The following is a 57,671-nucleotide window of genomic DNA, read 5'->3' as shown; positions in this document are numbered from 1 at the left end:
AGAAAGATGGAAAGATATTATAGCCAGATTTTACCCTGATTTTGCTGAATCAGTAAGAGTTGCAGAGGAAACTCTCGAAAAAATCCAGATGCAGGTCGAAGAAACGGATGAAATCTGCGAGTTGTGCGGATCAAACATGGTAATAAGACATGGGCGATTTGGGAAGTTCATGGCATGTAAAAATTATCCTGAATGCAAGAATACTAAACCAATTCTTGAAAGGATAGGGATCAAATGCCCTGTTTGCAAGGACGGAGACGTAATAGTAAGAAAAACTAAAAAAGGTAGAGATTTTTATGGATGCTCCAGATTCCCAGAATGCAGATTTGTATCATGGAATCGTCCAACGGGTGAAATGTGTGAGCTGTGTGGCAGCTATAAGATTGAAAAGATAACGAAAAATTCAAAACACGAGCTCTGCTCAAACAAAGACTGCCCGGATAGCAAAGTTAAAAAAGACAAATAATTAAGAATCGTGAGAAAAGTTATCTTTTTTAATAAAAATGCAAAAATTCCGTTGAATTATGCAATAAATTGTGATATAACAAAAATAGGATAAATTGCGATTTTTACAATTGACCAAATTTTATTAATATATTTAAAGGATAGGTGGAATATATGGCAAGTGAATTGTTAGAAAAAACCAGGAAAATCAATAAGATATTACAGAATTCAGGTGTAAATCCTGTATCGTTTCCAGAACTGAGTGAGATACTCAACGAAGTATTAAGCTCAAACGTATATATAATCAGTTCAAAAGGAAAAGTGCTTGGAGCTTCTTTTACGCACGAAAACGACAGTTCGATAATTTTAGATGAAGCAACAGGAGATGGCAAATTTCCAGTTGATCACGTGGAAGCTATAAACAAAATCAATGAAACCATGCCAAATCTTACAAGGGAAAGTCTTCTGGCAGTCCTTAAAGGCGAGATTTCCAGTTACAACAAGCTCGTGACCATAGTGCCTATAATTGGAAACGCAAAAAGACTTGGAACTCTTCTTCTGTCAAGATATGAGAAAGAATTTGATGACGGAGACCTTGTTCTGGCTGAATACAGTTCAACAGTTGTCGGCCTTGAGATACTGAGAGCAAAAAGCGAAGAAATGGAAGAAGAGCTCAGGAAGATAGCGGTTGTGCAGATGGCAATTGGAACATTGTCATATTCAGAGCGTGAAGCAGTTGAACATATATTCAAGGAGCTTGATGGACAGGAAGGTCTGCTTGTCGCGAGTAAGATTGCCGACAGAGCAGGAATCACAAGATCTGTAATTGTTAATGCTCTTAGAAAATTTGAAAGTGCAGGAGTAATTGATTCCAGATCGCTTGGAATGAAAGGTACACACATTAGAATTCTGAATGACAAGCTGCTTGAGGAACTTGAAAAATCAACTTATAAATAAAAAATCATTTACAGCATTTAAGCCTGAGGAAACTCAGGCTTGAGTTTTTTGAGGTGAATAAAATGGAAATACCTTTTTATCAGAAAATCAGGCCTGACAAGCTTGAAGACATGGTCGGTCAGAAGCATATACTGTCTGAAGGCATGATAATTGAAAAGCTTTACAGGCAGAAAAAGATTACAAATATGATTATGTACGGACCCCCCGGAACTGGAAAGACTACGCTCGCAAACATCCTTATGGATAATTCAGGGCTCAAGAGCTATAAACTGAATGCAACATATTCAAAAACTCAGGATATAAGAGACATAACCAGTCAGCTTGAGGGATTTAACAAAGAGACGACAGTGATCATATTTGTAGATGAGATACAGAATTTCAATAAAAAGCAGCAACAACTTCTGCTCGAACATATCGAGTATGGAAATGTTATACTTGTCGCAAATACTACGGAAAATCCTTATCATCATATTTATAAATCACTCCTAAGCAGGTGTACATTGGTTGAATTCAGGAATATCGATGACATTGAAATAAGAGAAGGATTGTCAAAATGTATCGAAAAACAGACAGATCTCAAAGTAACCTATACAGATTCAGATCTGGACCTGATTGTTGGAGCGTCAAATGGCGATTTCAGAAAATCGCTTAATATTCTTGGACTTTTATTTGAATTTTACTCTTCAGCGGGAGCTCTTATAATAAATAAAGAAAACATAAAGCAGGTATGCATGTCAAAGGTGATTGAATATGATCGAAATTCAGACTCACATTACGACCTTTTGAGCGCATTTCAGAAATCCATAAGAGGAAGCGACCCGAATGCTGCAGTGCATTATCTTGCGCGGCTTGTTCATGCTCAGGATCTGGATTCGATTTGCAGGAGACTCCTCGTAATTGCATCCGAAGACATCGGGCTCGCATATCCGCAGGCTATTAGCATTATAAAATCATGTGTTGATGCAGCTTATATGATTGGATTTCCTGAAGCAAGGATACCTCTTGCACAGGCTACAGTTTTGCTGGCTATCAGTCCGAAGTCAAATTCATCATATGCTGCACTTGACTCAGCAATGAAGGATATAATTGACAGGAATATAAATGATATTCCGCGTTATCTTCGAGATTCAACTTATTCATATATGAGCGACTCTGAGAATGCAGAGACCTATAAATATCCTCACAGTTATGAAAACTCTTATGTGGAGCAACAGTATCTGCCAGATTCGATAAAAAATGAGGTCTATTACTGTCCGGGAAATAACAAATTTGAAAAAAACGCGACAGACTATATAAATAAAATTAAAAGTATGAAATAAGTGCAAAATATGATAAAATGAGACTGAAAAGCCGTTTATTTATGATGGTTTAATATAAATTTATGAATTGGAGAAGAAATGGAATTAAAGCAATCTGATTTTCGCAACATCATCTGCGGAGTAAAAGAAGGTTCTATTGCTGATGAGTGTGGAATAAAAAAAGGAGATATTCTTGTTTCAATCAACTCACAAAAAATAGAAGATGTAATTGAATATAAGTTTATACAGTCTGATGAGTATATAGAACTCGAGATACAGCATGCGGATGGAGAAAACGTAATATATGACATAGAAAAGGAATATGATGAGGACCTCGGACTCGAATTTTCAAATCCGATAATAGATTCTGTCAGAAACTGTAACAACAAATGTGTGTTCTGTTTTGTCGATCAGTTGCCAGAAGGCATGAGAGAAACCCTTTATATCAAGGATGATGATTCAAGGTTATCATTTTTGCAGGGAAATTTCATCACGATGACCAACATGAAAGACAAAGATATTGACAAGATGATAAAATACAGGATAAGCCCTGTAAACATATCTGTTCACAGCACCAATCCTGACTTAAGGGTTAAAATGCTTAATAACAGGTTTGCCGGTGACATTGAATCAAAAATTAAAAGGCTTAATGATGCCGGAATAGAAATGAATGCGCAGATAGTATGCGTTCCAGGCTATAATGACAAATCCGAACTGGAACGAACGGTAAATGACCTTGCAAAGTATTCGGAAAATCTGGGGAGTATAGCTGTAGTACCAGTAGGGATAACGAAATTCAGAGAGAATCTTGAAAATCTCGATATTTTTGATAAAGACTCTTCAAGAGAACTCATAGGACAGATAAAGAGAATGCAGGAACATTTTTTGTCTGAGTTCGGTCGAAGATTTGTATTTGCGTCTGATGAATTTTATGTTTTGGCCGAGCTCCCTCTGCCTGAATATGAAGAATATGAGGGATTTTCGCAGATTGAAAATGGGGTTGGACTTATAAAGATGTTTGAACAGCAGTTCGATGATGCGATAAAATCACTGGAAAATCGTTATGAGGAAGTAATCAGAAACATTACAATAGCTACGGGCACTTCTGCATACAGATTCATGTGTGAGATATCTGAAAAGGCCATGAGAGCTTTTCCAGGCCTTAATATTAATGTCATAAAGATAATAAATAATTTTTTTGGTGATAAGATTACTGTTGCGGGACTTATTACCGCTTCAGACTTGTATGAGCAGCTTAAAGATCATGAGCTTGGGGACTTTCTTTTTATTCCTTCAGTCATGCTTAGAGATGGGGACACTGTATTCCTTGACAATGAAACCGTTGAAGGGCTTTCGTTGAAACTAAAGATACCGATAATAGTATGCGAAGTAGATGGAAGCTCATTTATTAATGAGATAATTAAGATTATAAATTGAAACAGGAGATAAAATGAGACCAATAGTTGCAATAGTAGGAAGACCAAATGTAGGTAAATCTACATTATTCAATAAGCTTGTGGGGAAGAGAGTGTCAATCGTCGAAGATACCCCTGGAGTAACGAGAGACCGTATATATGCCGAAGTGGAATGGCTTAACAAGTACTTCACATTAATAGATACTGGTGGAATCGAACCAAAATCTGATGAAATAATCCTGAGCAAGATGAGGCAGCAGGCTGAGCTTGCAATGGATACTGCCCATGTCATACTTTTTATCGTAGACGTCAAAAACGGACTTACTCCTCAGGACCAGGAGATAGCTGTAATGCTAAGAAAAACCAAGAAACCTATACTACTTGTAGTAAATAAAGTAGACAACAGAAATATTCCTGATAACTTTTATGATTTCTATGAGCTTGGGCTTGGAGAAGCACATCCGATTTCAGGAGTAAACGGACTGGGAATAGGCGATCTTCTGGATGAGATAGTTTCGCATTTCCCAGCGAACCTTGATACAGAGTATGCAGAAGATGTCACCAAAGTAGCAATCGTAGGAAAGCCAAATGCCGGAAAATCTTCAATCCTGAACAGACTGCTTGGTGAAGAGCGGGTTATAGTAAGCCCTATAGCTGGGACCACTCGTGATGCGATAGATACGTACAAGGAGATTGCAGGAAAAAAATACCTGTTTATTGATACAGCAGGTGTTCGTAAAAAGAACAAAATTGAAGAGAACATAGAGAAGTACTCAGTAATAAGATCGTACACGGCAATAGAGAGAGCTGATGTAGTCCTGATGGTAATAGATGCCAGCGAGGGAATCTCAGAGCAGGACAGCAAGATAGCGGGAATGGCTCATGATGCTGGAAAATGCATAGTTATCGTGGTAAACAAATGGGATCTCCCTGAAAAGGACAATGATTCGATTAAAAAATATACAAAGCAGATCAGAGAAGAACTTCCTTTCATGATGTATGCTCCGATAATATTCATATCAGCTCTTACAGGGCAGAGGTTTGGACAGATAAAGGAATCAATAGATTATGTAATAGAACAGGCGTCAAGACGTATTCCTACAGGACTTCTCAATGATGTAATAGGTGAAGCAGTAATGCTTAATCAGCCTCCATCAGACAAGGGAAGAAGGCTGAAGGTATACTATGCGACTCAGGTAGGTGTTAAACCGCCTACATTCACCATATTTGTTAACAGCAATGAACTATTCCACTTTTCATATCAGAGATATCTTGAAAATAAAATCAGAGAAAATTTTGGATTCGAGGGTACGCCTCTGGTATTTAAAAGAAGAGAAAAAGGCGAAAAGAGATAGGCTTGGGAGACGAAAATGTATAATCTTAATATAATAATACCTCTGATAATAATGTCATATTTTATTGGAAATATCTCACCTTCTGTTATTATCGGAAAGAGGATGAAGAACATTGATATAAGGCAGCATGGATCTGGAAATGCTGGAACAACAAATGCAATGAGAATAATGGGAAAGAAGGTTGGAGCAGCAGTTTTTATGCTCGACCTGATTAAGGGAGTTATCCCGTCTGCCATAGGTATGTATTTTGGAGCAGTAGAGCTTGCATTTATATGTGGACTGGCAACAGTAATGGGCCATATTTTCCCGGCAGTTCTCAAATTCAAGGGTGGAAAAGGAGTAGCGACATCGCTCGGAGTTGGTCTTGTGATTGCTCCGGTTCATGCACTCATAGGCCTGCTTATTTTTGCTATAATCGTAATAAAAACAAGATATATTTCTCTTGGATCAATAATTGGAACACTTACTTTTCCGATTCTCCAAATATTTACTACTGATAATATGAACATAGTCATTATGAGCGTAATGCTTGGACTGCTTGTGACATATTCACACAGAGAAAATATAAAAAGGCTTATCAATGGTACGGAAAATAAATTTGGAGTCCCAAAAAAATAGGAGGATTTTATGGATAAGATTGCCATATTAGGTTCAGGAAGCTGGGGAACAGCTCTTGGAAAAATCTTAGCTGAAAAAGGATATACTGTTTTCATATGGGGAAGAAATAAGAACGTAATAGAAGATATAAATATTAACAGAGAAAATTCAAGATACCTTAAAAGCATAAAGCTTCCCGCTTCTCTTAATGCTACTGAAAACATCGAAGAAGCACTTCAGGATGCAGACATAGTTATTCTTGCGGTAACATCCCAGTCAAACAGAGAGACATTGAATAGAATCAAGAATCTTGTAAAGGATTCAACCATAATAGTTAATGTCTCAAAAGGGCTCGAAATTAATACTAACAAAAGAGCTTCAGAAATATCTGAAGAAATTCTTCCTTACAATAAATTCGTTGCACTGTCAGGACCTTCACATGCCGAAGAAGTGGCTGTAAATATGCCAACTACGATTGTTTCTGCTTCCAGATCCGGAGAAGCAATGATAAGAGTACAGGAACTTTTCGTTGGAACTTCTGTAAGAGTATACACCAACTCAGACGTGACAGGCGTTGAGCTTGCGGGAGCCTTTAAGAATATTATCGCATTGGGAATTGGAATAATAGACGGACTTGGATTTGGCGATAATACAAAGGCGGCCATGATGACCCGAGGCCTGGTTGAGATAGTAAGGCTGTCTGTTGAGATGGGCGCAGATATATCTACGTTCTTTGGTCTGGCAGGTATGGGAGATCTTATTGTAACTTGCACATCGCCTCATTCCAGGAACAGAAGGGCCGGAATTCTCATAGGCAGGGGATATTCGCTCGAAGAGGTAAAGAACGAAATTAATATGGTTGTAGAAGGAATAAATGCAACAAAGATTGCATATGAGTTATCCAGAAAACTTAACATCGACATGCCAATAGTGAATGAGATGTATAAAGTGATATTTGAAAATGGAGAGATTAAAAACGCAATTGCAAATCTCATGAGCAGAGACAAAAAGCATGAAAATGAAGAGCTCATAAATATCAGGATAGTATAGTGCGGGTACTGAGATGACAAATGAAAGAAGCTACAAGGCAGCAAAAAATGAAGCGCCAAAAAGTCATTCTGAAAGCAGAAAGAAAATTATAAGAAAAAAGAAAAGACTTAACATAAACATGATAATCATGCTCACTGTTATATTCTGCATATCCGTTTTTGTTTTATACAATCTATACAACATGATCCATATATCTTCTATAAAGACAGCAATAGTAGACATTGGAGATGTCAGCCGAACAGTTAAAAGAGACATGCTCGTAGTAAAGAATGAAAAGGTTTTCTATGCTCCTTCAGATGGATATTTTGATCTTATATATCCTGAAGGAGAAAAAGTAAAAAAGGGTCAGGCTATTGCTAAAACAAAAAATCAGAGCAATGATGTTAACTACAGTTATCTTATTGAACTTATCGATTCCAGAATAAGAGCACTGAAGAATAACACTGAAGACAAAGATACTGAGGATGAGCTTGTAAAAACCAATAACAGGCTCGACTATCTTTATAAAGAAATCCAGAACAGGATAAATACTGGAGAGATTGAGTATATTGACATATTGAAGAAGGAAGTCATCACTTTAAATAATAAAAAACAGTATCTTCTCCCGGCAGAGGATGGTCATATAAAAACGATTGAAGAACTTGAAGCCGAAAAAGCGGAATTAAAAAAACAGCTTGAGAGCAAAAATTCTTTAGTATACTCAAACTATATTGGTATAGTTACCTCATACTATGATGGTTATGAAGACAAGTTCAATATCAATAAAATTCGAGAAATTACGGTATCTGATATACAGAGCGTCAAAGACATTGAGCCAGTAGATTACAGCAAACCTAAAGTAAAAGGAGATCCTCTTGGCCGCATAGTTGAAAATTTCAGATGGTATCTCGTATGTGAGATTACAAAGGATGATATAGACTATATATACACCGAAAAACCCGTAAATATATATATTGAAGACATAAAAATCGAAGCAAAGCTTGAGGATTTTTATAAAGGGTCGGATGGCAGGTTTACGGGTTATTTCAGAGTTGAAGACGAAAATTTCAAGTTTTATGAAAAGAGAAAATATACTGCCGATATAGAATATGAATTTCAGAAAGGGCTTAAGATTCCCGTTTCTGCACTCATAAAGAAAGGTGATAAAAATGGGGTTTATGTCATAGACAGAACGGGCACAGCGGTTTTCAAAGAAGTAGATGAGATAGGCGCAAAAAATAATGAGTTTTTTACTATACCCTATGAAGCTACCTATAAAAAAGACCTTGCAAAAGTCAATCTGTATGATGAAGTCATTATAAACCCGGAAAATGTTGTTGAAGGAAGAAAGGTGAAATAATGAATCTTGAAGACAATATGTCATTGGTTCTAAGCAATATTGAAAGTGCTATGAATAAAAGCAGGTTCAATCAGTCGGTTGAGCTTATTGCAGTAACCAAGACTGTTGAATCAGACATAATTAATCAGGCTGTAAGCCTTGGAGTAAAAAACATAGGCGAGAACAAAGTTCAGGAAATACAGCGAAAATATCCTGATATATCTGGCGATGTAAGATGGCATCTTATAGGTACCCTTCAGACTAATAAAGTCAAATACATTGCTGATAAAGTAGATATGATACATTCTCTTGACCGTATTGAGCTTGCAAAAGAAATAAACAGACAGGCTGTAAAGCACAATAGAATAATAAAATGCCTTATTCAGGTGAAGATTTCAGAAGAAGATACAAAGCATGGTGTAGATATAGAAAACGTGATACCCCTTGTAAGAGACATTTCAGACAATTATCCCAATATAATTATCTGTGGATTAATGGGAATGGCGCCATATTGTGAAGATAAAGAGCATGCAAGGCCGTATTTCAAAAAACTCAGATCTGTTTTTGATGAATTAGAAAATCTTAAGATTCCAGGAGTAAACATGCAACATCTTTCAATGGGAATGTCAGGCGATTATGAAATTGCTATTGAAGAAGGATCTACAATGGTTAGAGTGGGAACAGCTATATTTGGAGAAAGAGTGTATATATAACTCTTTCCGCTGTTACTAATTTTTTTGAAAATATTGATAACATCGCTTATATGTGATATTATTATTAAAAGTATTAAACAGGAACATTATTAAACAGGAGGGTGACTGATGGCGGAGAAAGAATCTAAAGGATTATTCTCATTTTTAAAGAAAAATGATGATTATGAGGATGAATATGATTATGATGATGAAGAACTTGATGATGGTTACGATGAAATGACACCTTTACCAAAATATCAGGCAAACAGCAAAGTTGTGAATCTCGGCCAAAGCATGGCATCGGGCGTAAATGGTCAGGTCAAGGTTATGATTTATGAACCAGCCAGTTATGATGAGGATGCTCCTGCCATTGTAGACAGCCTCAAGGCAAAAAAAGTCTGCATTGTAAATTTGGAGTCAGTTAATGATCCTGAAATTGCAAAGACTATATTTGATTTTTTAAATGGTGCGATTTATGCTATGGATGGCAGAATAAAGAAAATATCAAAAGGCATTTTTCTTCTGGCACCTGAAAATACTGATATTGATGGAAATATTAAAAAAGAGCTCGAATCAAAAGGTTTTTTCAGATGGCAATAATTGAAGATTTCACCTGGAATGGAGAGAATAATGATATATAGATTAGCCAGTCTTGTTATACAGTTTTTAGAGATGGCAATTGTACTTAGCGCTGTGCTTTCCTGGTTTCATATTGATGGGCTTTATTCATTAAAAAAAGCACTGGATAATATAGTGAGTCCAATCCTGAACCCTATTCAAAAACAGCTTTACAGATATGTCAATCTTGGAGGTATAGATATATCTCCTGTAATTGCATTGATACTGCTTTCTGTAATAAGAAAGATACTGTTTTATGTTCTGTGGTAAATGGCATGTCAGTATTTCTTGATAAAAACCATCTCACAAATCACATAAACAGTGATTCTCTTAAAATAAAGCTCACCCGGTCGCTTGATATGGTGGACTCCGTATTAAGAAATTATGAAATAAAACACACGAAATTCATGGATCCGTTTGAATGCTCAAGCCTAGTTTCCATACTAAAAGGAATTGACGGGATATCATTTCATGAATCTGGAGGATATGAAGAATCAGAAAGAAAGATTGTGTACATCTACCCCGATTATTTTAAGCCCGAGGACATTCCGTCTGCAATAAGCATGATACGGATAGCCGGTAATTTTAAATATAGAGATGTTGGACATCGTGACTATCTTGGCAGTATACTTTCGCTTGGAATAAACCGAGAGAATATTGGCGATATATGCATAAATACTGATGGGGTTTATGTAGTAATACTTGAGAATTTTAAGGACTATATACTATTTAATCTCGAAAAAATAGCAAATGTAAGAATTCAAAAGTCTGAATATGACATAGATGCTTTTCTTTATGAAGAACCGGAATATTCGGAGCACTCATACAGCGTATCATCCATAAGAATTGATTCGATTTTATCATCAGGTTTCGATATATCGAGAGAAAAAGCTCAGAACTTGATAAAAAACGAAAATGTAAGGGTAAATCACGAAGTAATAAGCGTATCATCAAAGATTCCTAAAGAAGGAAGCGTTATTTCTGTAAAAGGATATGGAAGAATAATTTTTGCAGGAGAAATCTGTGTAACTAAAAAAAATAAAATCAGAATAATGATTAAAAAGTATAGGAAGTGAGAATATGCTGACTCCACTGGACATAGAAAGCAAAGAATTTCGAAAGGCAATGAGAGGTTATAATGATCAGGAAGTTGACAGATTCATTGAAGAAGTCAAAAGCGATTATGAGAAAATCTATAAAGAGAACGCTGACCTCAGAACAAAGCTTGAATATTTAAAAGAGCAGATAGACAGCTACAGAAATTTAGAGAATTCAATCAAAGATACTTTAATTGTTTCAAAAAAAACAGCTGAGGATATACAGATAAATGCTGTAAAGGAAAAAGAACTTATACTTGAAGAAGCAAGAATAAATGCAAAAAACATAATAAATATAGCAAACAATGAAGTCATCAGAATACAAAATGAATATGAAGATATCCGCAGGGAATTCGTGTTATTTAAGAACAAGATGACGACATTGATGGGGGATGTATCTTTAAAATCTGGCGTACTTGACAGAAAATTCGAAGAAACTCAACGAATAAGCGTGATTACTGATGATATGCTGAAGGAAAATGCTGAAGAAAATAAAAAATAGCTTGATTATTTTGCAGTATTCGTATAGAATACTCTTTATAAACAGTGAATATCAATGCAATGAAAAGAACAGTAGTGACTGTATTTTATTTAAGAGAGCAGGTGGATGGTGCGAATCCTGTAATATGACTGTCATGAATATCATCTTTTGGCATTACTCATGAACAAACATATTCTGTAAGGATAAATAGTTTAATTAGTGAGCTACGGCTGGTAACCGTTAAAAAACCACAGAGAGTCTGTACGTATGTGCAGTCTGAACTAGGGTGGTAACACGATAATTCGTCCCTGCACATATTTGTGTGGGGATTTTTTATTACAAACAATAATTCAAAAATATATTACTTTAGAAAAGGAGAAGTATATGAAGTTTAACAATTTGTACAATGGACCGGCTTCAGAAGGTGAAAAAGCCATAAGAGATTATTGGGACAGAATCGACCTTCTGCATCGCTGTGTTGATGAAAGAGAAGAAGGAGAGTCATTTGTTTTTTACGAGGGCCCGCCTACCGCAAATGGAAAGCCTGGAATACACCACGTAATTGCAAGGACGCTTAAGGATTATGTGTGCCGATACAGAACAATGCAGGGATATCAGGTAAAAAGAAAGGCGGGATGGGATACTCACGGACTTCCAGTAGAAATAGAAGTTGAGAAAAGACTCAACCTCAGCTCAAAGCAGGATATTGAAGAATATGGAATAAAGGAGTTCAATGAAAAATGCAGAGAATCTGTATTTGAGTATGAAAGCCAGTGGAGAGACATGACTGAGAGAATGGCTTACATGATTGATCTTGACAACCCATATATAACACTTGACAACAATTTTATAGAGACCGAATGGTGGATACTCGATAAATATTTTAAAGAAGGACTTATCTATGAAGGACACAAGATATTGCCTTATTGCTCAAGATGTGGAACGGGACTTGCATCACACGAGGTGGCTCAGGGATATAAAGAGATAAAGAGCAATACTCTTATTGTGAAATTCAAGCTTGCTGGCAAAGAAAATGAATACTTCCTTGCCTGGACGACTACGCCTTGGACACTTGCGTCAAACGTAGCACTTGCGGTTTCACCAACAGAAATATATCTTAAAGTAAAGCAGAACGATGAAATATATTATGTTTCAAAAACACTGTCTGCGAAGGTTCTTGGAGAAGACTTTGAAGTACTAGAAGAAATAGAAGGAAAGAATCTCGAGTACATCGAGTATGAGCAGCTAATGGACTTCGTAAAGCCTGACAAAAAAGCTTTCTTTGTAGTCCTGGGTGACTATGTAACCACTGAAGACGGAACAGGTATAGTTCATACAGCTCCAGCTTTTGGTGAGGATGACTATAACGTTGGAAGAAAATATGATCTTCCCGTGCTTCAGCCGGTAGGAGAAGACGGAAAATACACAGCTACTCCATGGGCAGGTAGATTTGTAATGGAAGAAGGCCTTGATGTAGATATAATCAAGCACCTTGCTTCTAAAAATCAGATATACAAAAAAGAAAAGATGGACCACAACTATCCACACTGCTGGAGATGTCAGACTCCTCTTTTATATTATGCAAAGCCAAGCTATTATATCGAAGTTACGAAATATAAAGACAAACTTATAGAAAACAATAATACAGTCAACTGGTTCCCTGCATATGTGGGAGAAAAACGTTTTGGGAACTGGCTTGAAAATCTTAACGACTGGGCAATTTCAAGATCAAGATATTGGGGAACTCCTCTGAATATATGGACATGCAGCTGTGGACATAAGACTTCTGTTGGATCCAGACAGGAACTTGCTGATCGGGCAATTGAGAGTGTTGATCCTGAAACAGTTGAGCTGCACAGGCCATATGTTGATGATATCCACATAAAATGCGAAAAATGCGGCGAAACTATGGAAAGGGTAAAAGATGTTATTGACTGCTGGTTTGATTCCGGTTCTATGCCATTTGCTCAGCATCATTATCCATTTGAGAACAAAGAAAACTTTGATCAGCTATTTCCGGCAAACTATATATGCGAAGGAATTGATCAGACCAGAGGCTGGTTCTATTCACTTCTTGCCGTATCAACATTTGTAACAGGAAAAGCTCCATATAAGAATGTTCTTGTAAACGATCTTATTCTTGATAAGGATGGGAAGAAAATGTCAAAATCAAGAGGGAACACTGTAGATCCTTTTGAGATGTTTGACAAATTTGGAGCCGATGTCCTCAGATGGTACCTGCTTTATGTATCTCCTCCTTGGGTACCAACCAAATTTGACGTAGATGGACTTAAGGAAGTCCAAAGCAAATTCTTTGGAACAGTCAAAAACGTATACAATTTCTTTGTACTTTATGCAAATACTGACAACATAGATCCGAAGGAATTCTTCGTAGAGTATTCTGAAAGACCTGAACTTGACAGATGGATACTTTCTAAATTCAATAACCTTAAAAATCTGGTTGCAAAAGAACTAGAAGCTTATGAGGTTACGAAAGTGGTAAGAGCGGTACAGGATTTTGTAAATGAAGATCTTTCAAACTGGTATATAAGAAGATCGAGAAGAAGATTCTGGTCAACAGAACTTACCGAAGATAAAAAATCAGTATACAACACAACATATGAGATACTTGTAGGTATATCACAGATGGTTGCTCCATTTGCCCCTTACCTTTCTGAGGAGATTTACAGAAATTTAACTGGAGAAGATTCAGTGCATCTAAGCTATTATCCTTCATGCAATGAATCGCTTATAGATAATGCTCTTGAAGAAAAGATGGATCTTGTGAAAAACCTGGTAACTCTAGGAAGAGCATCAAGAGAGGCAGTAAAGATAAAAGTAAGACAACCAATCGCAAAGGTTTATGTTGACTCAAAAATCGAGCCTGTAATGGGAGATTTAACCCCTCTTATAGAAGAAGAGCTTAACGTAAAAGAAGTAGTATACTCAGCAAATCTTAACGAGTATATAGATTTCTCACTCAAGCCAAATTTTGCGGTTCTGGGTAAACAATTAGGCTCAAAGCTTAAGCTATTCTCATCACAGCTTGCAGGATTAGATCCTAAAGATGCTGTTGAAAAGCTTGAGTCTGGTCAGCACATTTCTTTTGATCTTGATGGCGAAATCTATAATGTGAGTAAGGATGATGTTCTTATAAACATAGCTGCAAAAGAAGGATTTGATGTAGCTACAGAAAATAATTTGTTTATCATACTTGACACAAATCTTACTGAAGAGCTAATAAATGAAGGTTTTGCAAGAGAATGCATCTCAAGAGTTCAGCAGATGAGAAAAAGCAAGGATCTTCAGATGATGGACAATATAGTTATAAATATTACAGGAAGTGAAAAGTTCATGAATGCAGTAAACATTCACCTTGAATATATCAAGGAAGAGACTCTCGCTCTGGAAATAATAAATCAGGAATCTGAAGATATGACAGAAGATGTATTAAATGGAGAGAATGTAAAGATAGGAATAACAAAAGCATAATGAGTTAATTCGAGAAAACAGATTCTAATAAAATGGAATCTGTTTTTTTTACAGAAAATTAAAATGTAACATAATATGGAATTTTTTACAAAAAACTCATTATTTTTATTTCAAAACATGTAATAATAGTATTAGAAATAAATAAATGAACTATATTATACAGATTCACAGAGAGGGTATTATGAAAAAAATATTAGTGGTTGATGATGAGAAGAGAATCCGGGAGATAATAGTCATGTACCTGATAAAGGAAGGATATGATGTAAATGATTTTGATAATGCGGATTCAGCTTATGATTATTTTAAATTGAATGGTGCCGATCTGATTGTTCTTGACATAATGATGAGAGGCACAAACGGGCTCGACCTTTGCAAAAAAATCCGTAAGGAAAGCGATGTTCCAATAATATTTGTCTCTGCACGAAATGAAGAGCTTGACCGGATTCTCGGCCTTGAACTTGGAGCTGATGACTATCTTTCAAAGCCATTCAGCGTAAGAGAACTTATCGTAAGGATAAAAAATATCCTGAAAAGAGTAGAAAGCCAGTGCCCAGCTAAAGAGGAAAATGTGCTTACACTCAAGGAACTAAGCATATTTCCTGAGCAGCGGATAGCAAAGATTTCCGACAAGGAAATTGCGCTGACCACAAAAGAATATGAAGTAATCAAATATCTTGTTGAAAATAAGGGATATCCACTGTCCAGAGATAAAATAATCCAGAGCATATGGGGCTATGAATATGATGGTTATGACAGAAACGTAGATGATACCATAAAAAGGCTGAGAAAAAAGCTGAAGGAATCAGGATCGAGCGTCGAAATTCAGACTGTATGGGGATTTGGATATAAGGTAATGAACGATGAGTAAGATTGGAAAAAAAATAATATTCAGTTATATCATTATTGTCATATTCACTATAAGCACAAGTCTTAGCATAACAAAAATAAACTTCACTGAAAATCTTAACAATCAGATACTCCAGGATCTTCAGAATGATGCTAATGTAATAGCTCAGCAGATAGAAAACAATCTAAGCAGCTATCAGAGTATCTATTCTTTATTTGGTGAAAAGATCACGCTAGAAGATATTTTCCCAAATGATGCTATTTTTAAATACTCAGTGAGATTTGCATCAACAAATATTCTGGTACTTGATAACAACAGAAAAGTGATATATCAGTCCTGGAAAAAGGAATCAGATCTTCAAGACTTCTCAGTAGGCAACTTTGATAAAAATCAATATTTTGTCCATGAAACTAAAATTCTTGATAAAGACTCTGAAGTCATAGGATATCTGCTTGCGCTTGCTAAAAAAGAAGATACCAGTCTCATAAATGCACTCATAAACAAAGCAGCTATAGTAGGTTTTGCAATGTCCCTTCTGATATCTATACTGATTGCATTTATTTTCGAGAGAAACCTTATTAATCCAGTAAACAGGCTCAAGCATAATATTTCAAAATTCAGGATAAGCGGAGAAAATAAATGGGAGGATATTAACACGAAGGATGAAATCGCAGATTTGAACACTGAATTCAAGAATATGGCCCAGAACCTGGTTAAATATGACAGGCAGCAGAAAGACTTCTTTCAAAATTCATCGCATGAGCTCAAGACACCGCTTATGTCCATACATGGGTATGCAGAAGCGATAAAAGATGGGGTGGTATCACCTCAAGATATTGTACCAAGCCTTGATATAATAATCGAGGAGACTAACAAGCTTGCTGAAATAGTTAATAATATAATGTATCTTACAAGGCTTGATGACAACACTGACGCAAAGGATAAAATCAATGAAATAAATCTGAAGGATTTTATTGAAGAAATATTATCCAGATTTGAGATTATCCTGAATGAGAGGGCTATAATCATTAGAAATAATGTGGGATCAGACATAAAAATTGATATGGAAGAAGAACATCTTTTCAGGATTTTTTCCAACCTTATATCGAATTCCATCAGGTATGCTAAATCAGAAATTATAATAGAGTCAGAAACAGATGATGGCTTAATAATAAGGCTCTGTGATGATGGAACAGGTTTTGAGGAAAAAGAACTTCCTCATGTATTTGAAAGATTTTTCAAGGGAGACAGAGGTAAAACCGGCCTGGGACTCTCCATAGTAAAAAGTACAGTAGAAAATTATAATGGTACTGTTTATGCATACAACCGAAATGACACTGGAGCATGTGTTGAAATTCATCTTAATAAACAAATGAATAAATAAATAAAAGATTGTCTACCTGATAATAAGGTAGACAATCTTTTTTACATTATTTGAATTTTAGTGCTGATCCTGTACTTCCGAATACTTCGTTTATCTTGTGTCTTACGATTTCTTCAATAGCATCTCTGCCAGGTCCCAGATATTTTCTTGGATCGAATTCCTTTGGATTTTCAATCATTACTTTTCTTATAGCTGCAGTCATAGCCATTCTCAAATCTGTATCTACATTTATCTTGCATACACCGAACTTTGAAGCACTGTTAAGCATTTCTTCAGGTACACCTTTTGCGCCAGGTATCTGTCCACCATACATATTACACATTTCAAGATATTTAGGTATTACAGACGATGCACCGTGAAGAACAAGTGGAAAATCAGGGAGCATATTAGATATCTTTTCAAGTCTTGCAAAATCAAGTTTAGGCTCACCTGTAAACTTGTATGCCCCATGACTTGTTCCTATTGCAATAGCGAGAGAATCTATGCCTGTACGTTCAACAAATTCAACAGCCTGATCAGGATCTGTATAAGTTGCGTCTTCAGCGCTTACATTAACTTCATCCTCAACTCCAGCCAGTTTTCCAAGTTCAGCTTCAACTGTGACATTCCTCTCATGCGCATAATCAACGACTCTTTTTGCCAGCTCAATATTCTGTTCAAAAGGAAGTGCCGATCCATCTATCATAACTGAGGAAAAGCCGTCATCAATGCATGATTTGCATAATTCAAAACTGTCACCATGATCAAGATGGAGGACTATAGGAAGATTTGTCTCTTCAATAGCTGCCTCTACCAGTTTTCTGAGATAAATAGGGTTTGCATATTTTCTTGCACCTGCAGAAACCTGTAGTATGACTGCTGACTCTTCTTTTTTCGCAGCTGATACAATACCCTGGATTATCTCCATATTGTTTACATTGAATGCTCCTATTGCATATTTACCTTCATAAGCGTTCTTGAATATTTCTCTGCTATTCATTAATGGCATTTCTTACCTCCCGTGTTAACACATCTCTATTAATTAAAAACAACTATGTTCCTTATGCCTATTATATAACCTTTATCTGAAAATGAAAAGAAGAAAATGAATATATTGTAATTATACACTGAAGCAGAGGCAAAACATTATATATAATTTATTGAAAATTCAGTAAAGTTGGCATATAATGAGTGTAACAAAGACTAGGAGGGGATAAACGATGTTATCTTTATTCGAATATGTAAAAGTCAACATAAGAAAGCTCTCTGTAAGGCAAATCATCATTTTTACCTTAGTTGAGACTATATTTCTTATTACAGCTGGATTAATTATATCTATTGTCAACACTGACATGAGAGCTTACATTCCCGATTATATTTTCGTTATAATTACAGCAGAGTTATTTGAAATGATTTCAGCTGTAAAAAAAGCTATTACTGACAAAAATGGCACCATTCATGAAATATTATTCTGGATCAAGTTCACAATGTTTGCCTTAATATCTTATATATATCTGATGATAATTCTACAGATACCATTTGCAGGTTTTGATGCTTCCATTTTCAGCAATCTTAAACTCACTTCCTTAATTGCCATGATTCTTATGACAGGGCTTGATTCTGCCCTGGATTACTTATACGAGGAAGATGTGGAATAAATTCATTAAAACTATTGAAATATTTCCGAAATGATGATAAAGTGTGAATATAAGGATCTATATATAAATAATATTTCGACTTAATACGAACTATCACTTGTATAAAAAATTTTATTGTTCATAAAAAGGAGAAGTTATGAAGATATCGATAATTCTAGGATCGGTAAATGATTATTCTAAAATTAAAGAAGCATGTGATTTTTTTAAAAAAACTGATGTTGAATTTGAGCTGAGAGCACTTTCAGCGCACAGGACTGGTGAAGAACTTGAGGATTATATCAGAGTAAATGATGAAAGCATAAGCTTATATATAGCTGCTGCCGGCAAGGCGGCTCACTTACCTGGAGTTATAGCTTCAAAGACAATCAAGCCTGTCATTGGAATTCCTCTCAAGTCTTCAGCTCTTGAGGGAATGGATGCCCTGCTTTCAATCGTACAGATGCCGCCTGGTGTTCCTGTTGCTACAGTTGCAATAGATGGAGCAAAAAATGCGGCAATCCTTGCATGCCAGATACTGGCTGTATCTGACAAGACTATCGAAAATAAGATGTATCTGTATAAAAAAGAGATGGCAGAGCAGGTTCTTGAGGCAGAAAAAAAACTTCTAAGGGAAATTGAAATGGCATAATATAAACTGGATTGATTCTATAAAGGAGAACAATATGAAAAATATGTTATATGAAGGAAAAGCAAAGCAGGTATATTTAACAGAAAATGCTGACGAATACCTTATTCATTATAAGGATGATGCAACTGCTTTCAATGGAGAGAAAAAAGATGTAATAATGGGAAAAGGTGAGCTGAACCTCGCAATATCGACAGTTATATTTGAAATGCTTGAAAAAGAGGGAATCAAGACTCATTATATAAATACTGTAAACGAAAGAGACATGATCGTAAAAAAAGTAACCATACTTCCACTTGAAGTAATAATTAGAAACATAAGCGCAGGATCAATTTGTAAGAGGCTTGCGCTTGAAGAAGGTATTGAGTTCAAGCACCCAATCTTTGAAATTTGTTACAAAAATGATGAACTTGGTGATCCTCTGATAAATGATGATCACGCAGTTGCGCTTGGCCTTATTGAACGTGATGAGCTTGAGAAAATCAAACTCGTGACACTTGAAATAAACAAGCTGCTTATCAAATTTTTCAAGAAGGTCGGATTAAGGCTTGTTGATTTTAAAATAGAATTTGGAAAAACAGATGACGGAGAAATTATACTTGCAGATGAAATATCTCCTGATACATGCAGACTGTGGGACTCTGAGACTAATGTTAAGATGGATAAGGACAGATTCAGAAGAGATCTTGGAAACCTCATTGAAGGATATGAAGAAGTTCTTAAAAGGATAAGAGGTTAATATGTGTGGTATCGTTGGCATATACAAGAATTCTAACGTAAACAAGCAGCTGTTTTATGGACTTAACTGCCTTCAGCACAGAGGGCAGGAAAGCTGCGGAATCTCTGTGTCAGATGGAGAAAAAATCATCAGAAGAAATGGAATGGGACTTGTTATAGATGTTTTCAAGCCAAATATACTTGATGAGTTAAACGGAAATATAGGAATAGGGCACGTAAGGTATTCAACAGCCGGAGGGTCATATGATTATAATACTCAGCCACTTCTTGGATATACAAAAGGTGAACAGATATCACTTGCTCACAATGGAAATCTCATAAACTATCAGATACTCAAGTCAAGGCTTGAAGAAGACGGAATGATGTTTCAGACAACAATAGATTCTGAAGTAATACTGTACCTGATAACAAGATACTATAAGGGTGACATTGTAGAAGCAATCAAAGATACTATGAAAAGAATCGAGGGAGCATATTCTATTGTAGTTATGCTTAAAGACAAGCTTATCGCAGTGAGAGATCCACACGGGATAAGACCGCTCGTTATGGGGAATATCGAAAATGGAACGATATTCGCATCTGAAAACGCTGCTATTGAGATACTTGGCGGCACATTTACAAGAGATGTTGCCCCTGGTGAGATTGTAGTAGTAGACAGTGAGGGTGAGCATTCATACATGTTTGAGCATCAGTCAAAAAAGAGTCACTGCATATTTGAACACATATATTTTGCCAGAAATGATGCTACACTTGATGATATCAACTCATACATGTTTAGAAGACGCTCAGGAAAAATCATGTGGAGAGAATCGCCGTGTGATGTTGACCTGGTAGTTCCTGTGCCGGATTCAGGATATCCTTCTGCCATAGGATATTCGCAGGAATCAGGGATTCCTCTGGCTGAGGGGCTTGTAAAAAACAGATATATGGGAAGGACCTTCATAAAGCCAACTCAAGAAGAAAGAGAAATTGCTGTGAAGCTGAAACTGAATCCTTTGTCACATGTAGTTAAGGATAAGCGTATAGTTCTTATTGATGATTCAATAGTGAGAGGAACAACCTCAAGAAATCTGATACAGAATCTTCGTAATGCCGGAGCAAAAGAAATTCACATGAGAATAACTGCTCCTCCTGTAAAATACTCATGCTATTATGGAATAGATACACCAAGCCGTAAAAATCTTATCGCAGCTTCTATGAGTATAGAAGAGATAAAAGAGCTTATTGGAGCGGACAGTCTGGCTTTCATTTCCATAGAAGGTATGACTGAGGCTGCAAGAATAGGTGGCGACAAGCTATGTAAAGCGTGCTTTGATGGATTGTATCCGGTAGATCCGTGTCTGGTTTAAGTCTTGCAGATTGATAATTATATTGCGTTGGAGGTAAATATGAAAATAAGCTATCAGGATTCTGGAGTCAATATAAGTGAAGGTAACAGGGCCGTAGATTTAATGAAAAATAAGGTCAAGGAAACATATATAAATGGTGTTATAGGAGAGATAGGGCTTTTTGCCGGCGGCTTTTCTCTTAAGGAGTTTATGCACATGGAAGAACCCGCACTGCTTGCGTCAACTGATGGTGTGGGAACAAAGCTGCTTGTAGCACAAAAAATGGGAATTCACGATACAGTCGGAATAGATCTTGTTGCCATGTGTGTAAATGACCTGATATGTCAGGGAGCACGCCCTTTATTTTTTCTTGATTATATAGCTACCGGGAAAGTTGACGCTGTTAAAATAGCTGAGATAGTCGGTGGAATAGCAGATGGATGCAAAAAATCAGGCTGTGCACTTATAGGTGGAGAAACCGCTGAAATGCCTGGCCTGTATGATGAAGATGAGTATGATCTTGGTGGTTTTTCCGTAGGGATAGTTGACAGAAAGAAGATAATTGATGGATCAGAAATATGTCCAGGAGATGTAATCATTGGAATAGGTTCGTCAGGACTTCATTCAAATGGATATTCACTTGCCAGAAAAATATTTTTCGACCATTTGAAGCTTGAACCTGAAGAAAAACTGGATAATATGAGTAACAGCATTGGAAATCTGCTGATTACTCCAACAAAGCTTTATGTATCGACTATTCTGGAGCTAATAGAAAACTTCAGCCTAAAAGGGATTGCAAATATAACAGGAGGGGGTCTGATCGAAAATGTGCCTCGCATACTTCCAGAAAACTGCAAAGCTGAGGTCATAACTGCAAAATGGACTATGCCTGAAATATTCAATAAAATCGTAGAGCTGAATCTCGTAGAGCAGGAAGAATTGTACAGAAGCTTCAACATGGGAATAGGAATGGTTGTAGTTGTCTCACATGAATGTGCTGAAAATGTGTGTGAATATATTAATAAAAATACGGATGACAATGCATTCATAATCGGAAGTGTAACTGCGGGTAACAGATCATGCGAAATAATTCATTAAGGATAGCTGTACTTGTTTCTGGGAGTGGCAGCAATCTTCAGGCGCTAATTGAATCTCAGAACAATAAATTTTTTTCGTCTAGAATTGAAATTGTAATTTCAGATAATTCCGCTTCCTACGCTCTTGAAAGAGCACAGGAAGCGGGTATTGAGACCAGAGTAATAAACAATGACAATGATCTGCTGGATATTCTGATAGATAGAAAAATAGATCTGCTGGTTCTTGCAGGATATCTGAAAATAATCAGCACCGAGGTCATAAAAAAATATCAGAATATGATTATTAATATCCATCCTTCACTTCTTCCAAAATACGGAGGAAAGGGGATGTATGGGATGCATGTTCACAGAGAGGTTTATAAATCCGGGGAAACAGAAAGTGGAGCCACTGTTCACAAGGTAACAGATGTCGTTGATGGCGGAGACATAATCATTCAGGAAAAAATAGACATAACAGATTGCGCATCAGCAGAAGATATACAAAAAAAAGTACTTACTGTTGAGCACGGAATTTTGAAAAAAGCTATAAAAATCATGGAGAATAATTACAACGGGAATGTTAATCTATAATTGAAACAAGAGGTGTGAATATGAAAAGAGCACTCATAAGTGTGACTGATAAGACTGGGGTTGTTAAATTTGCAAAAGAATTATCAGAAATGGGATATGAAATAATATCAACTGGTGGTACTTTGAAAGAAATAGCAAACAGCGGAGTATGTGTGACTCCTGTTGATAGCGTGACTGATTTTCCAGAAATACTGGATGGAAGAGTTAAAACCCTGCATCCTCTGATTCATGGCGGTATTCTCTATAAAAGAGATAACCCTGAACATATAGAAACAATATCCAGACATGGTATACATCCGATAGACATTGTTGTAGTTAATCTTTATGATTTTGAAGGTTCTCTTAAATTGAACAGATCTCATGAAGCCATGATAGAAAATATAGATATTGGCGGACCGTCCATGATAAGATCTGCTGCAAAAAACTATAGAGATGTACTTGTCGTAGTAAGGCCTGCTGATTATGATAATGTCGCAGAACTGCTAAAGAAAGACAAGATAACTCTTGAATTTCGTGAGGAGCTTGCAATGAAGGCATTTACAGCAACAGCATATTACGATTCAATGATATCGAGATATTTCATGTCAAAAACAGGAAAAGAATCAGACAGCGTAACTTTTGGATTCAAGAAGGTTGACGAGCTCAGATATGGAGAAAACCCTCATCAGGGAGCAAAGCTGTATAATGATAATTTTGTAAATTCGTTTTTCAGCAATTATATTCAGTTAAATGGTAAGGAACTTTCCTTCAACAACCTTAATGATCTCAATACTGCTGTCGAGCTGTGCGCAGAATTCAGTGCTGATGATGATGAGTTTGCAGCAGTTGCTCTCAAGCATGCGACTCCTTGTGGCGTAGCTGTCGGTAAAACGCCTGCTGAAGCATTCAGGAAAGCTTTTGAGGCAGACCGGCTGTCTATTTTTGGAGGAATAGTGGCAATGAATGGAATAGTAGATGCCGAAGCGGCCAGTATCATGAAAGAGATATTTCTTGAAGTGGTGGCTGCACCCGGATTTACTGAAGAAGCACTTGAAATACTCAGAATAAAGAAAAATCTTAGAATACTTGTTATAGACTTTAAAGCTTCTAAATCAGAATTTGACATGAAATATGTCAGCGGAAAATTACTTATTCAGGATTCTGATCAGGCGCCGGATGAGAAATTCGAATGTGTTACTGAGAAAAATGTGACCCCACATGAAAAAGAAGATCTCCTGTTTGCTATGAAGGTGTGTAAATATGTCAAATCCAATGCTATTGTCATTGCGAAAGACAAATCTACAGTTGCCATAGGAGGAGGACAGACGTCCAGGATCTGGGCTCTTGATGCAGCTATAAACAATTATTCAGACAAAGATCTGAACGGATGCGTGCTTGCTTCAGATGCATTCTTTCCATTTTCAGACTGTGTGGAGCGCGCCGCTGAAGTTGGCATAACTTCAATCATACAGCCTGGTGGTTCGATACAGGATCAGCTATCTATTGATGAATGTAATAAGAGAAACATTTCAATGATATTTACAGGAACAAGACACTTTAAACATTAATTTCTGATATCAGCCTATGAATTGTGAAATTTAATTATTACATTTTCATAGGCTTTTATATTAAATACATGACTGGAGGGTTTATGAAAATACTTGTAGTTGGCGGTGGAGCCAGGGAACATGCTATAGGGGAAGCAATATTGAAAAACAAAAAAGTCAGTGAGATTTTTTTTGCTCCCGGGAATGCAGGTACTTGCAGAATTGGGACAAATATAAATATTAAAGCAGAAGATATAGATTCACTTCTTGATTTCGCATACAAGAATTCAATTGATTTTACAGTTGTAGGGCCTGAAGACCCTCTTTGCCTTGGAATCGTAGATACTTTTGAAGCCCATGGACTCAGGATATTCGGACCAACTAAGGCGGCTGCAATGCTTGAAGGCAGCAAACATTTTGCAAAGGAATTCATGGTTAAAAATAACATCCCTACTGCAGAGTATCACAAGTCTGAAACCTATGAGGACTGCATGTCATATGCGTCAAGACTAATTAAAGAATCTGGTAAAGCAGTACTGAAAGCCGATACACTTTGCCAGGGTAAAGGGGTATTTATCGCTGAGAGCCTTATTGATGCTGAAGACTTCTGCAAAAAGGTATTGATAGAAAAAATATTTGGCGAATGTTCCATGGTTGTCGAAGAATATCTTGACGGATTTGAGATGTCACTACTGTGTTTTGTAGATAACAATACCATAAAGCCACTTCCGACCGTCAAAGATCACAAAAAAATACATGATGGAGAAAGAGGGCTTAATACAGGCGGAATGGGAACCTATTCACCAAACAGCCAGGCTGACATATACCTTTCTGAAATAGAATCAACCGTACTGACTCCATTTCTTGATGGCATAAAAAAAGATGCGCTTGATTTCAGGGGTATAATATTCATAGGATTCATGATTGGTACAAAGGGAATTAAAGTTCTTGAATTCAACACAAGATTTGGAGATCCTGAAACGCAGACTGTATTGCAGAGACTTGAAACAGATTTGCTTGACATAATGCTTCACACATCAGATTCCAACTTAAATGGAATTGATATCAGATTCAATGATAAAAAAGTCATAACGCTTGTGATTTCATCAGGTGGTTATCCTGAAAAATATGAGACTGGCTGTGAAATAACTGGACTGGAAAATGTGTCTTCAAAAGTATTTCATGCAGGAACTGCAATAAAAGATGGTAAACCTGTTACAAGCGGAGGCAGAGTAATAAGTCTAACATCATGTAAAGACACATTTGAAGAAGCATTCAATCTAGTTTACAGTGACGCTAAGGCTGTTGATTTTAAAAACAAGTATTATAGAAGGGATATTTCTCCATTGGTAAAAAGAATATATGTAGAAAAAAAAGAAAAATTCAATGAAGAAGGAAAACACCTTCTTCAGGAATTAAAAGATGGTGCCGGTATTGAGCTTAACAAAGTAAGGTGTCTTGTAAGATATGACATAGAGAATCTTACAGATGATGAGCTAATAAAAATCTCGGATAGCATACTGAGTGAAAAACCAGTAGATGATATTTATATGTTCGAAGATGCGCTCTATCTTCAGAAGAATCTTCTGAATCCACTAGTAATACAATACCATAATGGACAGTTCGATCAGAGAGAGCAGGGATTGCTTGAAACTATTGCTGTTTCAATTGAAAAAAATGAAGTTATGGCGAAATGTGCCAGAGTATATGATTTTGTTTCAGATTCCAAGCTGGAAAGCGATAAAATGAAAAAAATCGAATCTATAATGATAAACCCTGTAGATCAGAAAAAAGGAAGTCTCTTTGAAATACCGACAACTTTGAAAGATGAATTTGCAGTAAGCCATGAAAATGAAATACATTGCGGATTTACAGAACTTAGCAACGAAGAATTATACTCATTCATAAAAAATCAAAGCCTGGCGATGAATATAGATGATATAAAGTTCGTGCAGGATTATTTCAGGAAAGAAAATCGGGATCCGAGCACTACGGAAATATCCATCCTTGACACCTACTGGTCAGATCACTGCAGGCACACAACATTCAACACGATCTTAAATAATATAGAATTTGCAGAACCATTATCAGATCTTGATGCTTCTATCAGAGCATCTTTTGATGAATATATTAAGAACAGGTCTGATCTTGGGATATCAAAGCCGTTGACTCTAATGGACATGGCTACTGTTGTTTCAAAACAGATGCGGAAAAAAGGCATGCTTGAAGACCTTGAGGTATCTGAAGAAATAAATGCATGTTCAGTGAAAATCAAAGTAAGAGTAGAAGACAGGATTACCAGAGAAGAAAGGCTTGAAGATTATCTCCTGATGTTTAAGAACGAGACTCACAACCATCCTACAGAGATTGAGCCATTTGGTGGAGCCTCAACATGCATAGGCGGCGCAATAAGAGATCCTCTCTCGGGAAGATCATATGTATACCAGGCTATGAGGGTTACGGGCAGCGCCGATCCAAGAGAGAAGATAGAAGACACAATCGAAGGCAAGCTTCCTCAGAGGAAAATAACCATAGATGCAGCAAGAGGATACAGCTCTTATGGAAATCAAATAGGAATAGCTACAGGACATGTCGATGAGATATATCACGAGGGCTACAAGGCAAAGAGAATGGAAGTTGGAGCGGTAATAGGTGCAGCACCTGCTGAAAATGTAAAAAGAGAATCTCCTGTAGAGGGAGACTTGATAATACTTCTAGGCGGACGAACAGGAAGAGATGGCGTAGGAGGAGCTACTGGTTCCTCAAAAGAACATACAGAAAAATCAATTGAAATTTCATCAGCTGAAGTTCAAAAGGGAAATGCCCCTATGGAAAGAAAGCTGCAAAGATTATTCAGGAACGAAGGTGCCGCAAAGCTCATAAAAAAATGTAACGACTTCGGTGCAGGGGGAGTAAGTGTAGCCATCGGTGAATTAGCAGATTCATTAGAGATATATCTGGCCAGAGTTCCACTTAAATATAAAGGCCTTACACCAAGAGAGATTGCGATATCCGAATCACAGGAAAGAATGGCTGTAGTGATAGACAAGGATGACCTCGAAAAATTCGCAGAGCTTTGCTACAGCGAAAATCTGGAAATGACTCATGTAGCTACTGTAACTGATACAGGGAGACTAATCATGAAATATAATGATGAAATAATCGTAGACATAGACAGAGACTTCCTGAATTCATCTGGTGCAGACAGAAACCAGGATGTCAGAGTGGAAAACTGCAAAAAGATAGAATTTTTTAACAGTGCAGTAATATGTGAAGATGAATCGGGGTTAAACAAGTTACTTGAAGAGAAGCTTTCTGACCTTAACTCAGCCAGCAAAAAAAATCTTATTGAAAGATTTGATTCATCAATAGGAAGAGGGAGCGTACTTCTTCCTCTGGGAGGGAAAAATCAGATAACTCCAGCTCAATCAATGGTAGCTCTTATTCCTTCGCTTAATGGAGCTACAAAAACTGCCAGCATAATGTCGTATGGATTCAATCCTTATCTTTCTGAAGAAAGTCCTTATCTTGGCGCATACTATGCAGTAATAGAGTCCATTGCAAAAATAGCTGCAGCTGGAGGAAATGCACTATCCAGCAGGCTTTCTTTCCAGGAATATTTTGAAAAGCTGGGAAATGTTCCGGAAAAATGGGCAAAACCCTTTACTGCTCTGCTTGGAGCATACAATATTACCAGTCAGCTCAATATTCCTCCTATAGGAGGCAAAGATTCAATGTCTGGAACCTTCAAAGATCTCAATGTTCCGCCTACTCTAATATCATTCGCAGTAGCATCAGATGATGTTGAAAGTATAATAACTCCTGAGCTCAAGGGAGGAATGATGCTTGGATTAATTGAAACAGAGATGCTTTCAGATTACACTCTGGACACAGAACATTTCGTAAGTAATCTGGACAATTTAAGAAAAGAAATATCAAGTGGAAATATATGTTCCTGTTATGCAGTAAATCATAAAGGCATGCTTCCTATGATACTTGAGATGTCTTTTGGAAATGATGTTTCATTTGAAATTACTGTTGAAAATCTGTCGGAGCTTTTTCAGCCTAAATACGGAAGTTTCATAGTCGAATATAAAAAAGACAGCAAATTTATAAAACCTCTTGGATTTACATTAGAGTGCGCAGTTTCTGCCAAAGCTTCTGTAAATGGAATAAAGCTTGACATTGAAAAAATAAAAAAATCATATCTCGGACAGCTCGACAAAGTTTTTTCCGGGGAGATATATGAATCAGAAAGTAGTTCGGCACATTTCGCGTCTAAATCTGCACCGACAGAAATTAAGAACGAGATTAATATTAAATCTATCAAAACTGTGGAGAGACCTAAAGTCGTAATTCCTGTATTCCCGGGAACAAATTGTGAGTGGGACACGGCAAAAGCATTTGAAGATGAAGGTGCGGACGCAGAAATAATAGTATTCAACAACCTAAGCATAGATGATATCGAAAAATCTATAGAAAAATTGAGAAGCTCAATTGAAAAATCGCAGATTCTAGTTTTCCCAGGAGGCTTCAGCATGGGAGATGAACCAGATGGTTCAGGAAAATTTATAGCAAACGTCATAAGAAATCCAAAAATAACATCGGCCATAGAGAAGATGTTAAATGAAAATGACGGACTAATACTTGGAATATGCAACGGCTTCCAGGCACTTATAAAGACCGGACTGCTTCCTTATGGTGAAGTAAGGCAGATTGAAGCCACAAGTCCTACTCTGACATATAACAACAATGCAAGACATATTGCAAGAATAGTGCAAACAAGAGCTGTAAACACAACTTCTCCGTGGACAAGAGAGCTTTCAGATTCGGCAATTTACAAGATACCTGTTTCTCACGGTGAAGGGAGATTTATATGCAGTGAGGAATCTTTTGCAGAACTTAATGCAAACGGACAGATTGCGTTCTTATATGAAGATAACCCTAATGGATCTGCATACAATATTGAGGGTATATTGAGTCCATGCGGCAGAATACTTGGGAAAATGGCTCACAGTGAACGAATTGCAGACAATCTTTACAAAAATATGCCAGACCTGATCCCTCAGCCGATAATAAAATCTGGCGTAAACTATTTTAAAAAATAATGAATACCGTCTGATTTTATGTTAAAATGTAATATCTGGAGCAAAATTTATATTTGCTCCAGAATCAAATAACCATAACAGGAGAACAACCATGTCAAACTATTATTCAAAATATCAGAGTCCTTTGAACGAAAGATATGCCAGCAGGGAAATGAGCTATATTTTTTCAGATCAGAACAAATTTGAGACATTCAGAAGTCTCTGGATAGCTCTTGCTGAGGCTGAAAAGGAGCTTGGTCTTGACATATCTGATGAACAGATAGAAGAGCTTAAAAAATACAGATCGGATATTGATTTCGAAGCTGCAAAGAGAATTGAAAAGGAAACAAGGCATGATGTAATGGCACATGTCAAAGCATATGGGCTTCAGGCAGATAAGGCAAAGGGGATAATACATCTTGGAGCCACCAGTGCCTATGTAGGAGACAATACAGACATCATTGTCATGAGAAGCGCACTTGAGATAATTGAAAAAAAGCTCGCAATACTAATAAACAATCTCAAAGAGTTTGCTCTTGAATATAAAGACATGCCAGCTCTTGGATTTACGCATTTTCAGGCGGCACAGCTGGTTACAGTAGGAAAAAGAGCCACGCTCTGGATTCAGGACTTAATCCTTGACCTTGATGATGTCATATATAGAAAAGACAATCTCAGATTGAGAGGTGCAAAAGGAACAACAGGAACGCAGGCTTCATTTATGGCACTTTTTGATAATGATGATGAAAAAGTAAAAATGATAGATGATCTCATATGTAATAAAATGGGATTTGAAAAGAGTTTTGCCGTAACAGGACAGACATATACCCGTAAAGTGGATTATCAGGTATTGTCATCACTTTCTCAGATAGCTCAGTCACTTCACAAAATGACAAACGACATAAGGCTTCTTCAGAGCCTTAAAGAGATAGAAGAGCCGTTTGAAAAAACACAGATAGGATCATCTGCCATGGCTTATAAAAGAAATCCAATGAGATCTGAGAGAATATCTTCACTTGCAAAATATATAATTAACCTTGCACAGAATCCTGCATTTGTACATTCAACTCAGTGGCTCGAAAGAACTCTGGATGATTCAGCCAACAAAAGACTGGCAACTCCAGAGGCATTCCTTGCAGCAGATGCGATACTCGATATAGCGATAAACGTCACCAATGGGTTGGTAGTATATGAGAATATAATAAAGCGAAGAGTCAATGAAGAACTTCCTTTCATGGCAACTGAGAATATACTTATGGAAGCGGTGAAGAAAGGCGGCGACAGGCAGGAACTTCACGAAAAAATAAGGCTTTATTCAATGGAAGCCGGCAAGAATGTAAAAGTTAATGGTCTTGATAACAATCTTCTTGAGCTTCTTGCACAGGACGAAGAATTCAAGCTTTCTCAGCAGGAAATAAATGCACTCCTGGATCCAATGCTTTATACTGGCAGATCTGCCAGTCAGGTGGTTGAATTCATAGAAAATGAAGTCAATCCAAGACTTGAAAAATATGAGAATCTCAAATCAGATGTTGAACTTCATGTTTAATTAAAAAAATACATAAGAGAATGCAAAGAATAATTGTTTTGCAACTCTTATGTATTTTTTATTTTTTTTTATATATTCTTTAATATCTCATCTCAATATGTTATTATTATATTGTGCGTAAAAAAATTTTAATAAAGGAGCATTTTATGAGGATAGATAAATTTTTAAAAGTCTCAAGGATAATAAAAAGACGAACTGTAGCCAAAGATGCATCAGACGCAGGCGTTGTAGTTATAAATGGAAAAGAAGCTAAACCTTCCACGAATGTAAAAGAAGGGGACATCCTGGAAATAACTTTTGGAGAAAAAAAACTTAAGATAAAAGTTCTGAATATAAAAGACAGTACAAAAAAAGAAGATGCTGGAGAAATGTACGAAGTTATTGAATAGAATCAAGGAGATTTGAATGTTCAAAAATAATCCCAGATATTATTTTTTTATTTTCCTGATCATTATCTTTTTAATGTATCCTCTTGCATATATCGGAAATCAGATAATCACACTTGCTCAATATAAGGAAGAAATATCCGGACTTGAATCTGAATTAAATGATATAATATCTGTTAACAGCGATATTAAAAACGAAATAGATGAAGCAAAAAGCAATGAATTCATAGAGAAGATGGCCAGGGAAAAATTGAAAATGGTAAAAAAAGATGAAATAGTATATATTATGGTGAATTAGTTATTGCGAGGTAATATATGAAAATTGCAAGTATAGATATTGGAACAAATTCTATGAGACTTCTCATAGCAGATTACAACAAAACTATTTCAAATAGAAAAAAGATTGTAAATACTACAAGAATGGGCCAGGGAATAAATGAAAGTGGCATCATTAGCAATGACGCTATCAAAAGAAACCTGGACTCTTTCATAAGCTTTGTGAATACAGCAAAAAATGATAAAGCTGAACAGATATATGCCATTGGAACATCTGCTCTCAGAGATTCAAAAAATAAAGAACAATTTATTGAACTTGCAAAGTTAAATACAGGAATAGAAATTGAAATAATCAACGGGAATACTGAAGCTGAACTCGGATTTTATGGAGTAGCACTTGGGATCGACGAGACCGAGAGGCTTTTGATAATCGATATAGGCGGGGGATCAACAGAGTTCGTAGTTGGATCTAAAAATGAGGGCGTAATATATAAAGAAAGCATAGATATAGGAGCGGTAAGGCTTACCGAACAGTTCAATGCGTCTGAAAAAAATTCCAATCTGGAAGAAATGACAAACTTCATATATAGCAAGATAAACCATCTTCAAAAAGCTGCTAAGACATATAATATAAAGAAAGTCGTAGGAATTGGTGGAACAATAACAACCGCATCTTCTATAAATCAGCATATGAAGATTTATGATACAGATAAAATTCATAACAGCCTGCTTAGAGTAGAAAACATAGAATATATACTGCGAAGCCTAAACTCGATATCTCTTGATGAAAGAAAAAAAGTTATTGGACTGGAGCCATCAAGAGCAGATATTATAGTATCAGGGCTCAATATACTCTTATGCATTCTGAAATGCATGGATATACCGACTATTACAGTCAGCGAATTTGATAATCTGGAAGGATTGATATTTTACAAATTATCATTAAAAAGAACATAAGGAGAATAATGACAGATTACGATATTATTGTTATAGGTTCCGGACCTGCCGGAATGATGGCTTCAATTGAAGCTTCAAAAGAGACAAACAATAAAAAACTCAAGATTGCGCTTATAGAAAGAAATGCTTCTGCAGGCAAAAAACTGCTTATAACTGGCGGAGGACGCTGTAATATAACGAGCAACAAAGACATTTCGGACTTTTACCAGCATATAGTTAGAAATCCGAAATTCCTCTATTCTTCTTTCTCTTCTTTCGATAACAGAGACTTGACGTTTTTTTTTGAAAAAGGGAATATAGTGCTTAAGACTGAAGGTAATAAGATATATCCAGAGAAAGATGATGCGGGAGAACTGCTGAAATATCTATTAAAAGAAATAAAGAAAAATGAAATCGATCTAATACTGAATTCATATGTTTCCGATATTGAAATTCTGAAAAAAGACAATTCTGAAACATATGCTTTGACTGTAGACAGAGACAATTCCAAATCCCGACTTACAGCAAAACATCTTATACTGGCAACAGGCGGTGCGAGCTACAAGGCAACTGGATCAGACGGATCCATGCTCTCTATAGTTGAAAGAATGGGAATCAAAATCGTTCCTGTGATTCCAACTCTTGTCAGACTGACATCTAATCAGCCGGCGATTACTGAGTCTCAGGGAATATCGCTTAATGATGTGAAGTTTTCTATTTATCTGAAAAATAAAAAAATAGCTGAGCTCAGTGACAGCATCGTGTTTACTCATAATGGAATCAGCGGTCCAGGAGCTATAAATTCAAGCAGCTTTATCACAGACAAGCCACTTTCAGAGATAAAGGTGACAATTGATTTTCTTCCAGCCATTAGTTTTGATAATTTTATTGAAATCATCAAATCGCCTGACAAGCAGAAACTTACTACTAGGATATCCAGATACCTTCCAAAGGAACTGGTAAAAAATATCCTCATGTATGATGTCATTAGCAGAAAATCATTTGAAAAGTACAGAAATCATGATTCGTTTCCTGAACATGAGGTTATGAATATGAAAAAAAACCAGATAAATGATATAGCCGAATCCTTTAAGAACTTTGAACTGAAGCTAACTGGATATGGCGGACTTAACGAGGCGATTGTTACCAGGGGCGGGATAGATATTAAAGAAATAAACCCCAGAACACTTAACCTCAAGAAACATCCAGGGATCTTTGTTGCCGGAGAGATGATTGATGTTGATGCATTTACCGGAGGCTATAACCTACAGATAGCTTTTTCTACTGGATGTCTTTCGGGGAAATCCGCAAGAGATTCTTTGTTTATCAGGGAGATATAAGAAATGCTTCAAAACCTTAGCTTTGCTACTGCAAGTAATGAAATTGCAAACGGATTTTTGCTTGACGCACTTATTTTTTATATTATAGCTATAAATATATACGGTTTTGCAATTATATTGATCGACAAAAGACTCGCTATTCACAAAAAGCGAAGAATAAGTGAAAAAACGCTTTTTATAGCTGCAATATCAGGCGGAGCAGCTGGAGTCTGGCTGTCAATGTTCATGAACAGACATAAAACACAAAAACCAAAATTCAGGTATGGAATACCAGTAATCCTGGTACTTAACTTGCTTGTCTATTATTATATCACTTAATAATTATCAGTCATATAAATTAAACTATAATTATAAAAATAACGATTATTGACAAATCTGTTAAATAACCATAAAATTAATTTTCAGGGAAAAATCAAAGGAGGTATTAAATGGAAAAAAATATCATCGAGCTTATCGATATCAATAAAATATTTGAAGATGACGGGAAGCAGGTACTTAGCAGCATAAATCTCTCTATAAAAGAAAAGGAATTCGTGACCTTTCTTGGTCCGTCTGGGTGCGGAAAAACTACAACTTTGAGGATTATAGGAGGTTTTACAAGTCATACATCTGGAAAAGTCCTATTTGACGGAAATGAAATAACAAATGTACCTCCATATAAAAGACAAATTAATACAGTTTTTCAAAAATATGCTTTATTTCCTCATCTTAACATATATGAAAATATTGCATTTGGATTAAGAATCAAAAAGCTTGATGAGAGCACTATAGATAAAAAAGTAAAAAAGATGCTTAAGCTTGTAAACCTTGAAGGTTTTGAAAACCGCGAAGTTCAATCGCTTTCAGGCGGACAGCAGCAAAGAATAGCTATTGCTAGAGCTCTTGTTAACGAGCCAAAGGTGCTTCTGCTTGATGAACCTCTTGGAGCTCTGGATCTGAAATTGAGAAAAGACATGCAATATGAGTTAAAAACGATGCAGCAGGAACTCGGAATTACGTTTATATATGTAACTCATGATCAAGAAGAAGCTCTTACCATGTCTGATCGGATAGTTGTAATGAAAGACGGATATATACAGCAGATTGGGACACCGGAAGACATATACAATGAGCCTGTAAACAAGTTTGTAGCTGATTTCATAGGTGAAAGCAACATACTTGACGGGATTATGCTTAATGATTATAAGTGCAGTGTAAATGATATCGAATATGAATGTGTTGACAAAGGATTTGCTTTAAATGAAAAAGTCGATATTGTAATCAGACCGGAAGACCTAATAATCACAGATGAATCCGTATCTCAGATAAAAGGGCTTGTAACAGATGTTGTATTCAAAGGCGTTCATTATGAAATAATTGTAGTCGATGATTACGATGGAAAGGAATGGATGATCCATTCCATATACAATGCAGATGTAGACAGCAAGGTAGGATTGAAGTTTGATCCCGAGGCCATCCACATAATGAGAAAGGAAGTAGAATAATTGAACAATAAGCGATTATTGACATCTCCATATGTAATATGGACTATTATTTTCACTGTTGTGCCTCTGCTTATTATTATATTCTATTCGTTTGCACAGCGTGACGCATTTGGCGATGTCGTTTATAAATTCACTTTAAGTAATTACAAGGATTTCTTTGAACCTATTTATTTGAATGTATTCTGGAGATCTCTCAAGCTTTCATTGATCAGTACTGTAATATGTCTGTTCCTTGGCTACCCTATGGCGTTCATTATGAGCAGATCAAAAGGACTTAAGCAGAATCTCATGGTAATGCTGTTCATACTTCCTTTATGGACAAATTTTCTGCTTAGGACATATGCATGGATGGGTCTTCTCAGAGATCAGGGAATAATAAATGAGTTATTAATCAAGCTCGGCCTGATAAGCGAACCGATAACAATGCTTTATACAAATTCAGCAGTTGTGCTTGGAATGGTATACAACTTTCTTCCATTCATGGTTCTTCCTATATTCTCAGTTCTTTCCAAGATGGACAAGAGCCTGATTGAAGCAGCTAGAGATTTAGGGGCTAATGAAATGAACGTATTCATGAAGATAATATTTCCCTTGAGTTTTCCAGGGGTAGCAACTGGAATTGTAATGGTTTTCATGCCTGCTGTTTCTACGTTTGTAATATCTGATCTTCTTGGAGGCGGGCAGACTATATTGTTAGGAAACCTTATTCAAAACCAGTTCATGGCTGCACGAAACTGGCAGTTTGGATCATCGGTTTCAGTTATAATGATGATTTTCCTTATTATCTCAATGGGTTATTTTGCAAAACACAGCTCCAAGGATGGAGGTGGCAAGATATGGTAAAGTTTAGAAATATACTTTCCATTATGTATAGTTTCCTTATCTATGCGTTTCTCTATATTCCAATAATTGTACTGATCGTTTTCTCCTTCAATGACTCAAAGTACAGAGGTAACTGGTCAGGATTTACACTTAATTGGTATAGAGAACTGTTTATGGATCCGGATATAATGAGGGCCCTATACACTACCTTCATTGTTGCTCTCATATCTTCTATTGTAGCAACAATAATTGGTACTGTAACTTCGATTGGAATACACAGTCTTAAACCAAGATATAAAAATATGTTTATCAACTTGAGCTATATCCCAATGATAAGCCCGGACATAGTTATTGGAATTTCACTTTTGACATTATTTGTTATTCTAAAGCTAAAACTTGGATATTTCACATTGATACTCGCACATATTACTTTTAACATACCTTATGTTATTTTTGCAGTACTTCCAAAGTTGCAGCAGCTGGATCCACACCTTGAAGAAGCTGCATTGGATCTTGGCGCTACTCCGCTTCAGGCGTTTTTCAAGGTTATACTTCCTGAAATAACTCCGGGTATATTTACTGGGGCACTTATGGCTTTTACACTCTCGCTTGATGATTTCATAGTGAGCTTCTTTACAACTGGTTCCGGTGTGGCAACCTTATCCATAAAGATATACTCTATGACAAAAAGAGGAGTTAGCCCGACTATAAATGCACTTTCAAGTATAATGTTTGTGGTTCTTCTGACTATAATGTTCATTGTTCAGATAAGACAGTACAACGAACCCAAGAAAAATCATATAACCGATGTTTCCAATTCACAAAATTAATATATTAAAGGAGGAAAAAAATTGAAAAAGATTCTTATAAGCGTTACGCTTATCCTGACTATGATACTCTCGCTCACAGCTTGTGGTGGTGGCTCAGAAAGCAAAGAAACACTGAATGTATACAACTGGGGCGACTATATCGACAAATCAGTAATAAGAGAATTTGAAGACGAATTCGGCGTAAAAGTAAACTATGAAGAATATGCTACAAATGAGGAGATGCTTGCGAAAATTGAGGCAGGCGGTACCGCATATGATGTTATTTTTCCATCAGAATATATGATAGAATATATGATATCAAAAGATTTGCTAAATGAGCTTGATTATGCAAACCTTGATAATTTCAAAAATCTTGATGAGCGTTTCACTAATCTTGCATATGATGCAAACAGTAAACATTCAGTTCCTTATCTATGGGGAACGATGGGAATAGTGTACAACAAAAATATGGTTACCGAACCGGTTGATTCGTGGAAGATACTCTGGGATGAAAAATATGCCGGCAAAATACTCATGCTAGATTCATCAAGAGATACAATAGGTGTTACTCTTAAAATGCTTGGATATTCGCTCAACACAAAAAACATGGATGAGCTTAATGAGGCAAAAGAAGCTCTCATAGCGCAGAAGCCTCTGGTAAGAGCTTATGAAGTTGACACATATAAAGATCAGATGATTGCCGAAGAAGCCGCGATGGCGCTCTGCTGGTCTGGTGATGCCATGCTTCTTATTGAAGAGAATGAGAATCTGGCTTACGCAATCCCTCAGGAGGGTACAAACCTCTGGTTTGACACCATGGCTATTCCTAAAACATCACAAAACAAAGAGCTGGCTGAGAAATTCATAAATTTCATGATGAGACCTGAGATTGCAGCAAAGAACAGTGATTATATAAAATATGCATCTCCTAACAAAGAGGCGCTAAGCCTGCTTCCTGAAGAAGATGCAACTAATCCATATCTATATCCTGAAGGTGACATTACGCAGCTCGGAGAAGTATTTCTGGATTTAGGTGAATTTACTACGGAATACGATAAGGTATGGACAGAAATAAAATCTTCATAAAATCAGATTAATATATTAAATTTCAAAAAAGATGATTGATTGCAATCATCTTTTTTGAAGAAAAGAAAGGAAAAAAATGAAACAAGTAGATCACGGCGCAGATGTAGAAAAAGTAAAACGGGCATACGGAATAAACGAAGTACTTGACTACAGCTCAAATGTAAACATATTCTCTCCAGGTTGTATCGACGATATCCTTGGTACTGTCAGCTCCAAAGACCTCAATTATTATCTTGATCCGAATTACATAAGCCTTCGTGAAAAAATTGCAAATCACCACTCACTGAATAAAGAAAATATAATAACAGGAAACGGTTCTACCGAAATCATGTTTCTTATCATGAGGATGAAGAGGATAAAAAAAGTCGGAATACTCCAGCCGACATTTGGTGAATACGAAAGAGCAGCTCTTATTGAAGAAAAAGAAATAACTGACTTCTATTATGATGAAAATTTCAATATCGATATCGATTCTATCTCGGAAAAAATAAGGAAAATTGATCTTCTTATAATATGCAACCCCAATAACCCATCTGGAAATGTAAATCATATCAGTCACATTCTTGATTTTTGCCGGGATAACAATATAATCCTTATGATTGATGAAACTTTCATGGATTTTGTATCTGAATCTGAAGATTATAGCCTCATAAGTAAAATAAGATATTATGATAATCTAATAATCATTAGAGCGCTAACTAAATTCCACGCTCTGACAAATGTCAGGCTTGGTTATGCAGCTGGATCTCATGAACTTATAGATGAATTATGGAAGTATAAAGAACCATGGTCAGTGAATTTTTTTGCACAGAAACTTATCGATGTAATAGATGATACGCAATTCTATGCAAAAAGTAAAAGTTTTTACAGCATTGAAACATCAAGGTTTGTTCAAAAGCTCTCTCAGTTGGATAAGGTTAAAGCATTCCCTTCAAATTCAAATTTCATACTTTTAAGAATAGATAACGGTAAAAAAGCTTGTGAGATTAAAGATGAAATGATAAAGAAATATGGGATACTTATAAGAGACTGCTCAAATTTTAAAGGTCTTGATGACAGGTATATAAGAATAAATGTTAAAGAGAAAGAAAAGAATGATTTCTTTTTTGAATGTTTCAAGAAAATAATACAGTAGATGGAGAAAAATATGGCAAAAAATCTAATGGTACAGGGAACATCCTCTGGAGCAGGCAAGAGCATAGTCGCTACAGCTCTTTGCCGGATATTGACTCAGGACGGATACAGCGTAGCTCCCTTTAAATCACAGAACATGGCTCTGAACTCATTTGTTACAGACAAAGGACTTGAAATGGGAAGAGCTCAGGTAGTTCAGGCAGAAGCATGCAATAAGATTCCTCGGGTTGAAATGAATCCACTGTTACTGAAACCGGCTGGTAATAATATTTCTCAGATAATCTATATGGGCAGGATATATGACAACCTTGAAAGCTCTGAGTTCAAGAAAATCAAACCGGATCTTATCCCTGGCATAAAAGATGCCTATGATACTCTTGCCTCCGAAAATGACATCATTATTATAGAGGGAGCAGGAAGTCCGGCAGAAATAAACATGAACGAGAATGATATAGCAAATATGGGAATGGCCGACCTGGCAGATTCGCCGGTCATACTTGTAGCTGATATCGACAGAGGAGGAGTATTTGCATCAATATATGGTACAATAATGCTCCTTAAAGAAGAGCACAGGGAACGGATAAAAGGAATCATAATTAATAAGTTCAGGGGAAGAGCAGAACTGCTTGAAGATGGCATCCTCAAAATTGAACAGCTGACCGGAAAACCGGTTCTTGGGATAATCCCTTATATTAACATAGAACTCGAAGATGAGGACTCAATAACAGAAAAACAGCATAAAATGAAATCTGATAAAAGCAGCATCCATATCGAAATTGTTCGGCTCAACCATATATCGAATGCAACCGACTTTGATATATTCAGAAGATATGATGATGTAACAGTAAGATACACAGATCTTGATTCTGAGTTTACAAATCCTGATCTCATTATAATACCTGGAACTAAAAATACAGTAGAAGACCTTGTCTCTTTTAAAAAAAGCAAGCTTTATAATCAGCTCTATGAGCTTAATAGAAAAAAAGGAATCCCTATAATTGGAATATGTGGTGGATTCCAGATGCTTGGTTTAAATATATCTGATCCACTGGGGGTGGAATCGGATATAAAAGAAATTTCAGGACTTGGTTTATTAGCTCACGATACTATATTTGAATCGGAAAAAGAGACTGTGCAGTCAAAGGCTATTATAAAATCTGTATTTAGTGAAGACAGCATTTTTTATGGACTAGAAGACATGGAAATATGCGGATATGAACTCCACTGCGGAAAAACAAATATCGACCATCAAAAGGATATCGTATTCTCTGAGACATTTGAAAAACTTGGTAAAAAACATGTGCAGATAGACGGTATAATAAACAGCGAAAACAATGTAATGGGTTCATACCTTCATGGAATATTCGATAATACAAAATTTACGGAGACGATTCTTAATAATTTAAGAAATAAAAAAGGAATACCTGAACCTTCATCATCAAATTTTGATTTACAGGAATTTAAGAAAAATGAATACGATAAGCTTGAAGAACATTTCAGAAAATATTTAAACTTAAATAGAATATATGAGATAATCCAGCTTTAAAGTCAAATCTCCTGCTCAAATTACAAGAGCAGGAGATTATTTTATAATACATATAAATATACAGCAAAAAACTGAAGCGCCGTACCTATAAGCACAAAAAAATGGAAAAGATCATGAAAATTCATATACTTTAAATTAGGCTTCTTTATTATATAAATTACTCCTCCAAGCGTATAGCTTATCCCACCGAGCGCAAGTAAAAACATTCCTCCCGGATTAAGCACCTCAATGACATCTTTCGCAAAAAAAACAATCATCCATCCCAGTATAATATAAAAAGCCGTCCCTATAGCTCTTGGAGCATTAAAAAAGCATAGCTTTAATATAATTCCTGCAACTGCAAGAGACCATATAAGAATTAGTATCCTGTAGCCATAATCAATGTTATTTATAGCCAGGCAAAAAGGGGTATAAGAACCAGCAATGAGCACATATATCATCGAATGATCCAGCTTTCTGAAGAAAACAAGCTTCTCCTTTGGCAGAAGCAGGGTATGATAAATTCCGCTGGCAAGATAAAGCATGAACATAGAAGCAGTAAATACAAGCGATGACATAAGACTGATATTATATAAGCTTATGTCGTTTCTCTGGCTGTAAATCACCATGGACATAGCCACAATTGAAAGAAGTGCACCAGCATAGTGGCTGATTGCGCTCACAGGATCTCTGAATCTGATATTCGTCATGACAACCTCCCTAAATAAACAATCTGTTATGTAGTTTTCGAAACTATAATATATGATAGCACAGATTACATCAGGTGTAAATATAACATATATAACAATAAATTAGAAAAATAGTACAGGAAAAACGTTTTTTTTCGATTGACAAATTTATAATCTCATCTTTGACACTTTAATGGAATAAAAACCTGTGAATCGAAGCAATATCAACGATTTACAGGTTTTCTTGTTTTTTGAAAAGTGAGTAATGTTTTTTATTTTTTTGTATCTTTGAAAATTTTTTTCATTTGTTTTGTATTTACTATCTGATAATCTGTTCTGAATCCAAATGCATCGTGAAGATCATCAGTTAAATCTGTTCTTGTATATGTTGGAAGGTAGCCTTCACCAGTGATTTCAAAGAAATTCATGTCTCTCAGTCCTGTCACTATGTCGTGACATGTATATTTTTCGCCCAACTTCTTTTCAAGAATTCTGTATATCATGAGTGAAATGAAGCAGGTAGTGAAGTGTGCCTCTATTCTGTCATCACGCTGCAGATATACCGGTCTAGCCTTGAACTCAGACTTCATGATCCGGAAGGATTCTTCAATCTCCCATCTTCTCTGATTTACCTTGATGATTGCGGAAGCATCGTCATCGAGGTTTGTGCAAACCGCATAGAATCCATCGTAAGCGGCTTCGCCGGCAATCAAATCAGTATCAATGGAGTAGCTTTCATTTTCGGCTACCTCACCATTTTCGGTGCAATGAGACTTGGATATGAATCTCTTGTAATCATTTGAATTACACTTCTTCAGTTTTCCAGAGTTTGTATCAATTACTTTCTGTGCGCGTTCTATCTGACGATTCCTGATGCTCTGCTGATACTTCTGATATTTGGTAGAGAATGTCACAATCAGTTTTTGTTCCAGGTCTTTCTCCTTGATCCATCTTTCTTTGTAGAATGTGAGGTCCAAGTTACTGTCCTCATTTAACTCCGTTAAATCATAAAGAACATCTGAACCACTCATTTTCCATCCCGTAGGATCCAGAGCCCATTCCCTGAGAGATGCCTTCAGTTTCTTGATAGACTGAGTAGTTATGAATGCCCGGTCCTGTATGTCGTTGAACTTGCGATTAGCAACAGAAGCCAGCCCGGCATCAGTACATACTACAAATCTTGAAAGACCAAAGTCAGATATTATCTTTTTCTCCAGTGGTTTCAACGTAACCTGTTCATTAGTGTTACCTTTGTTTATGCAAAATGCAAGCGGGAAACCATCCCCATCCATAAACAGTCCCATCTGGACAATCGGATTAGGCCTGTGCTCCTTCGAAACGCCATATTGCCTTAAGCCATCTTCCTGCTCTGTTTCGAAGAAATAGTTGGTGCAGTCATAGTAAAGGATCCCATTGTTTCTGTCGCAGATTTTGAGGCTGTTCTTGTAAAGCTCAGACTGTATGTAATCTGACTCTTTGGCGAGTACTTCCAGAGACCTGTAGAGATGCTGAAGCTCAAATTCAGGCTGTTCCATGAATAACTTCGATTGCTCGCATGTAGCGAGTTTAGAAGCAGGAAAGATAATCCTGCTGTAAACAAGTCTTGAAAGAACCGAATCCAGGTTGTATGTAAATTTGTATTTTTCTGAGATTACCTTTGATATCTTTGAAAGACCCAACTGGTGGTATATCTGCTGCAGGAACAGATATCCGCCATTGAATGTTTTTTGTTCATCCTTGGCAATCTGCTTCGCAGGAGAATACCTGACCATAACTTCTCTTTTTTCTTCTTTTTCTTTTCTTGTAAGCTCAGCAACATAAGCCTTAGCCCATTCGATAGGGTCCTCACCGTTGAGTTTCTTCTCAAGGTCTGCATAAGTACCAAGTTTTTCAACAATCTTGGAGGTATGAACCCCGTTAACATAAATAGATTTTGTGACGTATAATGACGAAGCGTTTTTAGATTTAGAAATTTGAAGTCTCATATGAAATACCTCCTATCCTTTATATTATATCACATTACTAGACATTGTGCAATAATTATTTTTATAATTTGACAAAAAAATAAGCCTGTTGCAAGGCTTTGGAGCATATTCTAATGGGATAAAGTGTCAAAGATCCGTGTTATGTAGTTTTCGAAACTATAATATATGATAGCACAGATTACATCAGGTGTAAATATAACATATATAACAATAAATTAGAAAAATAGTACAGGAAAAACGTTTTTTTTCGATTGACAAATTTATAATTAGTGATATAATTTGAATATACATAAATAGAGGTGCAGTTGAATAGGTAAATCTGAGGTGCAAAGATAGGGGCATCAATACTCAGATTGAAGGTGTCAATTGCCGAAGATATTACAAGATCCCCCCAACGTGTAATGTCTGGTGTGTAAATTACAATTTACGACACTGTCATGGATTTTTGATTTCTATGGAGCGCTGTTTATGTCACTTATGTGGCATAAAAAGCACTCTTTTTTATATTTTATGCCAAGTTTTTTAGAAGGAGGAAAGATAATTGAAATCAATAATCAGATTAAGAATGAGCTCTCATGATGCTCATTACGGAGGAAACCTGGTTGATGGAGCCAGAATGCTTGGACTTTTCGGAGATGTTGCTACAGAACTGCTTATCCAGCATGATGGTGATGAAGGCTTATTCAAGGCTTATCAGGAAGTTGAGTTTTTAGCTCCAGTTTATGCAGGTGACTATATCGAAGCTGTAGGAGAGATTGTTGAAGTTGGAAACACTTCAAGAAAAATGAAATTCGAAGCAAGAAAAGTCATAGTACCTAGACCGGATATCAATGATTCTGCATGTGACGTTCTGGAAGAACCAATCGTAGTTTGCAGAGCTACAGGAACATGCGTAGTTCCAAAAGATAAAAAAAGAAAATAAAAAATAAAAGTACTTATTAAAATTTGAAATCAAAAATTAGAATTCAGGAGGAAATGATAGTATGAAGGGATGCAAATACGGAACACACAGAGTAATCGAGCCAGCAGGTGTATTACCTCAGCCAGCGCTAAAAATCAACAATGACATGAATATTTTTGACAATGAAATACTTATAGATGTATCAGCTCTAAACATAGACTCAGCAAGCTTTACTCAAATAGAAGAAGCTGCGGGACATGATATCGAAAAAATAAAAGAAATGATTCTTTCTATTGTAGCAGAAAGAGGAAAAATGCAAAATCCTGTTACCGGTTCAGGTGGAATGCTTATCGGAACAATCGAGAAAATAGGATCTGATCTTGAAGGAAAAATTGACTTAAAGGTTGGCGATAGAATAGCAACGCTTGTTTCTCTTTCTCTTACTCCGCTTAAAATCGAAGAAATCCTTGATGTTAAGCCTGACATCGACAGAGTTGAAATCAAAGGAAAAGCTATACTTTTCGAAAGCGGAATCTATGCAGTACTTCCAAAAGATATGAGCGAGACTCTTGCTCTTGCAGCTCTTGATGTTGCAGGTGCACCTGCTCAGGCTGCTAAGCTTGTAAAACCAGGAGACAGCGTTGTAATCCTTGGAGCAGCTGGAAAATCAGGAATGATGTGCTGTTATGAGGCTAAGAAAAGAGTAGGCCCAACTGGAAACGTAATAGGTATAGTTAGAAAAGAAAGCGATATAAAGAAACTTATGGATGCAGGATTTGTACACAAGGCTATAGTAGCAAGCGCACAAATGCCAGTTGAAGTTCTTAACGCTGTACTTGAAGCTAATGATGGTAAAGAAGTTGATATAACTATCAACTGTGTAAATATAGAAAATACAGAGATGTCATCAATCCTTCCTGTAAGAGATGGCGGAACAGTATACTTCTTCTCAATGGCAACTTCATTCACAAAAGCTGCGCTTGGAGCAGAAGGTGTTGGTAAAGACGTAAATATGATAATAGGAAATGGCTATACTAAAGACCACGCAGCAATAACTCTTGAAGAATTAAGAGAATCAAAAGAGCTTAGAGAAATATTCGAAAAGCAGTACATGTAATTAAAACAACAAAATCCCCAGAGTTGTGATTATTAAATTATCTGATACAAATCCTTTATCTAAGGATTTGTATCAGCATGAATATTTTAAGCCAATAAAGTTTACTTAGATAAGGAGAAAAAGAAATGACTGTAGATAGAAGAAAAGAACTATTTCCAAACGTGTCTGATCAGGAATGGAATGACTGGCAATGGCAGGTAAGAAACAGAATTGAGACTGTAGAGCAACTAAAAAAATATATTCCGCTTACTCCAGAAGAAGAAAAGGGAGCTGAAGAGTGTCTGAAAGCACTTAGAATGGCAATAACTCCATACTATCTCTCTCTTATTGATCCTAATGATGCTAATGATCCAGTAAGAAAGCAGGCAATACCTACAGCTGATGAATTATTCAGATCTACTGAAGACCAGGAAGATCCGCTTCATGAAGATGTTGACTCTCCAACACCTGGACTTACTCACAGATATCCAGACAGAGCGCTTATACTAGTTACAGATCAATGTTCAATGTACTGCAGACACTGTACAAGAAGAAGATTCGCAGGACAGAACGACTCGGCAGTTCCAATGGATCAAATCCAAAAATCAATTGAGTATATCAGAAACACTCCACAGGTAAGAGACGTACTACTTTCAGGCGGAGATGCGCTTCTTATGTCAGATGACAGACTTGAGCAGATCATTAAGCAGCTTAGAGAGATTCCTCACGTTGAAATAATTAGAATTGGATCAAGAACACCGGTAGTTCTTCCACAGAGAATAACAGAAGATTTCGTAAATATGCTTAAGAAATACCATCCAATCTGGCTTAACACTCACTTCAACCATTCTAACGAGATTACTCCAGAATCAAAGAGAGCTTGTGAGCTTATGGCTGATGCTGGTATTCCGCTTGGAAACCAGTCAGTGCTGTTAAGAGGAATAAATGACTGTACACATGTAATGCTTAAGCTTGTTAACGATCTTGTAAAGATAAGAGTAAGACCTTACTATATTTATCAGTGTGACCTTTCACTTGGACTATCACACTTCAGAACTCCAGTTGCAAAAGGTATCGAAATAATAGAAGGCCTAAGAGGACATACTTCAGGATACTGTGTACCAACATTTGTTGTTGATGCTCCTGGTGGTGGAGGAAAAACTCCTGTTATGCCAAATTACGTAATTTCTCAGAGTCACAATAAAGTAATTCTTAGAAACTTCGAAGGCGTAATAACGACTTATGATGAGCCTTCAAACTATACTCCAGGATGTACATGTGATGTATGTACAGGAAAGAAAACTGTTCATAAGGTTGGCGTTGCCGGACTTCTTAATGGAGAGGCTGCAACTCTAGAGCCAGTCGGACTAGAAAGAAATGAGAGAGGACATCATTAAGAAATGATGATTCTTGAAAAATACAACTCAATTTCATTTATTGGGATGTCAAAAAATGCTGGTAAAACCACAACACTTAATTATTTCATTGACAAGACCAGGGGAAAATACACCCTTGGTCTGTCATCTATTGGAAGAGATGGAGAAACTGTTGATCGTGTAACTCAGACTGAAAAGCCCAGAGTGTATATATATGCAGGCACAATTGTAGCTACAAGCGCCAACTGTTATAAGCTCTCAGATGCTACTCTTGAAATCATTCATGTTACAAACATCAATACTCCTCTTGGGAGAATAATTATAGCCCGTGCTGTAACTGATGGTTACGTAGAAATTGCAGGACCATCAACTACCTATGACATGAAAAAGGTTATTTCTATTATGTATGAGGTCGGTGCAGACAGAGTATTCATAGATGGCGCATTGTCCAGAAAAAGTCTGGCTTCCCCAGCTGTTGCAGAAGCAGCGGTTTTATCTGTAGGTGCCTCATTTTCAAATGATATCAACAAACTTATAAATGAAACTGTGCTGACTTATAAGCTCCTGAATATTGAGAAGCTTGAAAATGTGAAAGTCAGAAATCAGATAGAAGCTTTAAAATCTGGAGTAACAGGTTTTTCAAACCCAGAGTCAGGTGAAGTCACAAATATGAGTGAAAGCTGCCTTGCAATATTTGACAGAAATTGTGATTTAGTCTATTCAGAGTGCAATACAATAGTAGGTAAAGAAAGCTATATTGTTGATAAGATCAGTTCAGAAACAAAATTTATCTATACCTCAGGGGCTCTTACAGATACCTTTGTAGATTCACTTATAAAGAATACCGGCAAAAGCTGCAGTGTCAGCATAATCGTAGATGATGGAACAAAGTTATTTATCAGCAACGAGAATCTTATCAAATTAACTCACAGAAAAATAAGGCTTTGCGCCATAGAGAAAATCAATATTTGTGCAATTACAGTAAACCCATTTTCTACTCAGGATTATACAGTTGATTCCAGATTGATGATTGCTGCCTTGAAAAGACATATCGATATTCCTGTTTTTGACGTAAAAGGAGAAATAATGTGAGATTTTTGAGCAAAGAGCAAAAGAAGAAAATAGGATATGAATACATTCTTGACAATATTAATACTGTTACAAATGTAGGCGCTGAACTTAAATATAACTCAAAACCTTTTACCATAGAGAATAAATCTGCTCTTGCAAAGGAACTTGAGAATACAGAAAAATTCATTGACTGTATCACAAAAAACAAAGAAATGGAAAGTGAGTTGGGCTTTTTTCTATGTAAATTCAAGGATCTCAGAGCTACATTCAGTAAAGTTAAGAAGGGTAGCATTCTTGATGAAATCGAGCTTTTTGAAATAAAGTCTTTTTCGAAACTCTGCAATGACATATCCATCGAATATTCAAAAACCGGTATAGATGTTGATGCAATTTGTTTCAGAGATGTGAAACCTGTATTTAGGATTCTTGACCCTGACAATTTAAACATTGATACTTTTTTTATTTATGACTCATATTCTCCGGATCTTAAGGAAACCCGCTTTAAAAGAACGCAGCTTGAATTAAGAATCTCTCAGACAAATGACCCTGATACAAGATCATCCCTGCTAAGCGAGAGAATGGAAATCGTAAGTAAAGAACATGAATTAGAGTTCGAAATAAAAAAAGAATTAACTGCAAAAATCAAGACTTATATTGATGCACTTGTGCAAAACACCGATGTAATCGGGTATATGGATTTTCTCCTTGCAAAAGCCAGATATTTCAAGGCTTCCAATGCGGTTAAGCCGGAAATCGTAGAAGATTCCAATGATATCGGTGATGCCCTGGAGTTATATAAGACCTATAATCCATATTACAGCGACATAATGGCCAGAAAGCATAAGACTATGACGGCACTGGATATAACTATACAGAGAGGTGTGACGCTTCTTACCGGAGCCAATATGGGCGGCAAAAGCATATGCATGAAAACGGTAGCACTCAATGTTCTGCTTGCAAATTCAGGTATGTATGTCTATGCTGACAGTGCACGGATTCCAATGGTTGACTTTCTGTATATGATATCAGACGATCTACAGAACGTAGAAAGCGGCCTCAGCACTTTTGGTGCGGAAATAATGTACCTTAAAAAAATAATAGCTGCAAGTAAACATAAGAATGGCCTTATAATTCTTGATGAACTTGCTCGAGGAACAAACCCCCATGAAGGAAAGATATTGCTTCAGGCTGTAATTGAATTTTTTAAAAAACAGAAATCATACACTTTCATATCCACTCATTTTGATGGAATACCATGCGATGATATAAGACATCTCCAGGTTGTAGGCATTAGCAAAATCAATTTTGAAAAACTATCGCAGCTGATAGATTTAAATAAGGGTAAGGCACTTGACATAATTCAGGAATACATGGATTACTCGATAGAAGAAACTGAAGCAAATGAAGTCCCGCAAAATGCTCTGCAGATTGCAAAGCTATTAGGGCTTGACAGCAGAAGTCTTTAAAAAGATATAGTATAAATTACGAGATAAATACAAGGAAGGAAGGTATCTGGATGAACAGTAAATTGAATCTTAATTTTGATTTAGTAAATGAGTCAAGAGAAATTTCAAAAAGAATAGCAGAAGATACACAGAAATTTATAGAGAAGCATTCAACGGTTACAGTTGAAAGAACAATATGCAGATTGTTGGGAATAGACGGAGTAAACGACATGGGGGTTCCGCTTCCAAATATTGTTGTTGAGAATATTCAGGCGTCTAATGCTCTTGGCCTCGGTGCAGCAATGTACATAGGAAATGCAGTACTTAAATACAATCTTACGCCTCAGGAAATAGCGGAAAAAGTTTCATCAGAGGAACTTGATCTGCCTAAAATTCCAATGGGAGATCTTTTCGAAATAAAGATGAAGATTGATGAAATTGCAAAGGACACAGTTGCTAAAATTGCTGATAACAGAAACGCAAGAGAGCAGTACCTGAGCAGATTTGGCGATAAATCCGGACCATATCTATATGTTATAGTTGCAACCGGTAATATTTTTGAAGATATCACTCAGGCTGTTGCAGCGGCAAAGCAAGGCGCAGACATAATAGCTGTAATAAGAACAACTGGACAGTCTCTTCTTGACTATGTTCCATACGGTGCTACGACTGAAGGATTTGGCGGAACATACGCAACTCAGGAAAACTTCAAGCTCATGAGAACTGCGCTGGATGAAATAGGCGAAGAACTAGGAAGATACATCAGACTTTGCAACTACTGTTCAGGATTATGTATGCCTGAAATTGCAGCAATGGGTGCCATAGAGAGACTTGATGTAATGCTTAACGATGCGCTTTACGGAATTCTCTTCAGAGATATAAATATGAAGAGAACTATGGTTGACCAGTACTTCTCAAGAATAATAAATGGTTTTGCCGGAGTAATAATAAATACTGGTGAGGACAACTATCTTACTACAGCAGATGCTTTCGAAGAAGCTCATACCGTACTGGCTTCACAGTTCATAAATGAGCAGTTCGCCCTAATAGCCGGACTGCCAGAGGAGCAGATGGGTCTTGGTCATGCATTCGAGATGCATCCTGACATGAAAAATGGATTCCTTTATGAACTTGCACAGGCACAGATGGCAAGAGAGATTTTCCCTAAAGCTCCACTTAAATACATGCCTCCTACAAAATATATGACCGGAGACATATTCAAAGGACATATTCAGGATACTCTATTCAACATGATAACTATCATGACAAACCAGAAACTACACCTTCTTGGCATGATGACTGAGGCTATCCATACACCATTTATGTCAGACAGAGCTCTGTCAATAGATAACGCAAGTTATATATTCAATAACATGGAAGACATAAGCTCAGAAATCGAATTCAAAAAAGATGGGTTAATGCAGAACAGAGCTAACGATGTACTGAAGGATGCCAATGCACTTCTTAAAGAAATAGAGAAAAACGGTCTGTTCCTGACTCTTGAAAAAGGTATATTCGGCGGTGTGAAGAGACCTGTCGATGGCGGAAAAGGCTTAAACGGTGTTGTTGTTAAGGATGATAAGTATTATAATCCATTTATAGAGCTAATGTTAAATAGATAGGAGGGGCATCAATGAGTTCAGGACTATATTCAATGCAGGAAAAAGATTTTGATACAAATTTAGATCTAACAAAACTAAAGCCTTATGGCGATACAATGAATGATGGAAAAATTCAGATGAGCTTTACTTTGCCAGTAGAAAATACTGAAAAATCAGTTGAAGCTGCCAAAGAACTTGCAAAAAAAATGGGAATAGATGAGCCTTCAGTTGTTCATCGTCAGTCCCTAGACAAGAACTTTACATTCTATGTTGTATATGGAAGTCTTACACATACAGTGAATTATGATGATATAGTTGTTCAGAGCATAGAAGTAGACACAATGGATATGCATGAAGTTGACGAATTTATCAAAGAGAACATAAAGAGAAAAATTGTAGTTATCGGAGCAAGCACTGGAACCGACGCTCATACTGTAGGTATAGATGCTATAATGAATATGAAAGGTTATGCCGGACATTATGGTCTTGAGAGATATGAGATGATTGAGGCTTACAATCTGGGAAGCCAGGTAACAAATGAAGAATTCATCCAAAAAGCAAAAGAACTAAATGCAGATGTATTGCTGGTTTCACAGACAGTTACTCAGAAAAATGTTCATATACAGAACCTTACAGAGCTTGTAGAGCTTCTTGAGGCAGAAGGTATCAGAGAAAAAGTAATACTTCTCTGCGGCGGACCAAGAATCAATCATGAGCTTGCAAAAGAACTCGGATATGATGCTGGATTTGGACCAGGAAAATACGCAGACGATGTAGCATCATTTGCAGTAACTGAAATCGCAGAAAAAATTAAATAAAGTATGTATAATTTAAAAAACAACAGAAAAAAGATATTATCTGATTTCTGTTGTTTTTTTCTCTAATCACATATCTGAATCTGTATTTCAGTAATGAATTCATCTATTATTTCTGTCTCGTGGATGTCAATATGATAAATTTCGAGCGGTTTTGAAGTGATTTTCAGCTTTCTTTCCAATGCATGATTAACAGATTTCATTATATAGTAATTAGTCTGATTATAATTGCCTTTGTATTTAATTGAGATGTATTTTCCTTCAGGAATAATAAAATCATAATTTTCATCATCAACTATGCAGAAAACAGAGTCGTACATGCTGAATTCAATCGAATTTCTAAAATCCTCATCGAGATATTGTTTTCCTGGAATAAATTCAAAATCAACTGTAGCTCCAATCATGCTGTTTCCCAATATGTACAGATTCTTGTTATGCTTTTCCTGAAGCCTTTTTATCATGAAATCAACTTCTTCATCTCTCATAATCCTGTCACTGAGCTGTATGCATCGTCTTTCTGGAAAATACACTTCATGTATTTCCCCAAATGATGATTCAGAGTGCTCCTTTTCAATATTGATTCTTCTAAGCCTGAGCTTTTCCTTGAGAACTTCAAGCTCAAGTATTTTTCTATCGATTTCCGTAATTTCCATATCAAGCATATTCATAGTAGATTTTACTGATCTTTCAGAAAGTAGTTCTTTTATTCTCCTAATTTCAAATCCAAGATTCTTAAGCTCATTTATAACGTTCAATCTAGAAATGTCAGAAAATCCATACATTCTATACCCATTGATATCTCTCTTAGGATTCAGTATTCCTATCCGTTCATAATATCTCAGAGAATCTTTACCAATTCCATACAGCTTTGAGATTTCATTGATTTTATAATAATTCTTCATAATTGAACTCCTTCGTGTTGACATTAGCATTATACTATAGTTTATAATTTTATTATAGCATAAATTATGATTAATCTTAATAAAGAAAGAAGAAGGTGCGTTATGAACGATATCAATTTAATTACTGCCAAAACAAAAAAAGAAACTTCGAGTTTAAGGACGTTCCTTAACTATGTGATCCCATCCATAACAGCAATGTGGGTATTTTCAATATACACTATGGTAGATGGCTTGTTTGTTGCAAACTATGTAGGACATGAAGCACTTGCCGCAGTAAATATTGCAATGCCGACTATAAATCTCATTTTTGCTCTTTCGCTCCTGTTTTCAACGGGTGCATCAACTGTAATAGCAATCAGTCTTGGAAAAGGAAAATCAGAAGAAGCTAACAAGACATTTACTATCAATACATTCATTTTGATTCTAATTTCATTTGCAATAACTACGCTTGCACTTCTTAATCTGAATGTGCTTGTGGATTTTTTAGGTGCTACTCCCGGAACAAAAGATATGATAACTGATTACCTTAGTATAATAATATGTTTTTCTGTATTTTTCATAATATCATATCAGTTTGAAGTTTTGGTTAAAACTGATGGATCTCCAAAGCTTGCTACTATTGGAGTGATCACCAGTGCGCTTACAAATGTCGTGCTAGACTATGTATTCATAGCTATATTCGATTTTGGAGTGAAAGGGGCTGCTTATGCAACCGGAATCTCCCAGATTGTTTCAACTGTATTCTTTCTTTCATATTTCATGGGTTCGAAGTCAAAGCTCTCATTTGTAAAATTCAGATTTGATGAAATTAGAGCAAAGATGTACAAAAGAATCGTGTCTCTGGGCATATCCGACAGCCTTACTGAGCTTTCTGCTGGTATAATTGTATTTGTTTTTAATCAGACTATACTTTCTGTAATTGGGGAAAATGGAATAGTAACATATACAATAATATCCTATGTAAATCTTCTTGTAATAATGACTATGATTGGAATAACTCAGGGAATGCAGCCGCTTGTAAGCTATTATCTGGGAAAAGCTGATTTAATCAGCTGCAGAAAATTCTTTAAGCTTGCACTCATGATGGTATCCTTTGTACTTATTTTTGTATGCTACGTAAGCTTCTTCAAGACAGATGCAATTGTTTCAGCATTTATAGGAATTGAAGATTCGTCTCTTTTCAGCTATTCAACAAAATCTTTCAGGATTTTTTCTCTCTCATTTCTGATTGTTGGATTTAATATACTAATTTCCGGTTACTTCGTCGCAGTTGAAAAACCGTTTGAAGCAATTATAATATCTCTCTCCAGAGGACTTTTTGCATTGATAATCGTTCTAAAGATCATGGTTTATCTGTTTGGAGATTTCGGAATCTGGATTTCACCTTTAGTTTCTGAATCTGTAGTTTTCGTGATATCAGTAATTTTCATACTCAACTACAGGAGAAAAAATTCGATTATGAATTGAGACTAAAAGGCTCAATCGCACAAAAATTAGTTCTTACAAGATATTGATTTATATCAAAAGCTATTGTATTATTCTCATCTTTGACACTTTAATGGAATAAAAACCTGTGAATCGAAGCAATATCAACGATTTACAGGTTTTCTTGTTTTTTGAAAAGTGAGTAATGTTTTTTATTTTTTTGTATCTTTGAAAATTTTTTTCATTTGTTTTGTATTTACTATCTGATAATCTGTTCTGAATCCAAATGCATCGTGAAGATCATCAGTTAAATCTGTTCTTGTATATGTTGGAAGGTAGCCTTCACCAGTGATTTCAAAGAAATTCATGTCTCTCAGTCCTGTCACTATGTCGTGACATGTATATTTTTCGCCCAACTTCTTTTCAAGAATTCTGTATATCATGAGTGAAATGAAGCAGGTAGTGAAGTGTGCCTCTATTCTGTCATCACGCTGCAGATATACCGGTCTAGCCTTGAACTCAGACTTCATGATCCGGAAGGATTCTTCAATCTCCCATCTTCTCTGATTTACCTTGATGATTGCGGAAGCATCGTCATCGAGGTTTGTGCAAACCGCATAGAATCCATCGTAAGCGGCTTCGCCGGCAATCAAATCAGTATCAATGGAGTAGCTTTCATTTTCGGCTACCTCACCATTTTCGGTGCAATGAGACTTGGATATGAATCTCTTGTAATCATTTGAATTACACTTCTTCAGTTTTCCAGAGTTTGTATCAATTACTTTCTGTGCGCGTTCTATCTGACGATTCCTGATGCTCTGCTGATACTTCTGATATTTGGTAGAGAATGTCACAATCAGTTTTTGTTCCAGGTCTTTCTCCTTGATCCATCTTTCTTTGTAGAATGTGAGGTCCAAGTTACTGTCCTCATTTAACTCCGTTAAATCATAAAGAACATCTGAACCACTCATTTTCCATCCCGTAGGATCCAGAGCCCATTCCCTGAGAGATGCCTTCAGTTTCTTGATAGACTGAGTAGTTATGAATGCCCGGTCCTGTATGTCGTTGAACTTGCGATTAGCAACAGAAGCCAGCCCGGCATCAGTACATACTACAAATCTTGAAAGACCAAAGTCAGATATTATCTTTTTCTCCAGTGGTTTCAACGTAACCTGTTCATTAGTGTTACCTTTGTTTATGCAAAATGCAAGCGGGAAACCATCCCCATCCATAAACAGTCCCATCTGGACAATCGGATTAGGCCTGTGCTCCTTCGAAACGCCATATTGCCTTAAGCCATCTTCCTGCTCTGTTTCGAAGAAATAGTTGGTGCAGTCATAGTAAAGGATCCCATTGTTTCTGTCGCAGATTTTGAGGCTGTTCTTGTAAAGCTCAGACTGTATGTAATCTGACTCTTTGGCGAGTACTTCCAGAGACCTGTAGAGATGCTGAAGCTCAAATTCAGGCTGTTCCATGAATAACTTCGATTGCTCGCATGTAGCGAGTTTAGAAGCAGGAAAGATAATCCTGCTGTAAACAAGTCTTGAAAGAACCGAATCCAGGTTGTATGTAAATTTGTATTTTTCTGAGATTACCTTTGATATCTTTGAAAGACCCAACTGGTGGTATATCTGCTGCAGGAACAGATATCCGCCATTGAATGTTTTTTGTTCATCCTTGGCAATCTGCTTCGCAGGAGAATACCTGACCATAACTTCTCTTTTTTCTTCTTTTTCTTTTCTTGTAAGCTCAGCAACATAAGCCTTAGCCCATTCGATAGGGTCCTCACCGTTGAGTTTCTTCTCAAGGTCTGCATAAGTACCAAGTTTTTCAACAATCTTGGAGGTATGAACCCCGTTAACATAAATAGATTTTGTGACGTATAATGACGAAGCGTTTTTAGATTTAGAAATTTGAAGTCTCATATGAAATACCTCCTATCCTTTATATTATATCACATTACTAGACATTGTGCAATAATTATTTTTATAATTTGACAAAAAAATAAGCCTGTTGCAAGGCTTTGGAGCATATTCTAATGGGATAAAGTGTCAAAGATCCGGATTATGAATTGAGACTAAAAGGCTCAATCGCACAAAAATTAGTTCTTACAAGATATTGATTTATATCAAAAGCTATTGTATTATTAAATGATAGAAGAACAGGAGGAAACATATGGAAAAAAAGAAATTTTATGTAACTACCCCGATTTACTATCCCAGCGGTAAACTGCACATTGGCCACACATACTGCACTGTTGCTGCTGATGCAATAGCAAGATATAAAAGATTTACAGGTTATGATGTAATGTTTTTGACAGGAACTGACGAGCATGGTGAAAAAATCCAGAAAACTGCTCAAGGTCTCGGAATGGAGCCAAAGGAATATCTTGATGGCATGATCAAAGATATTAAAAAACTTTGGGAAACCATGGAAATATCATATGACCAGTTCATACGTACTACGGACGAAGACCACGAAAAGCAGATTGAGGAGATTTTCGTTAAGCTATATGAAAAGGGCGATATTTACCTTGGATCTTATGAGGGTAACTACTGTATTCCATGTGAGTCTTTTTGGACTGACGCACAGCTTATAGACAATAAATGTCCCGATTGCGGCAGAGGTGTTGAGAAAAGAAGTGAAGAATCTTATTTTTTCAGGCTTTCAAAATATCAGGATAAACTGATTCAATATTACAGTGAAAATCCGGATTTCTGCTTTCCTGAAAGCAGAAAAAACGAGATGATGAATAATTTTATACTGAAAGGACTTGAAGATCTTTCTGTATCAAGAACTACTTTTGACTGGGGCGTAAAGGTTCCATTCAACGACAAACATGTTGTGTATGTATGGATAGACGCTTTATGTAACTATATTACAGCTCTAGGCTATACTCAGAATTCCGAAAAATTCAGAGAATTCTGGCCTGCAGACGTTCATCTTGTTGGTAAAGAAATAGTAAGATTCCACGCTATAATATGGCCTGCACTGCTTATGGCTCTTGATCTTCCTTTACCTAAAAAAATCTTCGGACATGGATGGATAATGTTTTCCGAAGATAAAATGAGCAAATCCAAGGGTAATATAGTTTATCCGGAACCACTTATAGAAAGATATGGAACGGATGCACTTAAGTATTTCCTTTTAAGAGAATTCGTTTTTGGTCAGGATGGCAACTATACAAACAGAAACTTTATAACAAGAATCAATTCCGATCTTGTCAATGATCTGGGGAACCTTCTCTCAAGAACAATATCAATGATCGAAAAGTATAATAACTCAAAAATACCTGAAAGCAAAACTGAAACTCCATATGACAAATCTCTTATTGAAATAGCCTCACAACTGCATGTAGCAGTTGA

At 36.4% G+C, this 57,671-nt stretch carries 50 protein-coding genes, 1 riboswitch and 1 other annotated feature (2 of these 52 only partly in view); of the genes, 45 read left to right on the top strand and 5 right to left on the bottom strand.

The annotated features are described in order from the left end of the window. The 16 genes from topA to AC4PGZ_RS05650 all read left to right on the top strand — a co-directional run. Positions 1 to 466 carry the end of a type I DNA topoisomerase gene (gene topA / locus AC4PGZ_RS05725; RefSeq protein WP_492160097.1) on the top strand. Its footprint begins 1,625 nt before the window's first position, so 466 of the gene's 2,091 nt are visible here — the last part of the coding sequence; the start codon falls outside the window, past its left edge; it ends in the stop codon at positions 464 to 466. 152 nt (positions 467 to 618) lie between these two features. Beyond that, a complete protein-coding gene (codY, locus tag AC4PGZ_RS05720; protein ID WP_492160096.1) occupies positions 619 to 1,401 on the top strand; it encodes a GTP-sensing pleiotropic transcriptional regulator CodY in 783 nt (260 codons plus the stop codon). A gap of 62 nt (positions 1,402 to 1,463) precedes the next feature. Continuing rightward, entirely contained in the window at positions 1,464 to 2,720 is a 1,257-nt protein-coding gene (locus AC4PGZ_RS05715) for a replication-associated recombination protein A (RefSeq protein WP_492160095.1), read from the top strand. Positions 2,721 to 2,798: 78 nt separating this feature from the next. Next, entirely contained in the window at positions 2,799 to 4,136 is a 1,338-nt protein-coding gene (locus tag AC4PGZ_RS05710; RefSeq protein WP_492160094.1) for a DUF512 domain-containing protein, read from the top strand. A gap of 13 nt (positions 4,137 to 4,149) precedes the next feature. After that, positions 4,150 to 5,469: a ribosome biogenesis GTPase Der gene (der, locus tag AC4PGZ_RS05705; RefSeq protein WP_492160093.1), complete on the top strand. Its 1,320-nt coding sequence runs from the start codon at positions 4,150 to 4,152 to the stop codon at positions 5,467 to 5,469. 15 nt (positions 5,470 to 5,484) lie between these two features. Then, entirely contained in the window at positions 5,485 to 6,087 is a 603-nt protein-coding gene (gene plsY, locus AC4PGZ_RS05700) for a glycerol-3-phosphate 1-O-acyltransferase PlsY (protein ID WP_492160092.1), read from the top strand. Positions 6,088 to 6,096: 9 nt separating this feature from the next. After that, entirely contained in the window at positions 6,097 to 7,116 is a 1,020-nt protein-coding gene (locus AC4PGZ_RS05695) for an NAD(P)H-dependent glycerol-3-phosphate dehydrogenase (protein WP_492160091.1), read from the top strand. Between the two features lie 13 nt (positions 7,117 to 7,129). Beyond that, positions 7,130 to 8,455, top strand: a complete 1,326-nt coding sequence (locus AC4PGZ_RS05690; protein WP_492160090.1) for a biotin/lipoyl attachment domain-containing protein — start codon at positions 7,130 to 7,132, stop codon at positions 8,453 to 8,455. After that, positions 8,455 to 9,147 carry a YggS family pyridoxal phosphate-dependent enzyme gene (locus AC4PGZ_RS05685; protein ID WP_492160089.1) on the top strand — a complete coding sequence of 231 codons (693 nt, stop codon included), beginning with the start codon at positions 8,455 to 8,457 and terminating at the stop codon, positions 9,145 to 9,147. The genes AC4PGZ_RS05690 and AC4PGZ_RS05685 overlap by 1 nt, the downstream gene beginning before the upstream one ends. Positions 9,148 to 9,255: 108 nt before the next feature. Further along, positions 9,256 to 9,726 carry a cell division protein SepF gene (locus tag AC4PGZ_RS05680; protein ID WP_492160088.1) on the top strand — a complete coding sequence of 157 codons (471 nt, stop codon included), beginning with the start codon at positions 9,256 to 9,258 and terminating at the stop codon, positions 9,724 to 9,726. A gap of 30 nt (positions 9,727 to 9,756) precedes the next feature. Then, positions 9,757 to 10,014, top strand: a complete 258-nt coding sequence (locus AC4PGZ_RS05675; RefSeq protein WP_492160087.1) for a YggT family protein — start codon at positions 9,757 to 9,759, stop codon at positions 10,012 to 10,014. A gap of 5 nt (positions 10,015 to 10,019) precedes the next feature. After that, positions 10,020 to 10,820, top strand: coding sequence for a YlmH family RNA-binding protein (locus AC4PGZ_RS05670; protein ID WP_492160086.1), 801 nt, complete (start codon positions 10,020 to 10,022; stop codon positions 10,818 to 10,820). Positions 10,821 to 10,824: 4 nt separating this feature from the next. Beyond that, a complete protein-coding gene (locus tag AC4PGZ_RS05665; protein ID WP_492160085.1) occupies positions 10,825 to 11,343 on the top strand; it encodes a DivIVA domain-containing protein in 519 nt (172 codons plus the stop codon). Positions 11,344 to 11,393: 50 nt separating this feature from the next. Further along, positions 11,394 to 11,635, top strand: a binding site (T-box leader). A gap of 71 nt (positions 11,636 to 11,706) precedes the next feature. After that, positions 11,707 to 14,814: an isoleucine--tRNA ligase gene (gene ileS / locus AC4PGZ_RS05660; RefSeq protein ID WP_492160084.1), complete on the top strand. Its 3,108-nt coding sequence runs from the start codon at positions 11,707 to 11,709 to the stop codon at positions 14,812 to 14,814. 181 nt (positions 14,815 to 14,995) lie between these two features. Next, the gene (locus AC4PGZ_RS05655) at positions 14,996 to 15,682 is read left to right on the top strand and encodes a response regulator transcription factor (RefSeq protein WP_492160083.1); all 687 of its coding nucleotides are present in this window, start codon (positions 14,996 to 14,998) and stop codon (positions 15,680 to 15,682) included. After that, positions 15,675 to 17,045 carry a sensor histidine kinase gene (locus tag AC4PGZ_RS05650; RefSeq protein WP_492160082.1) on the top strand — a complete coding sequence of 457 codons (1,371 nt, stop codon included), beginning with the start codon at positions 15,675 to 15,677 and terminating at the stop codon, positions 17,043 to 17,045. The genes AC4PGZ_RS05655 and AC4PGZ_RS05650 overlap by 8 nt, the downstream gene beginning before the upstream one ends. Positions 17,046 to 17,091: 46 nt before the next feature. Here AC4PGZ_RS05650 and fba read toward each other — a convergent pair whose 3' ends face one another. Then, positions 17,092 to 18,033: a class II fructose-1,6-bisphosphate aldolase gene (fba, locus tag AC4PGZ_RS05645; protein WP_492160081.1), complete on the bottom strand. Its 942-nt coding sequence runs from the start codon at positions 18,031 to 18,033 to the stop codon at positions 17,092 to 17,094. 211 nt (positions 18,034 to 18,244) lie between these two features. Between fba and AC4PGZ_RS05640 the strand changes: the two genes are divergently transcribed. The 20 genes from AC4PGZ_RS05640 (at position 18,245) to AC4PGZ_RS05545 (ending at position 41,021) form a co-directional block, all read left to right on the top strand. Next, positions 18,245 to 18,682: a hypothetical protein gene (locus AC4PGZ_RS05640; RefSeq protein ID WP_492160080.1), complete on the top strand. Its 438-nt coding sequence runs from the start codon at positions 18,245 to 18,247 to the stop codon at positions 18,680 to 18,682. A gap of 136 nt (positions 18,683 to 18,818) precedes the next feature. Further along, a complete protein-coding gene (gene purE / locus AC4PGZ_RS05635; RefSeq protein ID WP_492160079.1) occupies positions 18,819 to 19,310 on the top strand; it encodes a 5-(carboxyamino)imidazole ribonucleotide mutase in 492 nt (163 codons plus the stop codon). 34 nt (positions 19,311 to 19,344) lie between these two features. Next, positions 19,345 to 20,046 carry a phosphoribosylaminoimidazolesuccinocarboxamide synthase gene (gene purC, locus AC4PGZ_RS05630; protein ID WP_492160078.1) on the top strand — a complete coding sequence of 234 codons (702 nt, stop codon included), beginning with the start codon at positions 19,345 to 19,347 and terminating at the stop codon, positions 20,044 to 20,046. Position 20,047: 1 nt separating this feature from the next. Next, the gene (gene purF / locus AC4PGZ_RS05625) at positions 20,048 to 21,394 is read left to right on the top strand and encodes an amidophosphoribosyltransferase (RefSeq protein WP_492160077.1); all 1,347 of its coding nucleotides are present in this window, start codon (positions 20,048 to 20,050) and stop codon (positions 21,392 to 21,394) included. Between the two features lie 39 nt (positions 21,395 to 21,433). Continuing rightward, complete coding sequence (gene purM, locus AC4PGZ_RS05620; protein WP_492160076.1) at positions 21,434 to 22,471, top strand: phosphoribosylformylglycinamidine cyclo-ligase; 1,038 nt, start codon at positions 21,434 to 21,436, stop codon at positions 22,469 to 22,471. Further along, positions 22,453 to 23,040 carry a phosphoribosylglycinamide formyltransferase gene (purN, locus tag AC4PGZ_RS05615; protein ID WP_492160075.1) on the top strand — a complete coding sequence of 196 codons (588 nt, stop codon included), beginning with the start codon at positions 22,453 to 22,455 and terminating at the stop codon, positions 23,038 to 23,040. Before purM ends, purN begins: the two co-directional genes overlap by 19 nt. Before the next feature lie 20 nt (positions 23,041 to 23,060). After that, entirely contained in the window at positions 23,061 to 24,587 is a 1,527-nt protein-coding gene (purH, locus tag AC4PGZ_RS05610) for a bifunctional phosphoribosylaminoimidazolecarboxamide formyltransferase/IMP cyclohydrolase (RefSeq protein ID WP_492160074.1), read from the top strand. An 83-nt stretch (positions 24,588 to 24,670) separates the two neighbouring features. Next, a complete protein-coding gene (locus AC4PGZ_RS05605; protein ID WP_492160073.1) occupies positions 24,671 to 29,674 on the top strand; it encodes a phosphoribosylformylglycinamidine synthase in 5,004 nt (1,667 codons plus the stop codon). A gap of 91 nt (positions 29,675 to 29,765) precedes the next feature. After that, positions 29,766 to 31,202: an adenylosuccinate lyase gene (gene purB / locus AC4PGZ_RS05600; RefSeq protein ID WP_492160072.1), complete on the top strand. Its 1,437-nt coding sequence runs from the start codon at positions 29,766 to 29,768 to the stop codon at positions 31,200 to 31,202. 146 nt (positions 31,203 to 31,348) lie between these two features. After that, entirely contained in the window at positions 31,349 to 31,591 is a 243-nt protein-coding gene (locus AC4PGZ_RS05595; protein WP_492160071.1) for an RNA-binding S4 domain-containing protein, read from the top strand. A 16-nt stretch (positions 31,592 to 31,607) separates the two neighbouring features. Continuing rightward, positions 31,608 to 31,886: an FtsB family cell division protein gene (locus AC4PGZ_RS05590; RefSeq protein ID WP_492160070.1), complete on the top strand. Its 279-nt coding sequence runs from the start codon at positions 31,608 to 31,610 to the stop codon at positions 31,884 to 31,886. A gap of 17 nt (positions 31,887 to 31,903) precedes the next feature. Beyond that, on the top strand, positions 31,904 to 32,821 hold the full coding sequence (locus AC4PGZ_RS05585; protein WP_492160069.1) for a Ppx/GppA phosphatase family protein: 918 nt from the start codon (positions 31,904 to 31,906) through the stop codon (positions 32,819 to 32,821). An 8-nt stretch (positions 32,822 to 32,829) separates the two neighbouring features. Further along, entirely contained in the window at positions 32,830 to 34,140 is a 1,311-nt protein-coding gene (locus tag AC4PGZ_RS05580) for a BaiN/RdsA family NAD(P)/FAD-dependent oxidoreductase (RefSeq protein WP_492160068.1), read from the top strand. A gap of 3 nt (positions 34,141 to 34,143) precedes the next feature. Continuing rightward, entirely contained in the window at positions 34,144 to 34,458 is a 315-nt protein-coding gene (locus tag AC4PGZ_RS05575) for a DUF1294 domain-containing protein (protein WP_492160067.1), read from the top strand. Between the two features lie 110 nt (positions 34,459 to 34,568). After that, positions 34,569 to 35,624 carry a spermidine/putrescine ABC transporter ATP-binding protein gene (potA, locus tag AC4PGZ_RS05570; RefSeq protein ID WP_492160066.1) on the top strand — a complete coding sequence of 352 codons (1,056 nt, stop codon included), beginning with the start codon at positions 34,569 to 34,571 and terminating at the stop codon, positions 35,622 to 35,624. Further along, the gene (locus tag AC4PGZ_RS05565) at positions 35,625 to 36,467 is read left to right on the top strand and encodes an ABC transporter permease (protein WP_492160065.1); all 843 of its coding nucleotides are present in this window, start codon (positions 35,625 to 35,627) and stop codon (positions 36,465 to 36,467) included. Continuing rightward, the gene (locus tag AC4PGZ_RS05560; RefSeq protein WP_492160064.1) at positions 36,461 to 37,276 is read left to right on the top strand and encodes an ABC transporter permease; all 816 of its coding nucleotides are present in this window, start codon (positions 36,461 to 36,463) and stop codon (positions 37,274 to 37,276) included. The genes AC4PGZ_RS05565 and AC4PGZ_RS05560 overlap by 7 nt, the downstream gene beginning before the upstream one ends. Positions 37,277 to 37,297: 21 nt before the next feature. Next, entirely contained in the window at positions 37,298 to 38,341 is a 1,044-nt protein-coding gene (locus AC4PGZ_RS05555) for an ABC transporter substrate-binding protein (RefSeq protein ID WP_492160063.1), read from the top strand. A gap of 76 nt (positions 38,342 to 38,417) precedes the next feature. Beyond that, a complete protein-coding gene (locus AC4PGZ_RS05550; protein ID WP_492160062.1) occupies positions 38,418 to 39,476 on the top strand; it encodes a pyridoxal phosphate-dependent aminotransferase in 1,059 nt (352 codons plus the stop codon). 12 nt (positions 39,477 to 39,488) lie between these two features. Continuing rightward, complete coding sequence (locus AC4PGZ_RS05545) at positions 39,489 to 41,021, top strand: cobyric acid synthase (RefSeq protein WP_492160061.1); 1,533 nt, start codon at positions 39,489 to 39,491, stop codon at positions 41,019 to 41,021. 41 nt (positions 41,022 to 41,062) lie between these two features. Here the strand turns inward: AC4PGZ_RS05545 and trhA are convergent, their stop codons facing one another. Continuing rightward, entirely contained in the window at positions 41,063 to 41,710 is a 648-nt protein-coding gene (gene trhA, locus AC4PGZ_RS05540; protein ID WP_492160060.1) for a PAQR family membrane homeostasis protein TrhA, read from the bottom strand. 251 nt (positions 41,711 to 41,961) lie between these two features. Next, the gene (locus AC4PGZ_RS05535) at positions 41,962 to 43,674 is read right to left on the bottom strand and encodes an IS1634 family transposase (RefSeq protein ID WP_492160050.1); all 1,713 of its coding nucleotides are present in this window, start codon (positions 43,672 to 43,674) and stop codon (positions 41,962 to 41,964) included. A 286-nt stretch (positions 43,675 to 43,960) separates the two neighbouring features. Continuing rightward, positions 43,961 to 44,147: riboswitch (Lysine riboswitch) on the top strand. A gap of 68 nt (positions 44,148 to 44,215) precedes the next feature. Here AC4PGZ_RS05535 and kal point away from each other — a divergent pair. The 7 genes from kal to kamE all read left to right on the top strand — a co-directional run bounded on the left by kal (position 44,216) and on the right by kamE (position 51,982). Then, positions 44,216 to 44,596 carry a 3-aminobutyryl-CoA ammonia lyase gene (kal, locus tag AC4PGZ_RS05530; protein WP_492160059.1) on the top strand — a complete coding sequence of 127 codons (381 nt, stop codon included), beginning with the start codon at positions 44,216 to 44,218 and terminating at the stop codon, positions 44,594 to 44,596. A 61-nt stretch (positions 44,597 to 44,657) separates the two neighbouring features. Next, positions 44,658 to 45,692 carry an L-erythro-3,5-diaminohexanoate dehydrogenase gene (kdd, locus tag AC4PGZ_RS05525; protein ID WP_492160058.1) on the top strand — a complete coding sequence of 345 codons (1,035 nt, stop codon included), beginning with the start codon at positions 44,658 to 44,660 and terminating at the stop codon, positions 45,690 to 45,692. A gap of 125 nt (positions 45,693 to 45,817) precedes the next feature. Next, a complete protein-coding gene (gene kamA, locus AC4PGZ_RS05520; RefSeq protein ID WP_492160057.1) occupies positions 45,818 to 47,068 on the top strand; it encodes a lysine 2,3-aminomutase in 1,251 nt (416 codons plus the stop codon). A 3-nt stretch (positions 47,069 to 47,071) separates the two neighbouring features. Continuing rightward, the gene (kamB, locus tag AC4PGZ_RS05515) at positions 47,072 to 48,139 is read left to right on the top strand and encodes a lysine 5,6-aminomutase reactivase subunit KamB (protein ID WP_492160056.1); all 1,068 of its coding nucleotides are present in this window, start codon (positions 47,072 to 47,074) and stop codon (positions 48,137 to 48,139) included. Next, positions 48,136 to 49,584, top strand: coding sequence for a lysine 5,6-aminomutase reactivase ATPase KamC (gene kamC, locus AC4PGZ_RS05510; protein WP_492160055.1), 1,449 nt, complete (start codon positions 48,136 to 48,138; stop codon positions 49,582 to 49,584). Before kamB ends, kamC begins: the two co-directional genes overlap by 4 nt. Positions 49,585 to 49,634: 50 nt before the next feature. Then, positions 49,635 to 51,185, top strand: coding sequence for a lysine 5,6-aminomutase subunit alpha (gene kamD / locus AC4PGZ_RS05505; RefSeq protein WP_492160054.1), 1,551 nt, complete (start codon positions 49,635 to 49,637; stop codon positions 51,183 to 51,185). Between the two features lie 11 nt (positions 51,186 to 51,196). Further along, positions 51,197 to 51,982, top strand: coding sequence for a lysine 5,6-aminomutase subunit beta (gene kamE, locus AC4PGZ_RS05500; protein WP_492160053.1), 786 nt, complete (start codon positions 51,197 to 51,199; stop codon positions 51,980 to 51,982). A 62-nt stretch (positions 51,983 to 52,044) separates the two neighbouring features. Here the strand turns inward: kamE and AC4PGZ_RS05495 are convergent, their stop codons facing one another. Further along, positions 52,045 to 52,881 carry a MerR family transcriptional regulator gene (locus tag AC4PGZ_RS05495; protein WP_492160052.1) on the bottom strand — a complete coding sequence of 279 codons (837 nt, stop codon included), beginning with the start codon at positions 52,879 to 52,881 and terminating at the stop codon, positions 52,045 to 52,047. A gap of 102 nt (positions 52,882 to 52,983) precedes the next feature. On the opposite strand from AC4PGZ_RS05495, the gene AC4PGZ_RS05490 reads away from it, so the two are divergent. Beyond that, on the top strand, positions 52,984 to 54,348 hold the full coding sequence (locus tag AC4PGZ_RS05490; RefSeq protein ID WP_492160051.1) for an MATE family efflux transporter: 1,365 nt from the start codon (positions 52,984 to 52,986) through the stop codon (positions 54,346 to 54,348). A 170-nt stretch (positions 54,349 to 54,518) separates the two neighbouring features. Here AC4PGZ_RS05490 and AC4PGZ_RS05485 read toward each other — a convergent pair whose 3' ends face one another. Next, positions 54,519 to 56,231, bottom strand: coding sequence for an IS1634 family transposase (locus AC4PGZ_RS05485; protein WP_492160050.1), 1,713 nt, complete (start codon positions 56,229 to 56,231; stop codon positions 54,519 to 54,521). 250 nt (positions 56,232 to 56,481) lie between these two features. Here AC4PGZ_RS05485 and metG point away from each other — a divergent pair, with 250 nt between their 5' ends. Further along, positions 56,482 to 57,671, top strand: the 5' portion of a protein-coding gene (metG, locus tag AC4PGZ_RS05480; protein WP_492160049.1) for a methionine--tRNA ligase. The gene runs 757 nt beyond the window's last position; 1,190 of the gene's 1,947 nt are visible here — the first part of the coding sequence; its start codon is at positions 56,482 to 56,484; the stop codon falls past the right edge of the window.

This window comes from Proteocatella sp. QWL-06 (assembly GCF_058684135.1).
The sequence above is the reverse complement of the archived record's forward strand: the minus strand, read 5'-3'. Positions and strand labels throughout refer to the sequence as shown.

Excerpts from the sequence above, each read along its gene's own strand:
- codY (WP_492160096.1), top strand. The coding sequence starts at position 619 with ATGGCAAGTGAATTGTTAGAAAAAACCAGGAAAATCAATAAGATATTA.
- AC4PGZ_RS05715 (WP_492160095.1), top strand. The coding sequence starts at position 1,464 with ATGGAAATACCTTTTTATCAGAAAATCAGGCCTGACAAGCTTGAAGAC.
- AC4PGZ_RS05710 (WP_492160094.1), top strand. The coding sequence starts at position 2,799 with ATGGAATTAAAGCAATCTGATTTTCGCAACATCATCTGCGGAGTAAAA.
- der (WP_492160093.1), top strand. The coding sequence starts at position 4,150 with ATGAGACCAATAGTTGCAATAGTAGGAAGACCAAATGTAGGTAAATCT.
- plsY (WP_492160092.1), top strand. The coding sequence starts at position 5,485 with ATGTATAATCTTAATATAATAATACCTCTGATAATAATGTCATATTTT.
- AC4PGZ_RS05695 (WP_492160091.1), top strand. The coding sequence starts at position 6,097 with ATGGATAAGATTGCCATATTAGGTTCAGGAAGCTGGGGAACAGCTCTT.
- AC4PGZ_RS05690 (WP_492160090.1), top strand. The coding sequence starts at position 7,130 with ATGACAAATGAAAGAAGCTACAAGGCAGCAAAAAATGAAGCGCCAAAA.
- AC4PGZ_RS05685 (WP_492160089.1), top strand. The coding sequence starts at position 8,455 with ATGAATCTTGAAGACAATATGTCATTGGTTCTAAGCAATATTGAAAGT.
- AC4PGZ_RS05680 (WP_492160088.1), top strand. The coding sequence starts at position 9,256 with ATGGCGGAGAAAGAATCTAAAGGATTATTCTCATTTTTAAAGAAAAAT.
- AC4PGZ_RS05675 (WP_492160087.1), top strand. The coding sequence starts at position 9,757 with ATGATATATAGATTAGCCAGTCTTGTTATACAGTTTTTAGAGATGGCA.
- AC4PGZ_RS05670 (WP_492160086.1), top strand. The coding sequence starts at position 10,020 with ATGTCAGTATTTCTTGATAAAAACCATCTCACAAATCACATAAACAGT.
- AC4PGZ_RS05665 (WP_492160085.1), top strand. The coding sequence starts at position 10,825 with ATGCTGACTCCACTGGACATAGAAAGCAAAGAATTTCGAAAGGCAATG.
- ileS (WP_492160084.1), top strand. The coding sequence starts at position 11,707 with ATGAAGTTTAACAATTTGTACAATGGACCGGCTTCAGAAGGTGAAAAA.
- AC4PGZ_RS05655 (WP_492160083.1), top strand. The coding sequence starts at position 14,996 with ATGAAAAAAATATTAGTGGTTGATGATGAGAAGAGAATCCGGGAGATA.
- AC4PGZ_RS05650 (WP_492160082.1), top strand. The coding sequence starts at position 15,675 with ATGAGTAAGATTGGAAAAAAAATAATATTCAGTTATATCATTATTGTC.
- fba (WP_492160081.1), bottom strand. The coding sequence starts at position 18,033 with ATGCCATTAATGAATAGCAGAGAAATATTCAAGAACGCTTATGAAGGT.
- AC4PGZ_RS05640 (WP_492160080.1), top strand. The coding sequence starts at position 18,245 with ATGTTATCTTTATTCGAATATGTAAAAGTCAACATAAGAAAGCTCTCT.
- purE (WP_492160079.1), top strand. The coding sequence starts at position 18,819 with ATGAAGATATCGATAATTCTAGGATCGGTAAATGATTATTCTAAAATT.
- purC (WP_492160078.1), top strand. The coding sequence starts at position 19,345 with ATGAAAAATATGTTATATGAAGGAAAAGCAAAGCAGGTATATTTAACA.
- purF (WP_492160077.1), top strand. The coding sequence starts at position 20,048 with ATGTGTGGTATCGTTGGCATATACAAGAATTCTAACGTAAACAAGCAG.
- purM (WP_492160076.1), top strand. The coding sequence starts at position 21,434 with ATGAAAATAAGCTATCAGGATTCTGGAGTCAATATAAGTGAAGGTAAC.
- purN (WP_492160075.1), top strand. The coding sequence starts at position 22,453 with ATGCGAAATAATTCATTAAGGATAGCTGTACTTGTTTCTGGGAGTGGC.
- purH (WP_492160074.1), top strand. The coding sequence starts at position 23,061 with ATGAAAAGAGCACTCATAAGTGTGACTGATAAGACTGGGGTTGTTAAA.
- AC4PGZ_RS05605 (WP_492160073.1), top strand. The coding sequence starts at position 24,671 with ATGAAAATACTTGTAGTTGGCGGTGGAGCCAGGGAACATGCTATAGGG.
- purB (WP_492160072.1), top strand. The coding sequence starts at position 29,766 with ATGTCAAACTATTATTCAAAATATCAGAGTCCTTTGAACGAAAGATAT.
- AC4PGZ_RS05595 (WP_492160071.1), top strand. The coding sequence starts at position 31,349 with ATGAGGATAGATAAATTTTTAAAAGTCTCAAGGATAATAAAAAGACGA.
- AC4PGZ_RS05590 (WP_492160070.1), top strand. The coding sequence starts at position 31,608 with ATGTTCAAAAATAATCCCAGATATTATTTTTTTATTTTCCTGATCATT.
- AC4PGZ_RS05585 (WP_492160069.1), top strand. The coding sequence starts at position 31,904 with ATGAAAATTGCAAGTATAGATATTGGAACAAATTCTATGAGACTTCTC.
- AC4PGZ_RS05580 (WP_492160068.1), top strand. The coding sequence starts at position 32,830 with ATGACAGATTACGATATTATTGTTATAGGTTCCGGACCTGCCGGAATG.
- AC4PGZ_RS05575 (WP_492160067.1), top strand. The coding sequence starts at position 34,144 with ATGCTTCAAAACCTTAGCTTTGCTACTGCAAGTAATGAAATTGCAAAC.
- potA (WP_492160066.1), top strand. The coding sequence starts at position 34,569 with ATGGAAAAAAATATCATCGAGCTTATCGATATCAATAAAATATTTGAA.
- AC4PGZ_RS05560 (WP_492160064.1), top strand. The coding sequence starts at position 36,461 with ATGGTAAAGTTTAGAAATATACTTTCCATTATGTATAGTTTCCTTATC.
- AC4PGZ_RS05550 (WP_492160062.1), top strand. The coding sequence starts at position 38,418 with ATGAAACAAGTAGATCACGGCGCAGATGTAGAAAAAGTAAAACGGGCA.
- AC4PGZ_RS05545 (WP_492160061.1), top strand. The coding sequence starts at position 39,489 with ATGGCAAAAAATCTAATGGTACAGGGAACATCCTCTGGAGCAGGCAAG.
- trhA (WP_492160060.1), bottom strand. The coding sequence starts at position 41,710 with ATGACGAATATCAGATTCAGAGATCCTGTGAGCGCAATCAGCCACTAT.
- AC4PGZ_RS05535 (WP_492160050.1), bottom strand. The coding sequence starts at position 43,674 with ATGAGACTTCAAATTTCTAAATCTAAAAACGCTTCGTCATTATACGTC.
- kdd (WP_492160058.1), top strand. The coding sequence starts at position 44,658 with ATGAAGGGATGCAAATACGGAACACACAGAGTAATCGAGCCAGCAGGT.
- kamA (WP_492160057.1), top strand. The coding sequence starts at position 45,818 with ATGACTGTAGATAGAAGAAAAGAACTATTTCCAAACGTGTCTGATCAG.
- kamB (WP_492160056.1), top strand. The coding sequence starts at position 47,072 with ATGATGATTCTTGAAAAATACAACTCAATTTCATTTATTGGGATGTCA.
- kamD (WP_492160054.1), top strand. The coding sequence starts at position 49,635 with ATGAACAGTAAATTGAATCTTAATTTTGATTTAGTAAATGAGTCAAGA.
- kamE (WP_492160053.1), top strand. The coding sequence starts at position 51,197 with ATGAGTTCAGGACTATATTCAATGCAGGAAAAAGATTTTGATACAAAT.
- AC4PGZ_RS05495 (WP_492160052.1), bottom strand. The coding sequence starts at position 52,881 with ATGAAGAATTATTATAAAATCAATGAAATCTCAAAGCTGTATGGAATT.
- AC4PGZ_RS05490 (WP_492160051.1), top strand. The coding sequence starts at position 52,984 with ATGAACGATATCAATTTAATTACTGCCAAAACAAAAAAAGAAACTTCG.
- AC4PGZ_RS05485 (WP_492160050.1), bottom strand. The coding sequence starts at position 56,231 with ATGAGACTTCAAATTTCTAAATCTAAAAACGCTTCGTCATTATACGTC.